Origin of the sequence: Bradyrhizobium sp. HKCCYLRH2060, assembly GCF_051168135.1 — a bacterium.
GTDB lineage: Bacteria > Pseudomonadota > Alphaproteobacteria > Rhizobiales > Xanthobacteraceae > Bradyrhizobium.
Genome location: NZ_JBNPUK010000016.1, coordinates 57,672 through 115,159, shown reverse-complemented (window position 1 = coordinate 115,159; position 57,488 = coordinate 57,672). Strand labels below are relative to the sequence as shown.

Sequence of the window (57,488 nt, the reverse complement as noted above, 5' to 3'; positions counted from 1 at the left end):
GCGCGCGCGCAACGCGAGCGCCCGGTTCGAGGCAGACCAGGTCGCCGCGCAGGCGAGCTATATCACGCTGTTTGTCGGATTGGCGGTTCTGTTGTCGGTGATCGGTTCGGTCGTGTTCTCGTTCCTCGGGATCGCGCGGCCGCTGACGCGGCTCAACGCGGCGCTTGGCGAGATGGCGCGCGGCCGCCTCGACATCGCCATTCCCGGTGCATCGCGGGGTGACGAGATCGGCGATCTCGCCAAGACCGTCACGGTGATCCGTGGCAATGCCGAGGAGAAGGCGCGCACCGAGGCCGAGGAAAAGAGCGCGCTGGATGAGGTCGCGGCGCGCCAGCGCAAGGCCGACATGCAGCGGCTGGCCGAGCAGTTCGAAGCCGCGGTCGGCGAGATCGTGAACACCGTCTCGTCGGCCTCGAGCCAGCTCGAGCAGTCCGCCACGACGCTGACCCAGGCCGCGACGCGCTCGCAAGGCTTGACGACGGCGGTTGCGTCTGCCTCGGAGGAAGCCACGACCAACGTCCAGTCGGTGGCGTCTGCGACCGAGCAGATGGCCTCGTCGGTCACCGAGATCAGCCGCCAGGTGCAGGAATCGGCGCGCATCGCCAACGACGCCGTCGGCCAGGCTCGCACCACGACCGGGCGCGTCAGCGAGCTGTCCAAGGCCGCCACCCGCATCGGCGACGTCGTCGAGCTGATCAACACCATTGCCGGCCAGACCAACCTGCTGGCGCTCAACGCCACCATCGAGGCGGCGCGCGCGGGCGATGCCGGCCGCGGCTTTGCGGTCGTCGCCTCCGAGGTCAAGGCGCTGGCGGAGCAGACCGCGAAGGCCACCGGCGAGATCGGCCAGCAGATCTCCAGCATCCAGGTCGCGACGCAGGAGTCGGTCAGCGCCATCAAGGAGATCTCCTCCACGATCGAGAAGCTGTCGGAAATCTCCTCGACCATCGCAGCCGCCGTCGAGGAGCAGGGCGCGGCGACGCAGGAGATCTCGCGCAACGTCCAGCAGGCGGCGCATGGCACGCAGCAGGTCTCGTCCAACATCGCCGATGTCGAGCGCGGCGCGGCTGAGACCGGGTCGGCCTCGGCCCAGGTGCTCTCAGCGGCACAGGCGCTGTCCGGCGACAGCAATCGTCTCAAGCAGGAGGTCGCGAGCTTCCTCGGCTCGGTGCGGGCGGCATAACGCTGGGCCGCGGAAGCGGCCAACTCCTGGTCGCGCAGGGGATTGGAAGGCCGGAGCATCGAACGCTCCGGCCTTTTGCGTTTTCTGACCCAACGTTTTCTGACCCAACAGAGACACTCCGCGGCCCCGTTGCCTGCGGCGTTTCTGTTCGCGTTGCATTTGCGCCGGAAAAACTAACCTGCGTAGTCAATCTGCGTTTTTAACTTGTGTTAAGAGTCGGCGTGTAAGGTCTGGTCATTCGCGGCCAACGCGCAGTCGGGCTCCACGGGCAAACGGTGCTTCTCTCACGTGGTCGCACCACATGAGACGACGCGTCGCACGGCCAGGCCGGAGCGCGTTACCGATCTGGACGGGCAACGATCATTTTCGATCGCTGCTCCGTATTCGTACGGACATCGTCTTAACCAGACTTAATATTCGGTTCCGTAGCTTTCACGCGTGGGCTGCGGGCCCGTTTGCGTGCATACGAGGGCGAGCCCACGCCCGTCGCCGTGATCTGTCCCCGAGCGCCCCAAGCATGAGTTGCGCCCGTGGAGACTGACATGTCGTTTGCAATGCCTCATCGCCTCAAGCTCACCATCGGTATCAAGATCTATGCCCTGATCGGTCTGAGCTTCCTCGGCCTGATCGGTCTGACCGCCTTCAATTCCCGTGAGCTCGCCGCGGGCCTCAAGCAGCAGAAGCAGCTCGAGCTGCGGCATCTGACCGAGCTCGCGCTCGGCATCTTTGCCGAAGAGTATGCGGCCGCGCAGAAGGGGACGATCTCGGTCGCTGACGCGCAGAAGCGCGCGCTCGAGCGCGCCTCCCAGCTGCGCTATGGCGGAAACGAGTATTTCTTCGTCACCGACATGACCGCGAAGATGCTGATGCATCCGATCTCGACCAAGCTGGTCGGGCAGGACGTCGCGGACATGAAGGATCCGAACGGCAAGAAGCTGTTCATCGAGATGATCGACGTGGTCCGCCAGCATGGCCGCGGCTTCGTCGACTATGATTGGCCGAAGCCCGGCTCCGAGACGCCGCAGCCCAAGCTCACCCATGTCGCTGGCTTCGCCCCCTGGAATTGGCTGGTCGGGACCGGCGTCTATATCGATGACCTCTCGGCGCAGGCCTGGGCCTCGACGCGGCAGTCGTTGATGGCCGCGGGAATCGTGCTGCTTGTCCTGCTCGTCGTGTCAACGATCGTCGGGCGCGGCATCACCAGCCCGCTGCATCGCATGACCAGCGCGATGAAGAGCCTCGCCGGCGGCCGCCTCGACGTCGAGGTGCCCGGCGTGGGACGCGGCGACGAGATCGGCGAGATGGCCGGCGCCGTCGAGGTGTTCAAGAGCAATGCGGTCGCACGTCACGCGCTGGAAGCGGAGCAGAAGGAAGCCGAGCAGCGGGCGCTGGCCCGCCGCAAGGCCGACATGCACAAGATGGCCGACGATTTCGAAAGCGCCGTTGGCGAGATCGTCGAGACGGTCTCGTCGGCTTCGTCCAGACTGGAGGTCTCGGCGGATACCTTGAGCAAGACGGCGGTCCGCGCCGGCGAGCTCGCAACCACGGTGGCGGCTGCGTCGGAGGAAGCGTCGACCAACGTGCAATCCGTCGCCTCGGCCACCGAGGAGATGACGTCCTCGGTCACCGAGATCGGCCGCCAGGTGCATGAATCGGCGCGCATGGCCAACGAAGCGGTCGAGCAGGCGAAGAAGACCAACGAGCGGGTGAGCGAGCTGTCGCGGGCGGCGAGCCGCATCGGCGACGTGGTCGAGCTGATCAACAGCATTGCCGGGCAGACAAATCTGCTGGCGTTGAACGCCACCATCGAGGCGGCGCGGGCCGGCGAGGCTGGGCGGGGCTTTGCCGTCGTCGCCGCCGAGGTCAAGGCGCTGGCGGAGCAGACCGCCAAGGCGACCGACGAGATCGGCCAGCAGGTGGCCGGCATCCAGACGGCGACGCAGGAATCGGTCGCGGCGATCAGGCTGATCTCCGGCAGCATCGAACGGCTGTCGGAGGTGTCCTCGACGATCGCAGCCGCCGTCGAAGAGCAGAACGCCGCGACCAAGGAAATCTCGCGCAACGTGCAGCAGGCGGCTCACGGCACGCAGCAGGTCTCCGTCAACATCACCGACGTGCAGCGCGGCGCCACCGAGACCGGCTCGGCCTCGACCCAGGTGCTGGAGGCGGCCCAGGGGCTGTCGACAGACAGCAACCGCCTCAAGCGCGAGGTCAGCCGCTTCCTGGAGACGGTCCGCGCGGCCTGACAGGCCCGCGGCGATCTCATCAGCTCACAACGATCCGACCAACGTGTCTCAACGAGTTCGAATCCTGACATGATGACGTTCCTTGACCTTCGGGCCCGCCACGAGATGGTGAGCCGGACGCGATCGTTCGCGACTTCCTCGGCGATCATCTTCACCCTCATGCTCACGACCTCTGTCGGGGCCGCGCCTGGCGACAACCTTGCCGTCGTGCGCGACCTCGGCGGCAGGATCGGTCCCACCATCGGGGCGGCCCTTGCCTGCAGCGATATCCCTCGGCCGCGGATCCAGGCCATCATCGGCAAGTTCCAGGCCGTCATCCGCGAGGCGTCCAACAACGACGGCGATCGCAACGAGCTGACGCGCCAGTTCGACCGCTCCATCGCCGACGGTCGCGCGGCCGTGGCGAGCGGCCGCCAGGACTGCCGGCGGGCCGAGCTCCAGCTTGCCGACATCGAGCGATCGACGGGCACACCGGCGATGGCGGCCGGCGCGCTGCGGGACCCGGCGCTCTCCGTCGCTGCGACGGGGGCAACGAGTGCCGTGGCTGCTTCGGCGGTTCGCGGCATCACGGAGCGCGACATCACGTTCGGCAGCGTCTTGCCACTGTCGGGCGCGAACAAGGAGTCGGGCCGCCTGCTCAAGGTGGGCATCGAAGCCGCGTTCAACCGCGCCAACGAAGCCGGCGGGGTCAATGGCCGAATGCTCAGGCTGGCCGTGGTCGATGACGGCTATGACCCGAACCGCACGCTCGATGCCATGAAGCAGCTCTACGAGAAGGAGCGCGTATTCGGCTTCGTCGGCAGTTTCGGGACCGCGACGGCGGCCGTCGCAATTCCATATTCGCTGGAGCGGCGGATGCTGTTCTTCAGCCCCTACACCGGCGCGAACGTCTCGCGTCATGATCCGCCGGACCGCTACGTCTTCAACTATCGTCCGAGCTATTCGGAAGAGGCCGATGCGCTGGTGCATTACCTGGTCAAGCTGCGCCGCGTGCCCCCACGACAGATTGCGCTGTTCGCGCAGGACGATTCGTTCGGCGATGCAGGCTTTGCCGGCGTTGCAAAGGCGTTTCGCGTCCTCGGCCTCAACGACGCGGCGATCCTGCGGGTCAACTACACCCGCAACACCGTGGATGTGGAGCCCGCGATCAATCAGCTCAAGACCCAGAAGGTGCCGGTCCGCGCGGTCATCATGGTCGCGACCTCGCGCGCGGCCGCCAAGTTCATCGAGAAGGCGCGCGACGCGCTGCCCGGCGTCCTCTTCGTCAACGTGTCGGCGGTCGGTGCATCGGCGCTTGCCAACGAGCTCATGCTGCTCGGCCCACGCTACGCAGCCGGGGTCGTCGTGACCCAGACCGTTCCCGCCGTCTCCGGCTATTCGAGCGTGGTGCTCGACTACAAGGCCGCGCTGGCGAAGCATTTCCCCGGCGAGCCGCCGGACTACACCTCGCTCGAGGGCTACATCGAGGCGAGCATCCTGGTTCAAGCCCTGAAGCAGGCCGGTCCGCAGCTCGATACCGAGCGGCTGATCGATACGCTGGAGTCGATGCGCAACATCGATCTGGGGCTTGGCGCCTCGCTCAACTTCGGCCCCGCCGAACATCAGGCCTCGCACAAGATCTGGGGCACCGCGCTCGACGAGACCGGTGCCTATCAGCCGATCGAGCTGGAATGATCCGCGGCGCGGCGGAGCGTGAGATGAAGCAGCTTGCCGGCGCCTCCGAGGCGTCGGCGGCCGAGCGCTCACAGCGGCTCCCCATTACCGCGGTCTCCGCGACAGGGAGAGCGGTGCGGTCGCAAATACCATTTGGGGCGGCCGCGCGTATCATTTGATCCGAAATTGTACGGTCGAGAAAATTAAGAATTATTTCGATTCAAGCGCGTGAAGCTCGGTTCACCCAACATCACCGGTGATGCAGGAGCGTCTTCGATTGCGTCCTCGACGTAGTCTCGGCTTCGTTTGACATCATCGGCCTTCATTAGAGGTTGTAGATGTCATTGCTTTCGCGCTTTCGTGTCCTGACCAAGATCCTCGCCATCGTCATGCTGCTGGCCGCCGTGGCTGCCACGATCAGCTGGTTTGCCATCGGCGCGCTGCATGTGGTGGCCGAGGATGCAAGCAAGATGGCGGTAGCGGCCAATCGGGCGCTCAACGCTGCCCGGGCCAACCAGAACGTGATCGCATTGAACCGCGCCGAATTTCGTGCCGCGCTCGACCCGCATGCGGAGAACCGCGAGGCGACGTTGAAGGTGGTCGAGGAGCAGCGCAAGCTGTTCGCAGAACATTTCGCGGAAGTCTCCAAGACCAATGACGACCGGGCGCGTGCGATGCTCCCCGACGTCCGTACGGCCTATTCGGAGTACGAGAAGGACCTCGAGGACACGTTCCGGGTCGTTGGTGCCGGAAAGGATATCCAGCTCACCGAACAGACCGAGCGCATGCGTGATGCGGTCATGAAGAGCCGCGCGGCGGCCGAGAAGCTCCAGGTCAAGATGAGGCAGGTCGCCGACCGGCTCAACGCGCGCGTCGAGAGTCTCGCGCTTGATGCGGAGCAGCAGTATGAGCAGACCTCGCGCGTGCTGATCACGGTCGCGGTCGTCGGCATCGTGCTCGGCCTGGCGCTGGGCTTCGTCATCGGCCAGTTCGGCATCGCCAAGCCGATGCGCGAGCTGGTTGCCGTGCTGCAGCGGATGGCCAGGGGCGAGGAGGTCGTGATCTCCGGCGAGGGCCGCGGCGACGAGATCGGCGAGACGGCACAGGCGGTCAACCAGATCAAGGTGATGCTGGCCGAAAAGGCACAGCAGGAGGCCGAGGCCAAGATCGCGATGGACAAGCTGATGGCCGAGAAGCGCCGCGCCGAGATGCACCAGATGGCCGACGGCTTCGAGCAGGCCGTTGGACAAATCGTCGGCACCGTGTCGCATGCCTCGACCGAACTGGAGGCGTCGGCCACGTCGCTGAGCTCGACCGCGGCGCGCTCGCAGACATTGGCGACCACGGTCGCCGCCGCCTCCGAGGAAGCCTCGACCAACGTCCAGTCGGTCGCTTCCGCCACCGAGGAGATGGCCTCCTCGGTCACCGAGATCAGCCGGCAGGTGCAGGAGTCCGCGCGCATGGCCAGCGATGCCGTCGACCAGGCGCGGCGGACCAATGATCGCGTCGGCGAATTGTCGAAGGCCGCGACCCGCATCGGCGACGTCGTCGAGCTGATCAACACCATCGCCGGCCAGACCAATCTGCTGGCGCTCAATGCGACCATCGAGGCCGCCAGGGCAGGTGAAGCCGGCCGTGGTTTTGCCGTGGTCGCCTCCGAGGTGAAGGCGCTGGCCGAGCAGACTGCCAAGGCCACCGGCGAGATCGGCCAGCAGATCGGCAGCATCCAGACAGCGACGCAGGAATCCGTTGGTGCCATCCGCGAGATCTCCGGCACCATCGAGAAGCTGTCGGAGATTTCCTCGGCCATCGCCGCCGCGGTGGAGGAGCAGGGCGCGGCGACGCAGGAGATCTCGCGCAACATCCAGCAGGCATCGATCGGCACGCAGCAGGTGTCGTCCAATATCGCCGAGGTGCAGCGCGGTGCCAGCGAGACCGGCTCGGCGTCGTCCCAGGTGCTCTCGGCGGCGCAGATGCTGTCCGGCGACAGCAACCGCCTCAAGCTCGAGGTCGGACGTTTCCTGGACACTGTGCGCGCCGCCTGATCCCGGCGGACAGATCCCAACGAGACCAGGGCGTAGCCGGGAGGCTGCGCCCTTTTTCGTGGGCCGGTCGGCGCGGATGGCGGGCGAGTCAGTCGGCCAGGCGCGCTCGACCACCGATCGCCTCGGCAAGCTGTCGAGGGCCGCGACCCGCATCGGCGACGCGCTTCCCGCAAACGGTTCGCGCCGCCTGAGATCCCGAGCGGCCAGGAGCGCAACGATCTGTGCGCTCCGTCAACGGCGGCAACATGGATGCGCCGTTCTGTCTGCACTCGTGTGGCGACACACCGGCTACAGGCCTTGCGCGATTTGCAACTGCCATCAATGAGCGCCAGCGCCCGTATTTCAACGGTGGCGGCATTTTATCTTAGGTTAATCGGCGACTGCGACGATCGATGCATCTCTTGCAACAAAATTAGTCATGCCAGTGCCGGCATGGCTCACATCGTCGATTGAAAGACTCGCCATGCGTAAGAATTTGCCCGTCACCAACGTCGAGTATCCGATCACGGATGACACGCTGATCGTGTCCAAGACCGACACGAAGGGCAAGTTGACCTTCTTCAACCAGGATTTTGTCGACGCGGCCGGCTTCACCGAAGCCGAACTGATGGGGCAGCCGCACAACATCGTGCGCCATCCCGACATGCCGCCTGAAGCCTTCGACAATCTCTGGACCACGCTCAAGGCCGGCCGTCCCTGGGTCGGCGCGGTCAAGAACCGCCGCAAGAATGGCGACTATTACTGGGTGCTGGCGACGGCGTCGCCGATCTGCAAAGACGGCCAAGTCGTCGGCTACACCTCGGTGCGCACCAAGCTGCCCGCCGACCAGCGCGCCGAGGCCGAGCAGGTCTATGCGGCGATTCGCGAAAAGCGGCCGCATGGTTACAAGATCGACGACGGCATCGTCCGCCGCCGCTCGGTGTTCGACCATCTCTCGATGTTCGCCGGCACGATCGCGGCAAGGCTGCGAACGCTGGTTGGATTGCAGACACTGTTCCTGCTCGTGCTTGGCGTCATTTCGTTCGGGGAGGGCGGGCTCGCCGGAATGACCGCCGTGGCGATTGCTGCCGCTGGTGTCGTGCTGTGCGGCCTGGTCGGGCTGCGCACGATGAACGTGATCGTGGCGCCGCTCGATCATCTGAACGAGACGATGGAAAGCATCACTCAGGGCAAGCTCGACACCCGCATGCGCATCGAGCGCGACGACGAGATCGGCCGCGCGCTGCGTAACCTGCAGACCGTGCAGACGATGGTGCGGTTCAACGCCAGGGAGCTCGGTGAGCAGGAGCGGCGCGCAGCCGCCTCGCGCAAGCGGGAGATGTCGGAGCTCGCCAACAGTTTCGAAGGCGCCATCGGCAACATCGTCAATACGGTGTCCTCGGCCTCCAGCGAGCTCGAAAGCTCGGCCAACTCGCTGTCGAGCACCGCCGTGCGGGGGCAGGAGCTGTCCACCACCGTCGCCGCGGCCTCCGAAGAGGCGTCGGCCAATGTCCAGGCGGTCGCGTCGGCCACCGAGGAGCTCACCTCGTCGGTCCGTGAGATCAGCCGCCAGGTGCAGGAGTCGGCGCGCATCGCCTCCGATGCGGTCGAGCAGGCCCGCCGCACCAATGATCGCGTCGGCGAGTTGTCGAAGGCGGCGACCCGCATTGGCGACGTCGTCGAACTGATCAACACGATCGCCGGGCAGACCAATCTGCTGGCGCTCAATGCCACCATCGAGGCCGCACGGGCGGGCGAAGCCGGCCGCGGCTTTGCCGTCGTCGCCTCCGAGGTCAAGGCGCTGGCCGAACAGACTGCAAAGGCGACCGGCGAGATCGGCCAACAGATTTCCGGCATCCAGGGGGCCACGCAGGAGTCGGTCGGTGCCATCAGGGAGATCTCGACGACGATCGAGCGGCTGTCGGAGATCGCCGCGACGGTGGCGGCCGCGGTCGAGGAGCAGGGCGCCGCAACCGCCGAGATCTCGCGCAACATCCAGCACGCCGCCGCGGGTACACAGCAGGTGTCCGCCAACATCGCCAACGTCCAGCGCGGCGCCAGCGAGACCGGCGACACCTCGGGGCAGGTGCTCAGCGCCGCGCGCCAGCTCTCCGGCGACAGCAACCGGCTCAAGCAGGAGGTCAGCCGCTTCCTGCAATCCGTTCGCGCCGCCTGATAGGCATGACGAAGCGGGCGACAGCGGCCGAGATGGGCCGCTGTCCCATTCGATCATCGAACGACACAGCCTGCCGATAGCCGTACGCAGAACCGATGGCGCCCCCGGCGAGCCGCGCCGGCGCGGAACGCACATGCCTGCGCCGTTCGTCAGGCGGCGCCCCGCTCGACGGGATCATCCCCGACCGTTGCAGACTCCCCACACCTGACGCCCCGGCCAGAAAGGCCGTTGTCGCGCCATAATCCCGCTAAGGTGCAGAGGTTAACTTGTGTTAGATATTTATTCAACCAGCGGTACATTTAGTGGCAGGCAATGTGATTGCGAGCGGCCCTTCGCGCAGGACCTTGGTGCTATCGGCCGCGACGGCCGCGGCCGCCCTCGGTCTCGATGCGCGGCTTGCCGTCGTTGCCGCCAAGCCGCGCCGCCGCACTGAGGATCCCGCGCCCGGCTATCGCCGGATCACGATCGGCGAGGCCGAGGTGATCGCCCTCTATGACGGGATCTGGGAAAAGCCGCAGGAGGCCGGCTTCATCGGCAACGCCAGCATCAGCGACGTCAAGCAGGCACTGCGAGCCGCCGGCCTGAGCTCCGCCTTCGTTCCGATCCCGATCTCCACCTTCGTGGTGCGGCTGAAGGGCAAGACCGTGCTGTGCGATGCCGGGGGCGGCGGCCAGGTGCAGGGCTACAATTCCGACTCGATCTTCATTTCAGGTCGCATGCTGGACAATCTGAAAGCAGCCGGCATTCGCCCGGAGGACATCGACACCATCCTGATCTCGCACTTCCATCCCGATCACATCTTCGGACTGCTTGGCGAGGACACCAACGCGCCGGTGTTTCCCACCGCCGAGATCATCGTGGCCGCGGCCGAATACAAGTTCTGGACCGACGCATCTCTGACCAGCCGGCTGCCGCCGTGGCGGCAGTCGCTGGCGCGCCGCATCCAGAGCGTGATCCCGGGGTGGAAGAACGTGCTGCCGGTCGAGGGCGAGGACGAGGTGGTGCCGGGCATCCGCTTCGTCAGCGTCCCCGGACATACGCCGGGGCACACCGCCTTTCATCTCAGCTCCGGAGCGGAGCAACTGATGATCTCGGGCGACACCGCCTATGTGCCGGCGTTGTGCCTGCGCCATCCCGAATGGCACGGCGCCTATGACCAGGACGGCCCGGCTGCCGAGGTCAGCCGGCGCAGATTGCTCGATCGTATCGTTGCAGAAAAGATGTTGGTTTGTGGATCTCATTTTCCGTGGGCCGCGTTCGGCAGGCTCACCCGCGATGGCGCCCATTATGCGCTCGACCTGCTCCCCGCGTGATCCCGAACCGGCCTCGGTAGAGAGGCACGGGATCGCACCATGAAGACGCATTACGAGGTGCTCGGCGTATCGCCGCGGGCCGATCTCGACACGATCAAGCGGGCGTTCCGCCAGGCCGCCAAGGCGCACCATCCCGACCTCCGGGGCGGCGCCGATGCGGCGTCGGAGCATCAGCTCAAGATGATCATCGTCGCCTACAACGTGCTGCGCGACCCTGGCCTGCGCGCCGAATACGACGCCGATCTTGCCGCCGAGCACGATCGCGTCCGCCGCGAGCGCTGGGACGCCATCCTGCAGTTCACCGCGGCGACCGCCGTGCTCAGCGCGATCCTGATCGGCCTCGAGATTCTGCTGTTGCCCTCCGCCGGTGACTGGATGAGCAGGCAGGCGACGCGCTCGATCGTGACACCGTCGCCGCAGGCCCGATCCGCGCCGCAGCGCAAGGTCGCAGGTGAGACCATCCCGGCGCCTGCCGTCCAGGATGCGACCGGAGCCGTGCTGCCGGTGCCGCCCCCGGCGATGGAGGCGCCGGCGCCGCAAGCCGCAGAGCCGGTCGTCCCGGCCGAACCGATGACCGCCGCATCCCTGGTGAAGCGCGCGATGGACCGCAGCCGCCAGGGTGATGTCGAAGGGGCCGTCGCCGATCTCGACGAGGCGATCCGGCTCGCGCCCCGCAATGCCGATCTCTATCGCTACCGCGCCAGGGATCTGGTCCGCATGGGCCGCTTCGACCGGGCGCTTGGCGATTATGAGCGGGCGATCCGGCTCGATCCGAACAATCCGATCCTGTTTCACGATCGTGGACTGGCGTTCCAGCGCAAGGGAGATCTGGACGAGGCCCTCGTCGATCTCGACCACGCCGTGCGCATGGGATTCAACGATGCCGCGACGTACAGCGACCGCGGCGCGGTGTGGCTGGAAAAGGGGCGCTACGACCGCGCGCTCGCCGACTTCAACCGGGCGCTCAAGCTGGATCCGGAATCGGCGGTTGCGGCCGCGCGGCGGGATGAGGCCGTCGCGCTCAAGCGCGACCAGCAATTGGCGGGCGACAACAGCTCGCCCCCGGCGGCTGCGGAGACCACCGGCACGGTGCCTGCCGACGTGAAGCCCAGGCGAAGTGGGCGCTGACCGCCGGACCGTGATCTGCGCGCCGACATCCAGGACGCGGTGAGCAGCGTTGTGCTCACACCCGCCGGCGCGACCGTTCCATCCCGCGACGGGGTGCGATCCAGGAGCGCGCCATGAGCGTCTACGTGTCCGTCACCGGCTTCCGCCCGCACCCCGGCCTCACTCGGCTGGCGCGATTCTGGTGGCACACGCTGCGCGCCGTCCGCCAGGCGCGCGCCGCTCCCGGAAATCTGCGCGTCGAGCTTCGTCCGGTGAATGGCATCTATCACACGCTGACGGTCTGGACCGACGAAGCCAGCATGCGCGCTTATGTCAGGAGCGGCGCGCACCGGCGCGCCATGATCGGCTTCCGCAACCTCGGCGGCGGCCGAACGCTCGGCTTCGTGGCGGAGCGCGATCCTGATTGGGATACGGCCTATGCACGCTGGCAGCACGAGGCGCGGGAGGTGTGAGGCAACGGCGGCGGGAGCAGACGCGGACTAATTCGCCCGCCACTCCGGCACGCCACCGGCGGCCATCGTGATCGTGCCGAGCAAGCCGACCGGCGACCTGTCCTGATCCATCAGCCGCGCCAGCGTGGCTGCGTCCTGCGCCGGCACGCGCGCCAGCGTGCGCGCGTCCTGCTCGGTGCGCAGCATCACCACGCCATGCTCGACCTCGCCGTTGCGATCGAACAGCGCGGTGAAGCTCTCGACCCTGCCGCCGCCGCCGGCCTCGCTGACGAACTCCGGCGCGACGGCGCGGTGCCGGTCCGCCTCGGCCTGCACGCTCACCTCCTGTGACAGGGACGACGGCGGCTCGCGCGAGATCACCAGCGCATGATGCTTGGTGACGAAGCCGCCCTGGCCGTACAGCAGGCCGCGCTTGGCGCCGCCGCGCAGCCGCCGCACCATCGCGCAGGCGGCATGCGTCATGTAGGTGTTGAGCGGCGCGCCGAAGAAGGTCAGCCCGCCGGTGACGGTGGGCTCGACGTCGGCGCCGAGGCCGAGGGTTCGCCGTGCCATCTTCGGCACGCAGGGAAAGCAGCTGTAGAGCTCGATGGCGTCGAACGCCGCGCCGCTGCCACCGGCGATGTTCATCGCGGCCCGCAATACAGCGTTCTGCGGATGGCTCTCGGCGAACTGGTCGCGCGTGAGATAGTCGCGCGGATCCTCCGCTGATGCGCCGCCGAGCGGATAGATCATGCGGCTGTCGGCGATGCCGGCGGCGCGCGCCTTGGCGAGGCTGGTCAGGATCAGCGCCGCGCCCATGTTGACCATGGGATTGGCGACCATCAGCTTGGTGTAGGGCCAGGCGATCGGGCGATTGTCGGCCGACGGCGTCGTGATCTCGTCGGGCGCGAAGTGCCGCTTCAGCCAGGCGTTGGGATTGTAGGCGGCGACCGCCGAAAAGCGCGACCACAGCTCGCCGGATTCGGCGAGCGCCTGCCGCGGCGTCTGGCCCCATTTTGCCGCGCTCGCGACCTCGTAGAACGGATAGACCGAGACCGGACGGAACACGCCGAGCTTCACCGCCAGCGGCTTCTGGAATGCGGCGCCGCGCTTCGGCTCCTCGACATCATGGGCGAACGGCGTCCACGGCAGAGTGATGCCGGCACGCTCGGCCTTGGTCGCGGTCGATTGCGCCTCGGCGCCGCAGACCACGGCGACCTCGCATTCGCCGCGCGCGATGCGCAAGGCGGCCTCGTGCAGAAAGCGGATCGGGCTCTCGCCGCCGACCGGACCATAATGGCAGTGCGCCGGCGCGACGCCCAACCGCTGCGCGAGAAGCTGCTCGGGGGCGCGGTAGCGCCAGCTCAGGAAGTTGACGACGTCGAGCGAGCCGGTGTCATGGACGAGCTTGGCGCCCGCGTCATTTTCCGCGCGGCGGATCGCCTGTTCGAGCAGCGCCAGCGGCTCCAGACCGTCGCGAATGTCCTTCGGGCGATCGACGATCTCGCCCACGCCGACGATCACGGGAATGCGGTCGGGGGGCAGGGTAGTTGCAGTCATCGGCGTTTCCAGGAGCGGGCCCATGACGGACCGTCATTGTTGTCTTGTCTCCGTTCTGTCATCGCAGGTTCGACCGCGCAATGCAGAAAATGCTGATGGCGCCCGCGCGCGGTGCGGCTTCCGCTCGACGGCATATGCGCCTAAAACGCTCGCTCCTGACGCTCATGCCGGAGTCTGCCGTGTCCGAACAGAACAGCTATGTGCCGCCCAAGGTCTGGACCTGGAACAAGGCCAGCGGCGGCCGCTTCGCCAACATCAACCGGCCGATCGCAGGTCCGACCCACGAGAAGGAATTGCCTGTCGGCCGTCATCCCTTGCAGCTCTATTCTCTGGGAACGCCGAACGGCGTGAAGGTCACCGTGATGCTCGAGGAGCTGCTGGCGCTCGGCCACAGCGGCGCCGAATACGATGCCTGGCTGATCCGGATCGGCGAGGGCGATCAGTTCGGTTCGGGCTTCGTCGCCATCAATCCCAATTCCAAGATCCCGGCGCTGATGGATCGCAGCGGGCCTGAGCCGATCCGCGTGTTCGAGTCCGGCGCGATCCTGGTCTATCTGGCCGAGAAGTTCGGCGCCTTCCTGCCGACCGAGCCGGCCAAGCGCGCCGAATGCCTGTCCTGGCTGTTCTGGCAGATGGGCGCCGCGCCGTATCTCGGCGGCGGCTTCGGCCACTTCTATGCCTATGCGCCGACCAAGATCGAATATGCCATCGACCGCTTCGCGATGGAGGTCAAGCGCCAGCTCGACGTGCTCGACCGCCGCCTGGCCGAAAGCGAGTATCTCGCCGGCCCCGACTATACCATTGCCGACATCGCGGTGTGGCCGTGGTACGGCGCGCTCGCCAAGGGTTTACTCTACGAAGGCGGCGAATTCCTCTCGGTGCAGGACTACAGACACGTCCAGCGCTGGACCGACCAGATCGCGCAGCGCACCCCTGTGAAGCGCGGCCGCATGGTCAACCGCGTCTCCGGCGATCCCAAGAGCCAGCTCCACGAGCGCCACGACGCCGGCGATTTCGATACCAAGACGCAGGACAAGATCGGGCAGGGCGGGTAGTTCGGTCGTCGTGTCGTAGGGTGGGCAAAGGCGCGCCTTCCATCATTGTTGGCGTTCACATCTGTGCGACGCGCCGTGCCCACCGCGCTCCCTCACATCAACCGCCGGTGGGCACGCGCCGCCTGATGGCGCCGCTTTGCCCACCCTACGGACGTCAGCCGCTCATCCGGGCTACAAATCCGCCACGATCCAGGCACCCGGGCTAACACCCGTCATTGCGAGGAGCGCAGCGACGAAGCAATCCAGAGTCGACGCGGGACTCTGGATTGCTTCGCTCGCAAGGACGACGCGACCCGCGAACCGCCCTTTCGCCGGCACGACTCGCGTGCGCACTCCGTCACCCACGCGCGGTCTTCATTTTTGCCGCAGTGCGATGAATCGCGATGGTTTGATCTCTGACATCACGTCTTTTCTTGTCACGAGAGAATCGTGCAACAATCATCTGGCGCCGCAATGCATGCCGTGTGCTGACCAACTCGTCCCGAGGTGATGACCCCTGGCGAGAACCACCACTCCGGAGGGAGACCCATGATCGACAGACGTGATCTGCTCAAGGGAGCGGGGATGGCAGCTTTGCTGGGCAGCTTCGGCGCGACCCGTGCGCTGGCCGAGGAGACGGTGACGTTGCCCTTCGCCAACGGCGAGCGTCCGCTGGTGAAGTATCCGCAGAAGCGGCCGATGATCGGCCTGACCAGCCGGCCGCCGCAACTCGAAACGCCATTCGCAGTGTTCAACGACGGCGGGATCACGCCGAACAACGCCTTCTTTGTCCGCTATCATCTGGCGGGACTGCCTTACGATCTCGACCCGGACAAGTTCACGCTCGAGATCAAGGGCAAGGTCGACAAGCCGCTGAAGCTGTCGCTCAAGGACATCCGCAGGATGAAGGCGACCGAGATCGTCGCCGTCAACCAGTGCTCCGGCAACAGCCGCGGCTTCTTCGAGCCGCGCGTCGCCGGCGGCCAGCTCGGCAACGGCGCCATGGGCAATGCGCGCTGGCGGGGCGTGCCGCTCAAGACCGTGCTCGACATGGCGGGTGTCCAGGCCGGCGCCAGACAGGTCACCTTCGGCGGCATGGATGGCCCGGTGATCGACAAGACGCCGGATTTCGTCAAGGCGCTCGACCTCGATCACGCCATGAATGGCGAGGTCATGCTGGCCTATGGCATGAACGGCGAGGATCTGCCGTTCCTCAACGGCTTTCCGCTGCGCCTGATCGTACCCGGCTACTACGGCACCTACTGGGTCAAGCACCTCAACGAGATCACCGTCATCGACAACGTCTTTGACGGCTTCTGGATGAAATCGGCCTATCGCATCCCGGACACGCCGAACAACGCCGTGGAGCCCGGGACCACGCCGAAAGCGACGATCCCGATCAACCGCTTCACGGTCCGCTCGTTCATCACCAGCCTGGCCGATGGCGCGAAGCTGAAGGCAGGCAGGGCAACGCTGCGCGGTATCGCATTCGACGGCGGGGCCGGGATCAGGCAGGTTGCCGTTTCGACCGACGGTGGCCAGAGCTGGACCGATGCCCGGCTCGGCAAGGACCTCGGGAAATATTCCTTCCGCGAGTGGAAGCTGCCGGTGAAGCTTGCCGCGGGATCCCACGATCTCAAGGTGCGGGCCACGAGCAATTCCGGCGAGACCCAGCCGGAGACGCCGCGCTGGAATCCGGCCGGCTATCTGCGCAATGTCGTCGAAACCGTCCGCGTCACGGCGGCCTGAGGAGGATGACCATGCAACGGATGTCGTTCCTCATCGCCTCGCTGGCTGCCGGGCTTGGTTGCCTGGCGGGCAGCCCCATCGCCCTCACCGCAGCCCCGGTGAACTATCAGGTTCCGCAGGAGACCGCGGCGTTCAAGCCGGGGCCCGACCTCGCCGTCGTGCAGGGCAACTGCACGGCCTGCCACTCCTCCGACTACATCAAGACGCAGCCGCCGATGCAGAACAAGAAGGAGTTCTGGCAGGCCGAGGTCACCAAGATGATCAAGGTCTATGGTGCCCCGATCGACGCGGCCGATGTCGACAAGATCGTCAGCTATCTGGCCGCGACCTACTGACGGCGTCCGGCCGGGAGCGCTCAGCCGGCGCCCTTCGCCGGCGGGAAATCCATGCGGTCGTCGGTGCGGCAATAGCGGTCGGCGAACATGCGCCCCACGGGGTGGAACAGCTCCATCTCGACCCGCATCTTCTCGGTGTCCCACAACTCGTCGCGGATGTGGAAGGCGAGGCCCTCGCCGAGCACCAGCACGCGGTCGCCGTTGACGTCGATGAGCTGCCAGGTCCTGCACTCCATCGCGAACGGTGCGTCCGCCAGCCGCGGCACGCCGATCATGCGCGAGGGTGCGAGCTTGAGTCCGAGATGATCGGGCTCGCCGATCTCCGGCGGAAAGTCGCCGCCGGTCTCGTGCATCGCCTGCGCCAGGGGCTCGTCGGTGATGTGGACCACGAACTCGCCTGAGCGGCGGATGTTGACCAGGGTGTCCTTGGTCCGGCCGTCCGGCCGCAGGTTGATCGCGAACACGCAGAGCGGCGGGTCCTCGCCCATCACGTTGAAGAATGAGAACGGCGCGGCGTTGACCACCCCGGTCTCGCCCCTGGTCGTGACCCAGGCGATCGGCCGTGGCAGCACGAAGGAGGTCAGGATCTTGTAGCGCTCGCGCGGGCTGAGATCGGTGGAGAGGTATTCCATGTAGGGGCCTCTGGTGCGTCGGTTCCCCGACCGTAGTGGGCCGTGACGCGATCCGGAAGCCAATAAAGCGGGCAGAGGGTGCGCACATCGGCGTCCTCGCGCGGGAAACTCCATGTTTCCGGGAACGGCTCCGCCAGCGCCACGTTCGGACAGCACAGCAACTACAAATGGAGGTCGCGCCATGAAACCAATGATCAGTCTGATTGCTTGCGCGTTCGCCGTCTCGGCTACGTCCGCGCTGGCGCAGGGCAGCCCGCAGACCACGCCGCCGCCGAGTGTGCAGAATTCCGGAGCAGGCATCCAGGGCGCGCCCGGCAACAAGAACGGACCGGGCACTGAGACGACAGGCGGCACGGTCGGCTCGTCCACGATCAACCGCCATAATCCGGACGTCAGCGCTCAGGATCCGTCGAATATCAAGGGAATGCCGGGGAATAAGAACGGCCCGCCGGCCAAGAAACCGCAGAACTGACGGCTGCGATGGCGGCTGCGCGATTGCGCCGCTGCCATGCGCATGCCGCCCCGCCGACGTATCGTCAGATCAGGGCAGGGCCGCTGCGCCGTTGGTGACGATCAGATTGTCGGTGTCTGCCGGTGCGAGCTCGCTGGTGGTGTCGCCGCCGAGATATTTGTCGAGCGTCGCCTGGATCCGCTCCCGCGCCGTATAGGGACCGCGATCGCTCATCCAGGTGTGCTGGAACTCGGTCTTGATGATGTCGATGCCGCTCTTCTTGCCGACCTGCGATGGCAACACGCCGGGATCGGTCTTGAACTGCGGATCGTCGGAGCGGAACGACAGGATCTTCAGCTTGTCCCGGATCACGAAAGGCACCCGCAGATTGTCGAGCGTCACCACCTGCGAAACGATGTTCGGATGCTCCTTGGCGAAATACATCGCGGTGTCGCCACCGTTGGAATGGCCGACCAGGGTCAGATGCTCATAGTCGGCATTCGGATGGCGCTTCTTCATCTCCTTGAGCACGCACAGGATGTTGGCCTCACCCTTCTTGTAGACGTCGAGCCGGCCGACATAGGGCATGCCGACCTTGGTGACGAGCGGCGGATCGGTCGGCAGGTCCTGCTGAACGCTGGCGACGAGATAGCCGCGCGCGGCGAACACGTTCGCGAGGAAGGAATACTCAGTGTTCTTGACGGTGTTGCCGTTGCTGATGATCGCCACCGGGAGCCGCCACAGCCCGGCATTGGCCTTCATCTCGTAATCCGTGCGCACGGCTACGTCGACCGTGATCGGCCGCTGCCGCTCGGCATCGAAAAACTCACGGCTCTCGTGCTGGATGCCCCACTTCGCAATAGCGAAATAGCCGGCCACAGTCAGGGCAGACACACAGGCCAAAACCGTCACGCCTCGCTTCATGGCTTCCTTCCCCTCGGCTTCTCCTCGTTATGTGATGAGGGACAACGCCGAGGTCACGAGGGCGTGGCAGCCTGGACAGCATTAAATTTCGGAAATCTTGGAATACGGATGTGGAACAAATCCGGGTTCGGCGGACCGGCGCACCGGCCCACCGGTCGCTGCTGCCGGTCAGAAGGCGGTATAGCCGCCGTCGATCACGAAGCAGTCTGCGGTGTGATAGGACGACGCCTTGCTCATGAGGTAGACGGCGATGCCGCCGAAATCCGACGGCTCGCCGAAGCGGCGCACCGGGATGCGCGGCATGACGTTGGCGACGAACTTCTCATTGCCCATGATGCCCGCGGTCATGTCGCTCCTGATCCAGCCGGGCAGGATCGCATTCGCGGTGACGCCGTGGCGTGCGAGCTCGACCGCGAGCGCGCGGCACAGCGCGTTGATCGCGGCCTTGGTCGCGGCATAGTGCTCGTTGCGCGCGGTGCCGAACAGCGAGGCGAGGCTCGAGGTGGCGACCAGGCGGCCGAACGCATCACCGGCCTCCGCCCGGGCCGTCATGTGCCGCGCGGCAGCCTGGAAGGCGTGGAAGACGCCGTCGAGATTGGTCGCGAACATCGTGCGCCATTCCTCCTCGCTGCGCTCGATGAAAGGCTTGCGGCCGCCGCCGCCGATGCCCGCATTGGCGAAGCAGCCGTCGACGCGGCCGAAGGCGTCGAGCGTCGCTTGCATCGCGTCGTTGACGGAAGCAGGGCTCGTCACGTCGCAGACCCGGGTGTCGACCTTGCCGGGACCAGCCGCCATCGAGGCCGCGGCTGCCTTGTTCTTCTCGGCGTTGCGGCCCCAGATCGAGACGTTGCAGCCACTGGACGCAAGTGCCTGGGCGATTCCGAGGCCTATGCCTCCATTGCCGCCGGTGACGACGGCCACGCGGCCGGTGAGGTCGAACATGTTCATGGGGTTCTCTCGGACGTTTCCGTGATGATGTGAGTGCGCTGCGCGCCGCTTCAGTTATTGGGATGATCCAACCATGGACAAGCGCAGCGCAAAAATCAAATATGCTGCACGAACCGGGCGATGCAGCGAATTTCCGCCGTAAAGAATGCAGCGCTCGAAAAGCTCTTGAGAGGAAACCATGCAGTTCAAGCACGTCACGCTCGATTTCGACGGGCCCGTCGCCGTCCTCACGCTCGATCATCAGGAGGTGATGAACGCGGTCTCGATCGACATGCTGGGCGGGCTCGCCGAGGCACTCGACGAGATCGAGGAGAAGAAGGCGGAGGTGCGTTGTCTCGTCGTCACCGGCGCGGGACGCGCGTTCTGCACCGGTGCCAATCTGCAGGGCCGCAACACGCAGGCCAAGCCCGGCCGCAGCAATGCCGGCGCCGCGCTCGAGACCGCCTTCCATCCGTTCCTGCGCCGCCTGCGCAACCTGCATTGCCCGATCGTGACGTCGGTCAACGGCCCGGCCGCGGGCGCCGGCATGAGCTTCGCGCTGATGGGCGACATGATCCTGTGCGCCAAGTCCGCCTACTTCCTGCAAGCCTTCCGCCGCATCGGCCTCGTTCCCGATTGCGGCTCGACCTGGCTGCTGCCGCGCCTCGTCGGCAAGGCGCGCGCGATCGAGCTGTCGCTGCTCGGCGAGAAGCTGCCGGCCGAGACGGCACTGCAATGGGGGCTCGTCAATCGCGTCTATGACGATGCGGCGCTGAAGGAGGAGACGATGAAGCTCGCGCATGAGCTCGCCAATGGCCCGACGGTCGCATTGTCTCAGATCCGCAAGCTGTATTGGGACAGTCCCGAGAACTCGTTCGAAGACCAGCTCAACGCTGAATTCCAGGCGCAGCGCGTCGCCGGCAGCACGTCGGATTTCAAGGAAGGCGTCACCGCGTTCCTCGAGAAGCGGCCGGCCAAGTTCAAGGGCCAATGATCGAGGCCGAGCTGTCCCGCTGCGTCGCCTCGTTCATGCCGGGGGCGACCGGCGTGCACGGCGCCGCAAAGCTCTCCGGCGGCGCCAGCCAGGAGACGTGGCGCTTCGACATCGTCCATCCCGCGGGCGATGTCGGTGCGATCTTGCGCCGCTCGCCGAAGGGCTATGGCGCCGCGCCTGGCCGCGCCGCCGGGCTCGACAACGAGGCGGCGCTGATGCGGCTGGCGCGTGCCGCCGGGGTGCCGTCGCCCGAGGTGCTGCACCTGCTGACGCCGGAGGACGATCTCGGCGCCGGCTTCATCATGCGCCGCGTCGAGGGCGAGACCATCGCGCGCAAGATCCTGCGCGATGCCGAGTTTGCCGAGGCGCGCCCCCGTCTCGCGCGCCAGCTCGGCGGCATCGCCGCCGGCATCCACGGCATTCGGCGCGAGGCACTGCCGGCGTTGCGCGAGATGAACGCGGTCAGGGAGATCGCGGAGCTTGCGCGCGAATATCAAAGCTTCGACTGGCCGCGCCCGGTGTTCGATCTCGCGTTGCGCTGGCTGTCGCACAATGATCCCGGCCCCTCGGCGGAGGTCACGCTGGTGCACGGCGATTTCCGCAACGGCAATCTCATCATCGGCCCCGACGGGGTGCGCGCCGTGCTCGACTGGGAGCTCGCCCATCTCGGCGATCCCATGGAGGATCTCGGCTGGATCTGCGTCAACTCCTGGCGCTTCGGCGAGATCGACAAGCCCGTCGGTGGCTTCGGCTCGCGCGAGGAGCTGTACGCGGGCTACGAGGCCGCTGGCCGCAAGGTCGATGCCGGCAGGGTGAAGTTCTGGGAGGTCATGGGCACATTGCGCTGGGGCGTGATGTGCTGCGGCATGATGCAGCGGTTTCGCTTGGGTCCCGACCACTCGATGGAACGCGCCATGATCGGCCGCCGCGCGTCGGAGACTGAGATCGATCTGCTGCGGCTGCTGGCGCCGCGGGGAGAGGGCTGATGCAGGACGAACCGACTCCGACCGAGCTGGTACAGGCGGTGGCCGATTTTCTTCGCAACGATGTAGCCCCGCTGATCTCGGGACATCAGGCGTTCAAGCTGCGCGTCGGCATCAACGCGCTCGATCTGGTCGTGCGGCAATTGACACAGGCGGCGCCCGCGGAGGCTGCAGAGCATGCGCGTTTGAAGGATTTGCTGGGACAGGACGGTGCCTTGCTCGACCTCAATCGCGCACTGGCGGAGCAGATTGCGAGCGGTGCTGTCGATCTCGCGACGCCGGGTCTGAAGGAGCATCTCTGGCAGACCACGCTCGACAAGCTCGCCGTCGATCAGCCGAACTACGCATCCTACAAGCGCGAGGCGGGGAGGCACGAATGACGTGTAACTCTCCGTCGTCATGCCCGGGCTTGACCCGGGCATCCATCCTCTCACGAATCTGCCGCAGGACGTGGATGGCCGGGTCAAGCCCGGCCATGACGGAGTGGAGGCAGACCCGCACTGTCATTCCGGCGCGCGACGCAGTCGCGAGCCCAGAATCCATAGGCACGATCGCGGCTATGGATTCCGGGCTCGCGCTGCGCGCGCGCCGGAATGACGAGCTCGGTGAGGCTCTACCGCCCAAGCCATTTCGGCGGCCGCTTCTCCGAGAACGCTTTAGGCCCTTCGATGTAGTCCTGCGAATGAATCATCGCCTGCACCGCCGGATAGTCGCGCTGCTCGGTGATCGCCTGTTCCAGCGACACCGCCAGGCCCTTCTCGATCGCCTGCTTGGAGGCGCGGATCGACATCGGCGAGTTCCTGGCAATGGTCTCGGCCCAGCGCACGGCGGCCGCCAGCGCCTCGCCCTGCGGCACCACCTCGTTGACGAAGCCGAGCTCGTGGCCCTCGCGCGCGCCGACATGGCGGCCCGTGAGGATCATGCCCATCGCGCGCTTCATGCCGATCTGACGCGGCAGCCGCTGCAGGCCGCCAGCGAGTGCGGCGAGACCGACGCGCGGCTCGGGCAAGGCGAAGGTGGCATTCTCAGAGGCGATGATCAGGTCGCAAGCCAGCGCGATTTCGAAACCGCCGCCCATGGCGACACCGTTGACGGCGGCGATCAGCGGCTTGTCGCAATCGAAGCGCGACGTCAGTCCGCCGAAGCCGCTTCGGCCCCAGCCGCGCTTGCCGCCGGCCGCCTGCCATTTCAGGTCGTTGCCGGCGCAGAACGCCTTGTCACCCTCGCCGGTGACAATCGCAACCCATTGCTCGGGATCGGCGGCGAACCCGTCGAACACCGCCTCCAGCTCGTAATGTGCGTCGGTATGCAGCGCGTTGTAGACCTCGGGACGGGCAAGGGTGACGATTGTGATCGGCCCCTTGCGCGTGACCTTCGAGAATTTCAGCTCCATCGACCGTTCCTCCTGGTTTCTGATTGGCTGCCGTGCGCGAGCTTAGCGCCTGCGCCGCGCGCGCGGTCATCCAAATACGCAACCGCGCCGCGCGCCACAAGCACGCGGCGGCGGGCTGGCCTGACCAAGAGCAAGAACAACAACGACACGCACAGGGAGACACGCCATGGATTTTTCCTTGCCGAAGGAACTGATCGCCTATCTCGACGAGCTCGACCGCTTCATCGCCGCCGAGATCAAGCCGCTGGAGCAGGCGGACGACAACATCCGCTTCTTCGATCATCGCCGCGAATGGGCGCGCACCGATTTCGAGAATGGCGGCCTGCCGCGGCATGACTGGGAGCGGCTGCTGCGCAAGGCCAAGGACCGCGCCGACGCGGCCGGCCATCTGCGCTTCGCGATCCCGAAACGCTATGGCGGCAAGGACGGCTCGAACCTCTGGATGGCGGTAATCCGCGAGCATTTCGCGTCGAAGGGCCTCGGCCTGCACAACGACCTGCAGAACGAGCATTCGATCGTCGGCAATCTGCCGATCGTGACCATGCTCGACCGCTACGGCCGTGACGACCAGAAGGCGATGATCGACGGCTCGATCACCGGCAAGTACCGCATCACGTTTGGTCTGACCGAGCCGCATCACGGCTCGGATGCGACTCATATGGAGACCAAGGCCGTCCCGGCGACCCGCGACAACGTCAAGGGCTGGCTGATCAACGGCGAGAAGATGTGGACCACGGGCATGCACGTCGCCACGCATTGCGCATTGTTCGCGCGCACCTCGGGCAATGACGGCGATGCGCGCGGCATCACCTGCTTCCTGGTGCCGGCCAAGACCGAGGGTGTGAAGGTCGAGGAATATCTCTGGACCTTCAACATGCCGACCGACCATCCGCGCGTCAGCTTCACCGACGTGTTCGTGCCGGAGGACGCGCTGTTCGGCGAGGTCGGGCGCGGGCTGTCGCTGGCCCAATGCTTCGTGCACGAGAACCGCATCCGCCAGGCGGCGAGCTCGCTCGGTGCGGCCGTCTACTGTATCAACGAGAGCGTGAATTACGCGCGTGAGCGCAAGCCGTTCGGCAAGGCGCTGGCCGAGAACCAGGCAATCCAGTGGCCGCTGGTGGAGCTGGCGACCCAGGCCGAGATGCTGCGGCTGTTGATCCGCAAGACCGCGTGGGAGATGGACCAGCTCACCCAGGCGCAGGTCGAGCACACGCTCTCCGACAAGGTGTCGATGTGCAACTACTGGGCTAACCGTCTGTGCTGCGAGGCCGCCGACCGCGCCATCCAGGTGCATGGCGGCATGGGCTATTCGCGCCACAAGCCGTTCGAGCACATCTACCGCCACCACCGCCGCTATCGCATCACCGAGGGCAGTGAGGAGATCCAGATGCGCAAGGTGGCGGGGTTCCTGTTTGGCTATATGGGGGCGAACAAGCGGTGAGCGCGGCCTGATCGCGTGGCGGCATCGCGAGCGTCAGCACGGCAATCCAGACCTGTCACTTGGCCCCTGGATTGCTTCGGCGCAAGGGCGCCTCGCAATGACGGTGTGGAGAGAGTGCGCGCTCTCTCCACGTCATCGCGAGCGCCAACGACGCGATCCAGGCTGTCGCAACGAGAACACCGCCGGTTGTCAATTCACCTGCCGGTCCTTGCCCGCCCAATATGGGTCGCGCAGATTCCGCCGCAGGATCTTGCCGGAGGGATTGCGCGGCAGGGCATCGAGGAAATCGACGCTCTTCGGCGTCTTGAAGCCGGCGATGCGGGTGCGGGTGAAATTGATGATGTCCGTCTCGGTGGCGCGTTTGCCCGGCTTCATCACCACAATGGCTTTGACGGCCTCGCCCCATTTGTCGTCGGGAATGCCGATCACGGCGGCCTCGGCGACATCGGGGTGGTCGCAGATCGCGCTCTCGACCTCGGCCGGATAGATGTTCTCGCCGCCGGAGATGATCATGTCCTTGATGCGGTCGTGGATGTAGACGTAGCCGTCCTCGTCCATGTAGCCGGCATCACCGGTGCGCAGCCAGCCGTCCCTGCCAAGCGTGCGTGCGGTCGCCTCCGGCAGGTTCCAGTAGCCGGTCATGTTGGAGCCGGAGCGGGTGGCGATTTCGCCGACCTGCCGCGGCGGCAGCGGATTGCCCAAGGGATCGATGATCGCGACTTCGACGCCCGGCAGCGGCTTGCCGGCCGAGCGCATCCGCTCCAGCCCTTCGACGTGATCCTGGGGCGGCAGCGCGATGATGGTGCCCGTGGTCTCGGTCATGCCATACATCTGCACGAAGCCGCATTTGAACACCTCGATGCATTCCTTCAGCAGCGCCGCGGGGATCGGCGAGGCGCCGTAGAGCATGTATTTGAGCCGCGAGAAATCGACCTGCCGCGCGCGCGGCTGCCGCACCACGAACTGCATCGCGGCGGGCACCATGAACAGCTTGGTGATGCCGGACTGCTCGAAGAAGTCGAGGATCTTCGTGGGATCGAACTCGCGCGCGATGACGCCACGGGCGCCGTGGTAGAGGCTCATCAGGCCCCAGCCGGAGCCGCCGATGTGGAAGATCGGCATCGCGATCAGCGAGACGTCGTCGGTCGACCATTTGTTCCAGTCCGGTTTCTCCTCGGGATTGCCGGTATTCACCAGGTTGAGGAAGTTCGCGTGCGACAGCATCGCGCCTTTCGGCTTGCCGGTGGTGCCGGACGTGTAGAGCTGCAGCGCGATGTCCCGCGGCGTGATCGCTACGCCAGGATCGTCGGCACTCTGCGCGTCGCGCCAGGCCGTGTAGTCCTGCCATTCCGGCGCGCCGCCTTCGGTCGTGATGATGTGCCGCACGCTCGGAATCTGGCCGCGGATGTTGCGGATCATCGTGATGAACTCGGGACCGACGAACAGGGCAGGCGCCTTGCAGTCCTCGACGATGAAGGCGACCTCGGGACCGGCGAGGCGCCAGTTCACCGGCGCCATCACGACGTTGGCCTTCATGGCGCCGACCAGCAGCTCGAAATAGATGTCGCTGTTCTTGCCGAAATAGGCGATCCGCTCGTGCTGTTTGATGCCGAGCGCCTTCAGCGCGTTGGCGACCTGGTTGGTCTTGCGGTCGAATTCGGCGAAGCTGGTGACGCGGCCTTCGAACTCATATGCGGTGGCGGAGCCCAGCGTTTGCGCTCTGTCGCGCACGACGTCGACGAGCGTCGACGTTGCCGTCGAGACGGACATGTTTCCCCTCCGATTACGTCTTTTTCTTTGTTCGATGTCTTGTCGTGGTCCTCGCCCCGGATTGCGCCGGAGCAAGCATCTCTCGATCAGTCTACAGAGAGCACGTCGCCGATCAACCGGGCGATTGGGCCATCAGCTCGTGCGCGTCGCGCGGTCCTTTTCGTTCTGCGCCTTGATCGACTCCTTGGCCTTGGTCCAGTCGTCGTCGCTCCAGTCGCGCAGCTGATAGAAGTTGCCGCCCATCGCCAGCGCCTGGGCGCCGTCCATCGCGATGGTCTCGCCGTTGATCCAGTTGCAGCCGCCGGAGATCAGGAACACCGCGAGGTTCTGCAACTCCTCCATGGTACCGACCCGGCCCATCGGGTTCATCGCCTTGGTCCGCGCGCCGGCCTCGTCGCCAGGCTTGATGCGCTTGCTCATGCCTTCGGTCGGGATCTCGCCGGGTGCGATGGTGTTGAGGCGGATGCCGTAGCGGCCCCATTCGGTCGCGAGCGACATCGTCATGGCGTGGATCGCCGACTTGCTCATTGCCGAGGGCACCACATAGGGCGAGCCGTTGCGCACCCAGGTGACCGTGATCGACACGATGTTGCCCGGCTGCTTCGCTGCGATCCAGCGCTTGCCGACGGCATGCGTCACATAGAACGTGCCGTGCATCACGATGTTGGCAACCGCGTCGAAACCGCGCGGGCTCAATTCCTCGGTGCGGGAAATGAAATTGCCGGCGGCGTTGTTGATGAGATCGGTGAGGCCGCCTTCCTGGAAGATCGCCTCGATCATTTCCTCGACCGCCATCGCATTGCGGATGTCGACGCCGTGGCTGGTTACGCGCCCGCCATAGAGGTCCATCAGTTCGGTCGCGGTCTCGTCGCAGACGATTTTCCGCCGGCCGCAAATATGCACTTCGGCGCCAAGCTGCAGGAAGCGTGCGGCCATCGCTTTGCCAAGGCCGGTGCCGCCGCCGGTCACCAGAATGCGCCGACCTTCGAGGAGATTGTCCTTGAACATGGGAGTTTCCGCCTGACATGTTGTGAGTTAATTGGTCGATTGACTAAATCGCTCCGACAGCCTTCTGTAAAGTCACAAAGACATTCGTGAGGAGACCGCTCGATGGACAACCGCATCGCGATCGAGATCAAGGACGGCGTCGCCGACGTTCGCCTGGTCCGTGCCGACAAGATGAATGCGCTGGACATGGAGATGTTCGAGGCGCTGGTGGCGGCCACCGAGCGGCTGGCGAAGGAAAAGGGGCTGCGCGCCGTGGTGCTGTCTGGCGAGGGCCGCGCCTTTTGCGCCGGACTCGACATGGGCCGTTTCGCGGCGATGAAGGACTCCGGCGGCAACGGCATACCCGGCGGCGAGAAGCGCGACCTCACCGTTCGCACCCACGGCAAGGCGAACTTCGCCCAGCAGGCGGTGTGGGGCTGGCGGCAGTTGCCGGTGCCGGTGATTGCTGCAGTGCATGGCGTGGCCTATGGCGGCGGCTTCCAGCTCGCGCTCGGCGCCGACATGCGCTACGTCGCACCGGACACCAAGATGTCGATCATGGAGATCAAATGGGGTCTGGTGCCGGACATGGCGGGCACGCCGATCCTGGCGACCCTGATGCGCGACGACATCCTGCGCGAGCTGACCTATACCGGCCGCGTGTTTTCGCCGGAAGAGGGGCAGGCTTACGGCCTCGTCACGCGCATCTGCGCCGATCCGCGCGCGGCCGCGCTGGAGACGGCGCGTGAGATCGCCGGCAAGAATCCGGATGCGATCCGCGCCGCCAAGCGCATGCTGAACAACCTCTCGGTCGATCCGGGCCCGGCGCTGCTCGCGGAATCGGTCGAGCAGCAGAAGCTGATCGGTAGCCCGAACCAGCTGGAGTCGGTGCGGGCGAACATCGAAAAGCGTGCGCCCAAGTTTGTAGATTAGCCTCCTCCTTGCGGGCAGCCCCGAAGGAGCTGAGCCAAACAATTTCCAGATTCCGGGTTCGATGCTGCGCATCGCCCCGGAATGACGGCGGAAACTCGAACCGACGCCAGATCGGACAAGGCAATAACAATGGAAACGTCCTCCCTGTTTTGCGGCATCATCTCCGGCGAACGCCGGCGCAGCCACGCTGACGTCGCCGACCGCGCCGCGCGGATCGCGAGCGGTCTCGCGCAGCTCGGCGTGCGCCAGGGCGACTGCGTCTGCATGCTCATGCGCAACGACATCGCCTTCATCGAGGCCGCCTACGGCGCGATGCGACTGGGCGCCTATGGTGTGCCGGTGAACTGGCACTTCAAGCCGGAGGAGATCGATTACATCCTCAAGGACTCCGCGACGCGGGTGCTGATCGGTCACGCCGATCTGCTGCATCAGCTTCGCGGCATGATTCCCTCCGGCATCACCGTGCTCAGCGTCCCGACGCCGCCGGAGATCCTGTCCAACTACAAGATCGGCGCGGATCTGCTCGCAACACCGGAGTTCGCGACCGACCTGGAAAGCTGGCTCATGCAACAGGGTCCTTACGAAGGACCGCAGGTGCCGCAGCCGCAGAACATGATCTACACCTCCGGCACGACTGGTCATCCCAAGGGCGTCCGGCGCAATGCGCCGACGGTGGAGCAGGCGGCCTCGGCCGAACGGATGCGGGCGCTGATCTATGGACTCAAGCCGGGCTCGCGCGCGCTGCTGCCCGGACCGCTGTATCATTCCGCGCCGAACGCCTTCGGCCTGCGTGCCGGACGGCTCGGTGGCGCGCTGGTGCTGATGCCGCGGTTCGAGCCGGAGGAGTTTCTCCGTATCATCCAGGCGGAGCGGATCGACACCATCTTCATGGTGCCGACCATGTTCATCCGCCTGATGAAGCTGCCCGAGGAGGTACGCAGCCGCTACGGCATGTCGTCGCTGCGTCACATCATCCACGCCGCGGCGCCGTGCCCGGCCGACGTCAAGCGCGCGATGATCGAATGGTGGGGGCCGGTCATCTACGAATTCTACGGCTCGACCGAATCGGGCGCAGTCACCTTCGCGAGCTCCGAGGACGCGCTGAAGAAGCCCGGCACCGTCGGCAAGGTCTCGCCGGGCGCCGAGTTGCGCTTCCTCGGTGAGGACGGGCGCATCCTGCCGCAGGGCGAGATCGGCGAGATCTATTCGCGCATCGCGGGCAATCCGGATTTCACCTATCACAACAAGCCGGAGAAGCGTGCCGAGATCGACCGCGACGGCTTCATCACCTCGGGTGATGTCGGCTACATGGACCTCGATGGCTATGTGTTCCTGTGCGACCGCAAGCGCGACATGGTGATCTCCGGCGGGGTCAACATCTATCCGGCCGAGATCGAGGCGGTGCTGCATGCCGTGCCGGGCGTGCACGATTGCGCTGTGTTCGGCATCCCCGACACGGAGTTCGGCGAGGCGCTGATGGCCGTTGTCGAACCGCAGCCCGGCGTCGTGCTGGATGTCGGCGCTATCAAGGCGCGGCTGAAGGCCTCGCTGGCCGACTATAAGGTGCCCAGGCACATCGAAATCCAGGATAAATTGCCGCGCGAGGATTCCGGCAAGATCTTCAAGCGGCGGCTGCGCGATCCGTATTGGGAGCGAGCCGGAAGGCAAATCTGACCGAGGGGAGGAACGATAGCTTGGAATAGGGCAGGCGACGCCTCTTTCTTGATCTTGCGCTGCAATGCGGATACGGCAGACTGACCCGTAAATGGGCAGCTGCTGGAGAGCGCATCCATGTCGCCGCAAGCCATACCAGAGGAAATCCGTCCCAACCGCGCCGCCGAGGCGCAGGCCATGGAGGAGGATGCGCGGCTTCGGGACGACATCCGGCTGCTCGGCCGCATCCTCGGCGACACCGTTCGCGACCAGGAGGGCGCCGACGTCTTCGACCTCGTCGAGCTGATACGCCAGACCTCGGTGCGCTTCCATCGCGACGAGGACCGCCAGGCGCGGCGCGAGCTGGAGCAGATCCTCGACGGCATGTCGACCGCGGAGACCGTCCGCATCGTCCGCGCCTTCAGCTATTTCTCCCATCTCGCCAACATCGCCGAGGACCAGAACAACATCCGCCGCATGCGCGCCAAGAGCGACGCCAACGGCGGCAATGGCATGCTTGCGGCGACGCTCGCTCACGCCAAGTCGGCCGGCTTCGAGGCGGCGGAGTTGCGCAGGTTCTTCTCCACCGCGCTGGTCAGCCCGGTCCTGACCGCGCACCCCACCGAGGTGCGGCGCAAGAGCACGATGGATCGCGAGATGGAGATCGCGATGCTGCTCGACCGCCGCGAGCGGATGCAATTGACGCCGGATGAGCGCGCGGCCAATGACGAGGCGCTGCGCCGCGCCGTGCTGACCTTGTGGCAGACCAACCTGCTGCGCCGGACCAAGCTGACGGTGCTCGACGAGGTCACCAACGGTCTGTCGTTCTACGACTACACCTTCCTGCGCGAGGTGCCGCGGCTGCTGTGCACGCTGGAAGATCGGCTCAACGACGGCGCGGAGGTGGCGGGCGATCTCGCCTCGTTCCTGCGGATGGGGAGCTGGATCGGCGGCGACCGCGACGGCAATCCGTTCGTGACCGCCGAGGTCATGCGCGGAACGCTCAAGCTGCAATCCAGCCTGGCGCTGCATTACTATCTGGAGGAGCTGCATCTGCTCGGCAGCGAGCTGTCCATTGCGGCGCATCTCGCCGATGTCTCCGAGGAGCTGCGCGCGCTGGCCGAGCGCTCGCCGGACACGTCGCCGCATCGTCGTGGTGAGCCGTATCGTCTCGCGGTGTCCGGCATCTATGCGCGGCTGGCGGCCACCGCGAAGAAGCTCGGCATCCAGATCAGCCGCCTGCCGGTGGCGGCGGTCGCGTCTTACGACAGCGTCAAGCAGCTGCAGGACGATCTCGACGTGCTGCATCGCTCGCTGATCGCCAACAATGCCGAGGTCATTGCGCGCGGCCGGCTGCGGATGCTCCGTCGCGCGGTCGACTGTTTCGGCTTCCATCTGGCGCGGCTCGACATCCGCCAGAATTCGGCGGTGCACGAGCGCACCGTCGCCGAGCTGATCGACACCGCGATGCCCGGCATGTCCTACATGGCGCTCAGCGAGGATGCCCGCGTCGGCCTGCTGGTCAGCGAGCTGCGCAATGCCAGGCCACTGGTCTCGCAGTTCGTGAAGTACAGCGACGAGACCGTCGGCGAGCTCGCGCTGTTCCGCGCCGCCGCCGAGTCGCACGCGACGTTCGGTGCCGATGTGATTCCCCAATGCATCATCTCGATGTGCAAGGGCATGTCGGACATGCTCGAGGTGGCATTGCTGCTCAAGGAGGTCGGCCTGATCGATCCATCGGGCCGCTGCGCCGTCAACATCGTGCCGCTGTTCGAGACCATCGAGGATTTGCAGGCCTCCAGCGGCATCATGGACCGGATGCTGGCGCTGCACGATTACCGCCGCCTGGTCGACAGCCGCGGCGCCGTGCAGGAGGTCATGCTCGGCTATTCCGACAGCAACAAGGATGGCGGCTTCGTCACCTCGGGCTGGGAGCTCTACAAGGCCGAGATCGGCCTGGTCGACATCTTCGAACGCCATGGCATCCGGCTCAGGCTGTTCCATGGCCGCGGCGGCTCGGTCGGCCGCGGCGGCGGCCCGAGCTACGATGCCATCATCGCGCAGCCCGGGGGCGCCGTGAACGGCCAGATCCGGATCACCGAGCAGGGCGAGATCATCTCCAGCAAATATTCCAATGCCGAGGTCGGCCGCAACAATCTGGAGATCCTCGCCGCGGCGACGCTCGAGGCCAGCCTGCTGCATCCGCGCCAGCCGGCGCCAAAGCGCGAATATCTCACCGCGATGGACCGGCTCTCGGAGCTCGCGTTCAAGGCCTATCGCAGCTTGGTCTACGAGACCGACGGCTTCGTCGACTATTTCTGGGCCTCGACCGTCATCAACGAGATCGCGACCTTGAACATCGGCAGCCGCCCAGCCTCGCGCAAGAAGACCCGCGCGATCGAGGATCTGCGCGCCATCCCCTGGGTGTTCTCCTGGGCGCAGTGCCGGTTGATGCTGCCGGGCTGGTACGGCTTCGGCAGCGCGGTCGAGACCTGGATCGCGGAGAATCCGGAGCAGGGCATGCCGTTCCTGCGCGAGCTCTACCGGGAATGGCCGTTCTTCCGCATGCTGTTGTCGAACATGGACATGGTGCTCGCCAAGAGCTCGATCGCGATCGCCTCGCGCTATGCGGAGCTGGTCCCCGACGAGGCCCTGCGGGAAAAGATCTTCGGCCGCATCCGCCGTGAATGGAATCTGGTGATCGAGACCTTGCTCGACATCACCGGGCAGGAGCGGCTGTTGCAGGGCAACCCGCTGCTGGAGCGCTCGGTGCGCAACCGCTTTCCCTATCTCGATCCGCTCAACCACGTGCAGGTCGAGCTCTTGAAGGCGCACCGCGCCCAGAACCCGGACGAGCAGGTGCTGCGCGGGATTCAGCTGACTATCAACGGCATCTCGGCGGGGCTGAGGAATACGGGCTGACGCGACGAACGCGGACTGGCGAGGACAATGAGCTCCTCGCCAGCCCGACACATCAGCTGTCTGCGGATCAGGGCTTCAGAGCGCCTTGTGCACTCGTATACACCGCATAGAGCGATGTTGAGCCGCAGATGTAGAGTCGATTGCGCTGCTGGCCGCCGAAGCAAAGGTTGGCGACCGTTTCAGGTATATGAATCTTGCCCAGCAATGTTCCGTCCGGGGCATAGCAGCGCACGCCGTCCTCGTTCGGATCACCCCAACCCACGGAGCACCAGACCCGTCCGTCGCGGTCGCATCGGACACCGTCGGAGATGCTTGGCTTCGGCATTTCGGCGAACACCTTGCTGTTGGCCAGCTTGCCGGCCGCGTGATCGACGTCGAATACGCGGATGTGTGCGGGATTGTCCGGCCCGTCGGTGAAGCCGGTGTCGATGATGTAGAGTTTCTTCTCGTCGGGCGAGAAGGCCAGCCCGTTGGGTTCGACGAAGTCGTCGACCACAACCTTCACCTCTCCCGATTTCGGATCGACCCGATAGACATTGTGCTTGTCCTGCTCGGGCTGCGCCTTGAGGCCCTCATAGAAACCACCGATGCCGTAGACCGGATCGGTGAACCATATTGCGCCGTCGGCCGCGACCACCGCATCGTTGGGCGAGTTCAAGCGCTTGCCATTGTAGCTGTCGGCGATGATCGTGATCGAGCCGTCAAGCTCGGTGCGGGTGACCCGTCGGCCGCTGTGCTCGCAGGTGATCAGCCGTCCTTCCCGATCGATGGTGTTGCCGTTCGAATTCATCGACGGTTGTCGATAGACGCTGAGATGACCATCGTCCTCGGAGAAGCGCATGATGCGATTGTTCGGGATGTCGCTGAACAGCACATAGCGGCCAGCAGCAAAATAGACCGGGCCTTCGGCCCAGCGCATTCCGGTGGCGACGCGCTCGACGGCCATAGTGCCTGCGAAGGCCGGAAATTCCGCCGGCCCGAATGACAGCTTGGGCTTCTTCGCCGACTCCAGATGAGAGTCCGGATAGCGGCTGCCCGGCAAGGGACCGAGCGGCAGCGGGTCCGTCGAGATTGTCGGCGCCCCCGTCTGGCCCGGCGGCGTGACGGTTGCGGCCGACGCAGTCGTGACTGTTGAAGCAGCGGCGAAAGCCGCGGCTCCTTTCAGCAGTCTGCGCCGGTTGAAGCCGTGAGCTGCGACCGACAAGTCCGGTGCGCCGTCGTGTCGTGAATTCGTCATCTGTGTCCTCCCGACTTTTTGTTGGGAGGCGACCATACGACGAAATCATGGCGGCGCGCGGGTCGTTTGGATAAAAAACAACTTGAGATGGTGTGCGCCGCAAGCGGAATTTCGGCGCTGCAATCTCAGATCGGGTCCCAGCCGAACACGTCGGCGGAACGATCGAGCTTGTAGAACGACGGCTTCAGCGCCGGCATGCCATGCTCCGCAATGGTCTGCGGCGTCCAGCCCTCGCCGCGGTGCACCGAGCGCAGCGGGCGCGACTGGCTCATCAGGAAGATCTCGTTCATGCGAACGGCGAAGATCTGGCCGGTGACGTCCTTCGAGGCATCGCCGAGCAGATAGGCGACGACGGGCGCGATCTTCTCGGGCCCCATCCGCTTCATGCGCTCGACGCGCTCCTTCTCGGCCTCGGTCTCCGCCGGGATGGTGCCGATCATGCGGCTCCAGGCGAACGGCGAGACGCAATTGGAGCGCACGTTGAAGCGGCCCATGTCGAGCGCGATCGACTTCGACAGGCCGACGATGCCGAGCTTCGCCGCGGCGTAGTTGGCCTGGCCATAATTGCCGATCAGCCCCGAGGTCGAGGTGAAGTGGACGAAGGAGCCGCTCTCCTGCTCGCGGAACAGCCGCGCGGCGGAGTGCGCGACGTAGAACGAGCCCATCAGGTGGACCTTGATGACGGCTTCGAACGCCTCGATGCTCATCTTGTGGAAGATCATGTCGCGCAGGATGCCGGCATTGTTGACCACGCCGTCGAGCTTGCCGAAGTGGTCGGTCGCGGCCTTCACGATCTTGCTGGCCGGGATCGCTTCGGACACGCTCTCGAAATTCGCCACCGCCGTGCCGCCGCGCTTCCTGATCTCCTCGACCACTTCCTCCGCCGGCGCGGCGCTGGTGCCCGAGCCATCGGAGGCGACGCCGGGATCGTTGACGACGACCTTGGCGCCTTCGGCGGCGCACAGCAGCGCGATCTCGCGGCCGATGCCGCGGCCGGCGCCGGTGACGATGACGACTTTGTCCTGGAGCGATTTGGTCATGAGTCTTCTCCTGTTTTGCTCCGTCATTCCGGGATGGTGCGAAGCACCAGACCCGGAATCTCGAGATTCCGGGTCCGCACGTGCCGCGCGCCCCGGAATGACGGAGGCTGCTATCTCTCGTTCGTGAAGATGATCGTTCCCGATGCGGCGAACATGCCGCCGACGCCGTGACACACCGAGATCTTGGCTCCCGGCACCTGCGCCGGCGCGATGCCCCGCATCTGGCGCACGCTCTCCTGCAGCGCATACATGCCGTACATGCCCGAATGCATGTAGGACAGGCCGCCGCCATTGGTGTTGAGCGGCAGCTTGCCGCCTGGCCGCGTGTGTCCGGAGGCGATGAACGGCCCGGTCTCCTCATGCGGCATGAAGCCGAGATCGCCGAGACCGAACAGCGGCAGATGCGCGAACGCGTCGTAGATCATGAGATGATCGACGTCGGCATGGCCGATGCCGGCCTCCTTGAAGGCGAGGGGGCCCGCGACCTTGAAGGCACGCGACGAATTGAACGTCTCCATCTGGCTGACCATCGGCGTCTCCACGCTTTCGCCGGTGCCGAGAATATAGACTGGCTTCTGCGGAAAATCCTTGGCTCGATCGGCCGAGGTCAGGATCAGCGCGCCGCCGCCATCGGTGACGAGGCAGCACTGCAGCAGGCGGAACGGGTAGGCGATCATGCGCGAGTTCAGGACGTCGTCGACGATGATCGGGTCCTTCATCATCGCGCGCGGATTCTTTGCCGCCCATTCGCGCTGTACGACCGCAACCATCGCCAACTGCTCATGGGTGATGCCGTAGGTCTTCATATAGCGCAGCACGGGGATCGGGAACATGCTGGGCGGCCCGTAGACGCCGAACGGCGCCTCGAACTGGCCCTGCAGGCTGTCCGGCGGGATCGAGCGCGGCAGCTTGCCGATCATCGATTTGCCGCTCTCGGCATGGGTGATCAGCACGGTCTTGCACAGGCCGGCTTCGATCGCAGCCGCGGCGTGGCGGACATGCAGCATGAAGGAGCAGCCGCCGACCGAGGTGCCATCGACCCAGGTCGGTGTGATGCCGAGGTAATGGCAGATCTGCTGCGGCGTCTCGACGGCGGTGGCGAAGCCGTCGATGTCCGACAGCTTCAGCCCGGCATCGGCGATCGCATTCAGTGCCGCGTCCGCATGCAGCTGGATCTGCGACATCGTCGGGATAACACCGAGCTCGGTGGTCTCGGCCGCGCCGACCACGGCAACCTGGTTTCGACGCATGGCGTTATCCTTACGCCGGCCGGAACAGGGGCAGGGTGATCTGCTCGTCCAATGTCTCGAATGTGACTTCGAGGGCCATGTCGAGCTCCAACGCCTCCGGCGTCTGCGGGCAGCCCGTGATGTTGCTCATCATGCGCGGGCCCTCTTCGAGCGCCACGACGGCAATGGCGTAAGGCGGCGTGAAGCCGGGCGCAGGGGGACGATGGTTGATGACGTAGCTGTAGAGCGTGCCTTTGCCCGTGGCCTTGAAGACGCTGACCTTGCGGCTGGCGCAGGCCGGACAGAACGGGCGCGGCGGGAAGTAGACGTGGGCGCAGGCGTCGCAGCGCTGCAGCCGCAACTCACCGGCCCGGGTGCCGTCCCAGAAATGCTGCGTCTCCGGCGTCGGTTTGGGACGTGCACGCATCGGCTCGGCCATCCGGGTTGATCCTCCCTGCGGCGGGCTCCGTCGCCCGCTCCTTTGCATCCGTGATGCGCCATTTGACCGAGAGGCGTCAACGGTCCATCACGCCGCGCATGCGGCCCTCCGGGAGGCGCAGAGGTGTTTGGGAGGGCAATTGCCGCCTGATGAAAATTGGTCTTTGATGCGTGGAGTATGATCGGAGACGAGATGAAGCTGCGTGACATCGCCCATTCCAGGACCGGCGACAAGGGTGACACCTCGAACATCTCGGTCATCGCCTACGACCCCAGGGACTACCCGCTGCTGCTCGCACAAGTCACGGCGGAGCGGGTGAAGGCGCACTTCGCCGGCATTGTCCAGGGCGAGGTGGTCCGCTATGAGCTGCCCAACATTGCGGCGCTGAACTTCGTGATGAGCCGGGCGCTCGGCGGCGGGGTCACCCGTTCGCTCGCGCTGGATGCGCACGGCAAGTCGCTGAGTTCCGCGCTGCTCGATCTGGACATCGCGGCCGATGCCGCAGACATGCGATAGGATGCCATGACCGTTTCAATTCCGACCCTGGCCGCGCTGGCCGACGATCTCGCCGCCGGCCGCACGTCGTCACGTAAGCTCGTGGAGGAATGTCTGGCCCGGATCGCCGATCCCGCCGGCGAAGGCCAGCGCGCCTTCATCCATGTCGACAAGGAGGCGGCGCTCGCTGCCGCTGATGGCATGGACGCGCTGCGCAAGGCCAGTGCCGGGCCGTCGCCCTTCGCCGGCATTCCGGTGTCGATCAAGGATCTGTTCGACATCAAGGGCCAGGTCACCCGCGCCGGCTCGCGGGCGCTGGAGGATTCCGCGCCGGCCGAGGCCGATGCGCCGGCGGTGGCGCGGCTGCGCCGGGCCGGCTTCGTCGTGATCGGCCGCACCAACATGACCGAGTTCGCCTATTCCGGCATCGGCATCAACCCGCATTACGGCACGCCGAAGAGCGCCTGGAAGCGCGACGTTGGCTACGTGCCCGGCGGCTCGTCGTCGGGCGCCGCGGTCTCCATCGTCGATCGCATGGCCTATGGTGCGCTCGGCACCGACACCGGCGGCTCCTGCCGCATCCCGGCGGCGTTCAACGGCATCGTCGGCTACAAGCCGACGCAGGCCCGCGTGCCACTCGACGGCGGCGTGCCGCTGTCGACCACGCTCGACAGCTTCGGCCCGCTCGCCAACACCGTGGCGTGCTGCGCCGTGCTCGATTCCGTGCTGGCCGACGAGCCGATCCGGCCGCTGGCATCACGCCCGGTGAAGGGCCTGCGGCTCGCCGTGCCCACCACCATCGTGCTGGACGAGCTCGATGCCGAGGTGGCCGCTACGTTCGAACGCGCGCTGGAGAGCCTGGCGAAGCAGGGCGCGCTGATCGCGCGCATCGAATTCCCGGAGTTCCTCGACGTCGGCATCATCGGCGCAAAGGGCGGCTTCGCCGCCGCCGAGAGCTATGCCTGGCACCGCTTCCTGCTGGCGGCAAAGGGCGACGTCTACGATCCGCGCGTCTCGGTGCGCATCATGCGCGGCGAGGCGATCACCGTGCCCGACTACATCGAGATGCTCAACGCCCGCCGCTCGCTGGTGACGCGCGCCGCCGCGCGGATCGCGCCCTACGACGCGCTGGTGATGCCGACCACCGCCAACGCGCCGCCGAAAATCGCCGATCTCGCCGACGACCAGGCCTTCGCCCGCGAGAACGTCCGTGCGCTGCGCAACTGCACCTTCATCAACATGATCGACGGCTGCGCCATCTCGCTCCCGGCGCACCGCCATGGCGAAGTGCCCGTCGGCCTGATGCTGGCGCAGTCCGGCGGCCACGACCGCAAGCTGCTGGAGATCGCGGCGGGGATCGAGGGCGCGGTGCGGGGCTGAGGAGGGCGCGGTGTCGGATGACATCCGGGTCGGGGACCGCGTGAGGCTGCTCGGCCTGCCCGACTGGCTGCTGCATGATCTGCCCGCGAGCGAGCAGGCGGAGATGCGCGGCTTCCTCGGCCAATCATGCGCGGTGAGTGAGATCGACGCGCATGGCTATTACTGGCTCGGCTTCGGTATGACTGTCGACGACGCCGATGGCTCGCGCTGCACCGGCCACAGCTTCTGCGTTCCGCGCGACTGCATCGAACGCGAGCCGTGATCAGGGATTGCGTGGCGGGCCGCCGCTGGTGGGAGGCTGGACGGCTTTCGCCGCTGCCGCCTGCGCCTGGTCGATCAGGCCGGCCGCCAGCATCGTGTCGATGACGCGATCGCGGCGCTCCTGGTCGTATCGCGTAGGCCTCGGAATTCGCAGCCGGGTGATGAGCCAGGCGATCTCGCCGATGTCGAGGCTGGCGATGGATCTGCCGAAATACGCCGTGGCGGCGTCTGCAGCACCAAAGGCGCCGCGGCCGAAATAGGCATTGTTGAGATAGGCCTCGAGGATGCGGTCGCGCGTGAACGTGCGCTCGATACGGCCCATGAAGACCTGTGTGCCGAGCTGCCATTCCAGGCTCGGTCCCTTGCAGCAGTCCGGAACCAGCGTCCAGAGACAATCGCGGCTGACCGCGTGGATGATGCTCGAATTGCCCGGCTGACGACCGGCCACGATCTCGGATGCGAGCCGTGCCAGCGGGCCGATCGACCGTCGTTCGTAGAAGTCGCGATCCTGGGAGGCGACGACGGCGTTCCGGACCAGGTGCGGAATCTCTGAGAGCGGCACATAGGAGCTTCCCGGTTTCGTCGTACAGAGCGGGCCTGTGGTAGGGAGAGCCGCAAGCTGGCTCTCGGTGGGCAGGCCGAGGCCATATTCGAAGTACCAGATCACATAGCCTTCGGCGTAGAGCAGCAGCATGACGGCGAGCGAGAGCACGGCCAGGATCGTTTTGCCGAACAGGATGAAGACGCATTGGGTGCGGGAACGTGGCATCGTCGGAAGATTGGTTCCTTGGGATGCGTCCTGGTTCATCAGGTCTTTCCTGCGTGATATCGCCAAAATGTCCAGGAAACGGGTGGGCGCTGCGCCCCTTCTGTCGCATCCTCGTCATTCCGGGATCCGCGCCCTTGCGCGCAGGCCCGGAATCCATAACCACGATCGTGAGTATGGATTCCGGGCGCGTCGCCCCGGAATGACAACTGGGATGAATTGCATGGCCAGACTCACGCACGCAGTGCCCGACCTCGCTTCTCCCGCCGCGACCGGGATCGATGCGATCGATTGGCCAGTGGTCGAACGTGATCTCGATGCCAGCGGCTGCGCTGTGTTGCCGCAGCTGGTGTCGCCCGATGAATGCCGCGCGCTGGCGGCGCTTTATCCGGATGACGCGCATTTCCGCAGCCGCGTGGTGATGGCGCGGCACGGGTTCGGGCGCGGCGAGTACAAATATTTCAGCTATCCGCTGCCGGAGCCGGTCGCGAAGCTGCGGCCGCAGCTCTATGTCGGCCTGGTTCCGGTCGCCAATCGCTGGAATGCGACCATGGGCATCGACGTGCAATATTCCGACGATCACACCGCGTTTCTCGCCCGCTGCCATGCTGCCGGTCAGACGAGGCCGACGCCGCTGCTGTTGCAATATGTCGAAGGCGACTACAACTGCCTGCACCAGGATCTCTATGGCGAGCATGTGTTTCCGCTGCAGGTTGCGATTCTCCTATCCGAGCCGGGGCGTGATTTCGACGGCGGCGAGTTCGTGCTGACCGAGCAGCGGCCGCGGATGCAGTCGCGCGCCGAGGTGGTGCCGTTGCGCCAGGGCGATGCCGTGGTGTTCGCTGTCCACCAGCGTCCGGTGCAGGGCACGCGCGGCAGCTACCGGGTCACCATGCGCCATGGCGTCAGCCGGCTGCGCTCAGGCCGGCGGCATACGCTCGGCGTGATCTTTCACGATGCGAAGTGAGGCGGATGACGGCTGATCTGTTCGATGGCCTGGAGGCGGCTGGACCGGCGCGCGAGCCGCTCGCGCCCGGGGCAATGCTGCTGCGCGGCTTCGCGCGGCCACAGGAGACCGAGCTGATCTCTGCCATCGAGGCGATCACGGCGCAGGCGCCGTTCCGCCGCATGGTGACGCCGGGTGGCCATCAGATGTCGGTGGCGATGACCAATTGCGGCCCGGTCGGCTGGGTGACGGACCGCAGCGGCTACCGCTACGATGCCCGCGATCCGGACAGTGGCCAGCCCTGGCCGGCGATGCCGCCGCTGTTTCGGCAGCTTGCCGAGCAGGCCGCAACCGACGCCGGCTTTGCCGCCTTCGCGCCCGATGCCTGCCTGATCAACCGCTACGAGCCGGGCGCGAGGATGTCGCTGCACCAGGATCGCGACGAGCAGGATCTGGGGGCGCCGATCGTCTCGGTATCATTCGGGCTGCCGGCGACGTTCCTGTTCGGGGGTCTGAAACGCACCGACAAGACGCAGCGCCATCGGCTGGTCCATGGCGACGTCGTCGTGTGGGGCGGTCCGGCGCGGCTCGCCTTTCACGGGGTCGCGCCGCTCGCCGATGGCGAGCATGCACAACTCGGCCGCCAGCGCGTCAACCTGACGTTTCGCCGCGCGCGCTAGTCCTGGCCGCTCTGTGACCTTCCTCATTTTGCAATGGGCATCCCTGGCTCTATGCTGCGCCACGGAGAGGGGCGATGAGCACTGTCGAACTTTCGGACGAGCGCGCGTCGGGGGCGACGCGCCTCGGACTTCATCTGGCGCTGCTGCAACTGGTCTTCAGCCTGCTGTGGACCACCTATGTGATCTATCTGCCCAAGCTCGCGGCGCAGGCCGGCATCGCCCCTTCGGCCGTCGTTCTGATCCTGATGCTGGACCAGGCGATCTTCACGCTCTCGGATACGGCCATGGGAATCGCCGCGGACCGGTTCGGGAGGATCGCCGCGCGATTCGGCCTCTTCATCGGCCTGGTGACGGCGGTCTCCTGCTGCGCGTTCGTCGCGCTGCCATTCGTCGCGGCGTCGGCCGGTCCGACCGCCTTCGTCGGACTGATCGTGGTGTGGGCGCTGACCTCCTCCGTGCTGCGGGCGCCACCCTTGACCCTGCTCGGGCGCCATGCGGCGCGGCCGACCATCCCATTCCTGATGGCGCTGGTCATGCTCGGCTATGGCGTGGCCGGCGCGGTGTCGCCGTATCTCGGCGTGGTCCTGCGCGACTATGATCCGCGGCTGCCCTTCATCGTCTCCTCGGCCGTGCTGCTGCTGACGGCGCTCGGCCTGTCGCGAATCGCGCAGGATGGCGGATCGGCGGCCAAACAGGTCACACTGAAGGTCGAGCCCAAGCCGTTGCGGGGATTGCCGCTGCTGTTCATCGGCGCCATGGTGATCCTCGCGCTCGGCTACCAGCTGCATTTCAGCATCAACAGCTCGGCCTTCTTTCTGCGCTTCGCCAGGCCGGAGGACCTTTCATGGCTGATGCCGGTGTTCTGGATCGGCTTCAACCTCGTGCTGTTCCCGGCCAGCGTGGTGGTCAAGCATCGCGGCGGGCTCATGGTGATGGGAATCGCCGGTCTGCTTGGTGCGCTTGCGATCGTGCTTGCCGAGCTCGCGGGTGCGCTGACGGTGCTGATCGTGGCGCAGTTCATCGCCGGTGCCGCCTGGGGCTGCATGATGATGAGCGCGATGTCCGCGGCGCTGGCGATCGGGACGACGGGCGCCGAGGGCAAGGTGACCGGGCTCGTGTTCTCGGCGCTGGCGCTGGCGACCTTCGCGCGGATCGCCGCCGTCGCCGGCGGCCTGCAGAAGCTGCCCGACTACGCGCCCCTGGTGCAATGGGCACCGGTCGCCTGCTGGTTCGTGGCCGGCGCCGGCCTGCTGGTGATGGCCGCGGCAGCGTTGCAGGGACGGCAGGCATCTGCCTGACCCTGCAACCGCCCGGTCGTCCACCGCGATCGGCCTATGGTTTTGCCGGATGAATGAAAGCCCAGGGCGAGACCTCGGAATCCCGGGGCACTTCGACGTCGATCAAATAGGGCCCGCCATGCGCGAGCGCCTTCTGCAGCGCTGATTTGAACTGATCCGGCGCCGTGACGCGGCTCGCGGCCACGCCGAAGGACTCCGCGAGCTTGACGAAATCCGGGTTGACGAGGTCGGAGGCCACGACGCGGCCGTCGAAGCGCTCGCGCTGGTCGCGCCGGACATTGCCATACGAGTTGTTGTTGAACACCAGCGTGACCACGCCGATATTGTACTGCACGGCCGTCGCCAGCTCCTGCACCGCGAACATGAAGCCGCCGTCGCCTGTGATCGCCACCACCGGTCTGTCGGGATGCGCGACCTTGGCGCCGAGCGCGGTCGGGAAGCCCGCGCCGAGCGTGCCCTGATAGCCCGAGGTGATGAAGGTGCGCGGCTCGTACACCGGAAAGCCGTACCAGGAGGCGAAACCGACCTGCGATAATTCGTCGGTGACGATGGCGTCCGGCGGCAGCACCTCGCGCAGCACGTTCAGATAGGCCATCTGCGGCTGCACCTTCTGGATCTCCTGCAAGGTGGCGGCGCTGGCCTCGCGAATGGTTGCGCGGCGGCCGGAGGTCTTGCGGTAGCCCGCCTTGCCGACGGCCGCCGAGAGCGCGGCCGTCCCGGCCTTGGCATCGGCGACGATGCCGGCATCGACGACCAGGCGCCGCATTTCGACGGGGTCGATGTCGATGCGGATCGACTTCAAACCATCGGGCTTGAACGGCCAGCGGAACGTGGTCGGCAGCTCCATGCGGGTGCCGATTCCGATCATCAGGTCGGTGGTCGGCCAGAGCTTGTAGGCGGCGGCCATGGTGAGCCCGAGCTCATGCGCGTTGGAGACGATGCCGCGTCCGGACCGGAACGCCACGACCGGCGCGTCGATCATCTCGGCCAGCTCGAGGATCTCCTCGCGGGCCTCGATCGCGCCGGCGCCGACGAAGATCATCGGCGTTTTCGCAGAGGTAATCAGTCCGGCGGCCTTGGCGATGCGGTCGGGATCGGGCTGCGGCGGCGCGAACTGCGGCAGCGGCTTGGCAGCCGCTGTCTCGGCCTTCTGCGTGAACACGTCCCACGGCATCTCGAGGGCCGTGGGACCGCGTCGCCCCGACAGCATTTCCTGGAACGCGCGCGCGACCAGCGTCGGCGCGCTATCAGGATATTCGATCCGCTCCGCCCATTTGACGAAGGTGCGCAAGGTGGCGAGCTGGTCGGGCATCTCGTGCAGATGGCCGCGGCCACGGCCGAGATAATCCGTCGGCACCTGGCCCGTGAGACACAGCACCGGCTCGTTGCAGCCGAAGGCGGTGAGCAACGCCGCGCCGGCGTTGAGCACGCCGGGTCCGGGAACGACGCTGAATACGCCGGGCCTGCCGCTGGCGCGGGCATAGCCGAACGCCATGTAGCCGCAGGCCTGTTCGTGGCGGGCGCCGACGACCTTGAGCTGCGCCTGGTGGAAGGCGTCGAACAGGCCGTAGACCTGCGCCCCAGGAAGGCCGAACACGGTGTCGACGCCGTGGGCGACGAGCCCGCTGACGATGGCTTCGCCGCCGGTCATGGTGGTCATGCTGACATTCCGTTGCTGATTTTATAGAGCTTCGTCGACGACGCCATTGCGCAAGGTGCCGACGCCCTCGGCTTCGATCTCGATGACGTCGCCGGGCTTCAGATAGCGCGGCGGGTCGAACCGTGCACCGGCGCCGGTGGGCGTGCCCGTCACGATCACGTCACCGGGCATCAGCGTGGTGAAGGTCGAGATGTAGTTGATGAGGTAGCGGAAGCCGAACATCAGCCGCGACGTGCGATCGTCCTGGCGCAATTCGCCATTGACGTGCGTCGTCAGCCGGATGTCGGCGATCTGGCTTTCGTCGGTGTAGGGCACGATCCAGGGCCCGAGGCTGCCGGTGGAGTCGAAGTTCTTGCCCTGGGTGACGTTGAACTTGGCATGCCGCACCCAGTCGCGGATGGTGCCCTCGTTGCACAGCGTCAACGCCGCGATGTGATCCAACGCCTGGGCCTCGGGAATGTGACGGCCCGCCTTGCCGATGATCAGCACGAGCTCGCCTTCGTAGTCCAGTTGCAGCGAGGCGCGCGGGCGCACCAGCGGCGTCTCGTGGCCGACGAAGGAGCGCGGCGTGCGCATGAACATCGACGGATATTTCGGCGCGTCCTGGCCATCCTTGTATTCGGCGTTGCGATCGGGATAGTTGACGCCGATGCAGATGATCTTCTCGGGCGAGGGGATGGGCGGCAGCCAGGTGATGGCATCGAGGCCGTGATCGGGCGAGAGGCCGCCGGCGGTCTCGATCAGCCGCGGCAGGGCGCCCGCCGCGATGACTTCGCGTAAGGTCGAATAGTCCTTGGCGAAGCGCGCCGAGAGATCGACAAGACCTTTGTCAGTGACAAGTCCATAGCGGACAGAGCCGTTGACGGAGTAGGTCGCGAGGCGAGGGGAGGTCATGGGCATCTCTCCTTACACGCCGAGCCGCTGGATCTTGTGGGTGCCGCGCGCGAGCGAGACGTGCTTGGTCTCCATGTAGAAGTCGAACGAATAGTCGCCGCCGTCGCGGCCGATGCCCGACGCCTTCATGCCGCCGAACGGCGTCGGCAGGTGGCGGACGTTCTCCGAGTTCAGCCAGATCATGCCGGCCTCCAGCGCGTCGGCGACGCGCAGCGCGCGGCCCATGTCGCCGGTCCAGACATAGCCGGTGAGGCCATATTGCACGTCGTTGGCGATCGCGATCGCGTCGGCCTCGTCGCGGAACGGGATCACGGTGAGGAACGGCCCGAACACTTCTTCCTGCGCCACGCGCATGGTCTGGCGCGCGCCGGTCACCAGCGTCGGCTCGACGTAATGGCCGCCGCCCGGGCCGTCGAACCGCTTGCCGCCGACGGCGATGATCGCGCCATCCTCGCGCGCAACGTCGATATAGGAGCAGACCTTCGCGAGGTGCCGCTCATGGATCAGCGGTCCGATCTCGGTGGCGGGATCGAGCGGATGACCCACTTTCAGCGCACGCACGCGCGCGGCGAGCTTGGCCGTAAAAGTCTCGGCGATGCTCTGCTGCACCAGCAGGCGGCTGGACGACGTGCAGCGCTCGCCGTTGAGCGAGTAGATCATGAACACGACGGCGTCGAGCGCGCGGTCGAGATCGGCATCGTCGAACACGATCACCGGGTTCTTGCCGCCGAGCTCGAAATGCACCCGCTTCAAGGTCGGTGCTCCCTGCGCCATGATCGCAGACCCCGTCGAGCTCTCGCCGACGAAGCCGATCGCCTTGATCGCGGGATGCTCGGTCAGCGCCTTGCCGGCCTCTTCGCCAAAGCCATGCACCGTGTTGAGCACGCCGTCGGGAATGCCGGCGTCCTTGGCGAGCTTGGCGAGCCATTGCGCCGTGATCGGCGACCATTCCGCCGGCTTGTGCACGACCGTGCAGCCGGCCGCGAGCGCGGGGGCGATCTTCCAGGTCGACAGCATGAACGGCGTGTTCCACGGGGTGATCACGCCCACGGGGCCAATCGGCACCCGGGTCGAAATGTTCCAGTGCTCGTCGCTCGGCGTGCTCTGGCCGTCGCGGGCCTCGGTGCATTTGTCGGCGAAGAAGCGGAAGTTTTCCGCGGCGCGGATCGCGGCCTTGGCCATGAAGCGATAGGCCTGCCCGGTATCGATACATTCGAGCACCGCGATGTCGTCGGCATGATCCTCGATCGCATCGGCCACGCGATGCAGCAGCTTGCGCCGCATCGCCGGCGCCATGTCGCGCCAGGATTTGAAGGCAAGTGCGGCCGATGTCGCCGCGCGGTCGATGTCCTCGGCATTGCCGCGTGCGACGGTCGCGAGCACGGTGTTGTCGATCGGAGACTTGGTCTCGAACGTTGCGCCCGAGATGGCCGGCACCACCTTGCCGTCGATGAAATGGCCGATGCCCTCGTGCTTCAGCTTCGCGAGCAGGCGAGCCGCGCGGTCGAGGTTGGACTTGTAAATGTCGGTTTTGGGATTGGCCTTATCCATGGGATGCCTTCGCTTTCAGGGCGTCGTGGATGTTGTTGCGTTTCCAGCTGGTCGCGGCGTCGTTGATCTGCATGTCGAAGGACAGCGCGAACTTGCTGCTGGCGAAGACGGGATCGAGGTAATCCGAGAGCGCCTTGAAGACGTATTCGCCGGCCTTCTGCCGTGCCGGGAGGTCGCGGCCTTCGCCGAGCCGCAGCAGCATGGCGAGGAAGGCGGCATCGGGCTTGCCGTCGGCGATCGCGTAATGCTCGCAGCGGATCGCGCGCACGCGGATGCCGCCGATCGGAAAGATCCCGGTCTCACTGGCGGCCTTACGGACCACCTCGCAGACGTTGGCCATCACGACAAAGGCGTCGAGATTGGCGGAGTATTCGATGCTGAAATGCGGCATGATGCGGTCGCTCCGGTGCAGGCGTCAGGTGAAGTAACAGCTCACCGTTCCATACGGGCCGTAGTCGGCCTGGATGGTGTCGCCCTTGCGGGCCTCGATCGGCCGGATGAAGGAGCCGGCCAGAACGACCTGGCCTGGTTCGAGGGCAAGCCCGCGCGCTGCGATCTTGTTGGCGAGCCAGGCAACGGCCGTCGCCGGGTTGTTCAGCACGCCGGCGGCCAAGCCGGTCTCTTCCAGTTGGCCGTTCTTATAACAGAGTGCGCCGATCCAGCGCAGGTCGGTATCGAGCGGCCGCAGCGGCCGGCCGCCGAGCACGATTCCGGCATTTGCCGCGTTGTCGGCGATCGTATCGAAGATCTTGCGGGTCGCCTTGGTCGCGGGATCCACCCGCTCGATCCGCGTATCCAGGATTTCCAGTGCCGGTACCACGAAATCGGTCGCGTTGAGCACGTCGAACACCGTGCAGTCCGGCCCCGACAGACGGTGCTTCATGACGAAGGCAAGTTCCGCCTCGATCCGCGTCGCGATGAAGCGGTCGGACGGCACCAGCCCGCCATCGGCAAAGAACATGTCGTCGAGCAGCACGCCCGAATCCGGCTCATCGATGTTCAGCGCGCTCTGCATCGCCTTCGATGTCAACCCGATCTTGTGCCCCTTGATGACGCGGCCCGCGGCCACCTTGATGCCGATCCAGGCCTCCTGGATGGCATAGGCATCTGCGATGGTGATATCGGGAAACTCCTGCGAAAACTGCCTGATCTGGTGGCGGCTCTTTTCAGCCTGATCCAGGCGTAACGCGCAGCTATGTATCTGGTCGCTCGAAAGAGGCATGGTTGTCGCTCAGAAAAGAGGTGGCCGCAGATGATTAACATGTTAAGTTTCTGCCGGCAAACCGAAAGGACGTTTGCTGCAGTGCAAATATTCGGGGCGACCCCCAGGAGATTGATGTGAGCGAGACCAGGGCGAAGGTCGCGAGGCCGGCGGCGAAGGACGCCCGCAAGGTGCCGATGCGCGACTTCTCGCAGTCGCTGCCGATGGCCTTGTTGCGGGCGCGCGAGGCCGTGATGCGGCAGTTTCGTCCCAATCTGCGGCAGCACGGCCTGACCGAGCAGCAATGGCGCATCCTGCGCGCGCTGGCGGCGGTCGACGTGATCGAGGTGACCGAGCTGGCGCGGGTCGCGTTCCTGCTCGGGCCCAGCCTGTCCCGCATCCTGCGCGATCTCGAGGCGCGTGGCTTGATTCAGCGCGAAGTCGATAGTCGCGACATGCGCAGGGGCGTGCTGTCGATTTCGAGCAAGGGCATGAAGCTGATCGCGCAGGTCGCGCCGAGCTCGGAGGCGATCTACGCATCGATTGCCAGCCGGTACGGTACACGCAAGCTTGCCGCATTGCACAAGATGCTTGGCGAGCTCGAGTTGAGCATCGGCGGCGATCTCGCCCCCGACGACAGCGGTGACGGCTGATATGCCGCGGACGAGGCGCAACGGAAGGGGTCTCGTACTTGGCAGGCCGTTCGGCGTTTTGATAAGAAGCGATGCAGTCGAGCGGAGATGGCGTGCGTCGCAGGCATGGCATTCCATGCTAACTCTGTCCGCATGCTGATCGAACCCGCGAGTTGTCATGGTCACAATCAAGGTTGCCCGCCTCATCGATTTCGTCGCCGACGTCTTCGAACATGCCGAGTCCTCTGCTGAGGAGGCGCGGCGGATCGCCACCTATCTCACGACGGCAAATCTCACCGGGCATGACAGTCACGGTGTGATCCGGGTGCCCGTCTATATCCGCTGGAAGAAGATGGGATCGATCGTGCCCAACCAGACGGCGGACATCGTGGTCGACACGCCGTCGCTGGTGGTCGTGGACGGCAAGTTCGGCTACGGCCAGACGGTGACGCCGCAGGCCGTGAGGATCGGCATCGAGCGCTGCAAGAAGAGCGGCCTGGCTGCGCTGGCGCTGCGCAATTCCGGCCATCTCGGCCGCGTCGGCGACTGGGCAGAAATGGCCGCCGCCGAAGGACTCGTGTCCATTCATTTCGTCACGGCCGCGGGCTCCCTGCTGGTGGCGCCCTATGGCGGCGTCGAGAAGCGGTTCTCGACCGCGCCCTATTGTGTCGGCATCCCGCGCCAGGGGCAGGATCCCATCGTGCTCGATTTCGCGACCTCGATCGTGGCCGAGGGCAAGGTCCTGGTGGCGAGCCGCGGCGGCAAGAAGCTGCCCAAGGGCGCTTTGATCGATGCCGACGGGACGCTCAGCGAGGATCCGGCGGTGCTCTATGGACCCTATGAGACCGAGGGGACGCGCGACCACACCAAGGGGACGGGAGCGATCCGCGCTTTCGGCGAGCACAAGGGCTCCGGGCTCGCCTTTATCTGTGAGCTGCTCGGCGGCGCCTTGACCGGCACCGGGGCGACGTCGGCAAACCGGCGCTTCGCCAACGGCATGCTCGCGATCTACATCGACCCGAAGGTGGTCGATCCGGCGAGCTTCTTCGACGGTGAGATCACCCGCTATACGGATTTCATCCGGGCGACCAAGCCGGTCTCCGGCGTCGATCAGGTGCTGGTGCCGGGCGACCCCGAGCGCAAGATGCGGGCCGAGCGTACGGCCAATGGCGTGCCATTGCCCGACGACACCTGGGCGGCAATAGTGAACACGGCGCGCGACGTGGGTGTCAGCGAAGCGAGCATTCAGCGGGCGACATCGTGATATCAGTGTGATCGCCGGTGGCGCGAGCGATCCACGCGCAGATTGAGCGGGATTGCATTGCGTTGCGCCATCGGCGAGAACGAATTTGAACGAGACAGAACGGTTGAACAACAAGGGAAGGAAACGCAGTCGTGGCGAACAATAAGGTCAAGCAGCTCTGGGCCGAAGGCAAGGCGGTGGTGAATGCCTGGCTCGCGATCCCCTCGGGGTTTTCCGCGGAGGTCGTGGCTCAGTGCGGCTTCGACAGCGTCACCGTGGACATGCAGCACGGGGTGCAGGACTATCTGTCGATGGTCCAATGCTTCCAGGCGATGCATGGCCATCCGGTCACGCCGATGGTGCGCGTGCCGTGGAACGAGCCCGGCATCATCGGCAAGGTGCTCGATGGCGGTGCCTATGGCGTCATCTGCCCGATGGTCAACACAGCGCAGGAAGCCCGCAACCTCGTTTCCTACTCAAAATATCCGCCGAAGGGCGTGCGCTCCAACGGTCCGATTCGTTCGGGCATGTATGGCAGTGCGGGCGAGTATCAGAAGACGGCCAACGACGAGATCGTGCTGCTGCCGATGATGGAGACCAGGACCGCGGTCGAGAACATGGAGGCCATCCTCGATGTCGAAGGCATCGACGGCGTCTATATCGGGCCCTCCGATCTCGGCTTTTCCTATGGTCTGGTGCCGAAGCTCGATCGCGACGAGCCGGAGATCCTCAAGATCTATGAGAAGATCGTGAAGGAATGCGGCAAACGCGGGCTCAATCCCGGCATTCATTGCAGCGGCGCCGAGGGTGCGGTCCGCGCCATCAACATGGGCTTCAAGCTCGTGACCTTGTCGAACGAGGTCGGCCTGATGCAGGTCTATGCCCGCCAGCAGGTCGCGCAGACCCGCAAGGACTCCGGCGGCAAGGCGTAACGAGAAAGGCGAATGGCGAGGAGGGCGTAGCGAAGAGGATCCGTTTCCTTTCGCTATGCGCCGCTCGCCATTCGCATGTTTGTTCGCGATCGACGTCCTGATACGAGAGAGACAGCCATGGCTCCGCCCCCCGTCATTCGTCTGCATCCCGAGGACAGCGTCCTGATTGCGCGCGCCAGCCTGCCTCCGGGGCTGTCGATCGCCGAGGGGGTCACGACGACCGACCGGATTCCGGCCGGTCACAAGGTCGCGGTGCGTCCGATCGCGCAGGGCGAGCCGATCCGCCGCTACGGCCAGATCATCGGCTTCGCCACCGCGCCGATCGCGCCGGGCCAGCATGTTCATACACAGAACTGCGGCATGGGCGATTTCGCCAAGGACTACGCCTATGGGGTCGACGTGAAGCCGACACCGAATTTCGATCTTCCGGCGACGTTCGAGGGCATTCGCCGGCCCGATGGCCGGGTTGCGACCCGCAACTACATCGGCATTCTGACCTCGGTGAACTGCAGCGCCCATGTCGCGGGCCTGGTCGCCGATGTGTTCAAGCGCAATCCGTTCACTGGCGACGATCCGCTCGCCGACTACCCCAACGTCGACGGCGTGGTGGCGCTGACGCACAAGACCGGCTGCGGCATGACGCTGGACGAACCGCTGAAGCTGTTGCGGCGAACCCTGGGTGGCTACGCGCGGCACGCGAATTTCTCCGCTGTGATCGTGCTCGGCCTTGGCTGCGAGGCCAATCAGATCGGCGGATTGATGGAGGAGCAGAAGCTCGCCGGCCGCCTGCGCGCCATGGACATCCAGGAGGTCGGCGGCACCCGCAAGACCGTCGAGGCCGGCATCGGCTTCGTGAAGGAAGCGCTCGCCGACGCCAACAGGGTCAAGCGCGAGACGGTTCCGGCCAGCGAACTGACAGTCGCCCTTCAATGTGGTGGATCCGACGGCTATTCCGGCATCTCGGCCAATCCGGCGCTCGGTGCGGCAAGCGATCTGCTCGTGCGACATGGTGGCACAGTAATCCTGTCGGAGACACCGGAGACCTATGGTGCCGAGCATCTGCTGACGCGCCGCGCGGTCAGCCGCGACGTCGGCGAGAAGCTCGTTTCCCTGATGCGCTGGTGGGAGGAGTATACGGCGCGCGAGGGTGCGGAGATGAACGCCAATCCCAGCCCGGGCAACAAGGCCGGCGGCCTGACGACGATTCTCGAGAAGTCGCTCGGCGCGATGGCCAAGGCCGGCAGCACCAATCTGGTCGATGTGCTGCATTATGCGGAAGCCGTCACCAAGAAGGGCTTCGTGTTCATGGACACGCCCGGCTACGACCCGGTCGCGGCGACGGGGCAGGTGGCCGGCGGCGCCAATCTCGTCTGCTTCACCACCGGCCGCGGCAGCGTGTTCGGCTGCAAGCCGGCGCCGTCCATCAAGCTTGCGACCAACACGCCGATGTACAAGCGGATGGAAGACGACATGGACGTCAATTGCGGCACCATCCTCGACGGCGAGGAGACGGTTCAGGACTGCGGCCAGCGCATCTTCGAACTGATGCTGAAGACCGCCTCGGGGCAGCCGACCAAGAGCGAGAGCTTCGATTTCGGCGGGGCCGAGTTCGCGCCCTGGGTGCTCGGCGCGACGATGTAGCTGGATCAGCGTAGCTGGATCACTCAGCTATTCGACGGCCCCTATCGGGGCTGTGGTTCGGATGTCCCGGCATCTGATCGCAGCTGAGATCGCAAGTTAGCTGAGATTTGATCGCAACTGAGATCAGATGACAGGTGAGGGCGTCGCCATGTGCTGGCTGTCGTGGTCAGCCTGTTATGGGCAGTCCGTCATGGGCTGGCCCTGCCGACGCTCGCGCGACAGCGGCGCCGAGCAATTTACCGCTGGTGACCCAGGCCGATGCCGAGCGCCAGAGCCTTCTGGCGGAGCGAGCCTTCGGTCCGCTTCATCGCCTTGGCGATCTTGGCAACCGGGGTCTTGGACTTCGAGTGCTGCTTCAGCAGCTTGATGTCGGCGGGCGTGTAGGGTTTCCGCGCCAACTTCTTGGTAGCTGCCTTCTTAGCTGTCTTCGCCACTTGATTCTCCTTTTGGCAATGGTGGTCCTAAATAGCATGTGTAGTCGAGCTATCAAGCGATTGCGGCAAATGCAACGCTATTAGTTCTTGTTAGTTCATCATTCGGGGTTAATCCCTGCTTTGACGAACTGGTCAATCTTCCGTGAGCGCTTCCGCGGCTTCCTGTGGACAACTCTGCGTGGAGCGGCTGATAGGTTGTTTGTTCTTCTCTCGTTCTTCGTTCCGGCCCCGATTGGGGCGCGCAGCGGCCGGAAAAGCGACCGGTACGTGCAACGGAGGCACCTGATAGGGGGAATACATTCCAACGGCGCGGCGCCAAATGCCGCCTTTCGGGCTTAGGATAGTTCAATAGGCAGCTCTTGCCCTTTGTTAGTGCTTGATCCCTAAGCACAGCAATGTTCTGCTCAAAAAAGTTGCTGGAGCGCCGAAACCTCGTGTCAATCTACGTCGCGTTACATCACGTCACCCATTACAAATATGATCGTCCGGTCGAACTGGGCCCGCAGACCATCCGCCTGCGTCCTGCACCCCATACCAGGACCCCCGTGCTGAGCTATTCGCTCAAGGTCACGCCGCCCAACCATTTCGTGAACTGGCAGCAGGACCCGCAGGGCAATTGGCTGGCCCGCTACGTTTTCCCCGAGAAGGTGAACGAACTCAAAATCGAGGTCGACTTCACGGCGCAGATGACCGTGATCAATCCGTTCGACTTCTTCGTCGAGCCTTATGCCGACAGTTTTCCCTTCGCCTATCCGGACGGCCTCAAGGTGGAACTCGCGCCCTATCTCGAGACGATCGAGCCGGGGCCGTTGTTCGCGGAATACTTGAAGTCGATTCCCCGTGACGCGGACAACACGGTCAACTATCTCGTCGAACTCAATGCGCAGTTGCAGAAAAAGATTCGTTATATCATCCGGATGGAGCCCGGCGTTCAAACGCCGGAGGAGACGCTGTCGCAGGCCGCCGGATCCTGCCGCGACTCGGCATGGCTGCTGATCCAGACGCTGCGACATCTCGGCCTCGCCGCCCGCTTCGTCTCCGGCTATTTGATCCAGCTCCGTCCCGACATCGATCCGGTCGAGGGACCGGTCGAGGTCGAGAATGATTTCACCGATCTGCATGCCTGGGCCGAGGTCTATCTGCCCGGCGCTGGATGGATCGGCTTCGACGTCACCTCGGGCATGCTCGCGGGCGAGGGGCACATTCCGGTCGCGGCTACGCCGCACTATCACTCGGCCGCGCCGATCAGCGGCAGTGCCGGCGTTGCCGAGGTCGATTTCAACTTCGAGATGAATGTGAGGCGCATCCGCGAAGCGCCGCGGATCACCCGGCCATTTTCGGATGAGGCGTGGGACCGGCTCGACCGCCTCGGCGAAGCGGTCGATGTCGATCTCGCCGCGCACGACGTGCGCCTCACGATGGGCGGCGAGCCGACCTTCGTATCGATCGACGACATGGAGTCGGCGGAGTGGAATACGGCGGCGGTCGGTCCAGCCAAGCGCGGGCTCGCCGACAGCCTGATCCGACGTCTGCGCGCGCGTTTCGCGCCCGGCGGCCTGCTGCACTACGGCCAGGGCAAGTGGTATCCCGGCGAAAGCCTGCCGCGCTGGGCGTTCGGACTGTATTGGCGCAAGGATGGCGAGCCGATCTGGCGCAATCCGGATCTGATCGCCAGCGTGGATGGCCCGCGCATGGCGACGATCCAGGACGCAGAGCGTTTCCTCGATACGGCCGCCGAGACGCTCGGGCTCGAGCCGGACTACGTGCTGCCCGCGTTCGAAGATCCCGCGCATTGGCTGCAGAAGGAAGCCGCGCTGCCCGAGAACGTCGATGCGCTCGACTCCAAGCTCGCCGATCCCGAGGAACGCGCGCGGATGGCGCGGGTGTTCGACGAAGGGCTGCACATTCCGCGCGGCTTCGTGCTGCCGATCCAGCGCTGGAATGCACAGCCCAGGCGCTGGCGCAGCGAGCGCTGGGGCCTGCGGCGCAAGCGGCTTTTCCTGATTCCCGGCGACTCGCCGCTCGGCCTGCGGCTGCCGATCGGCTCGCTGGCCCACATTCCGCCGGAGGATTTCCCGTACATCCACGAGCAGGACCCGATGGAGGAGCGCGGGCCGCTGCCGACCTACGCGCAGGGACGCCCGGTGATCGTGCCGCAGGTGCCGCCACTGCCGAAGCTCGATCGTGCACAGTCGCCGCAGGACGTGCAGTATCAGTACTGGGGAGGGCTCGGCGTCCGCACCGCGATGTCGGTCGAGATCCGCGACGGCATTCTCTGCGTGTTCATGCCGCCGGTCGAAACCATCGAGGACTACCTGGAACTGGTCGCAACGGTCGAAGCGACGGCCGAGGCGATGCAGATCAAGGTTCACGTCGAGGGGTATGCCCCGCCGTTCGATCCGCGCATCGAGGTGATCAAGGTGACACCCGATCCCGGCGTCATCGAGGTCAACATCCAGCCGGCCGCGAGCTGGCGGCAATCGGTCGACATCACTTTCGGGCTCTATGAGGACGCGGCGAAGGTGAGGCTCGGCGCCAATCGCTTCCTGATCGACGGCCGCCACACCGGCACCGGCGGCGGCAATCATGTCGTCGTCGGCGGCAGCTCGCCGCCGGATTCGCCGTTCCTGCGGCGCCCGGATCTGCTGAAGAGCCTGGTCCTGTATTGGCAACGGCACCCGTCGCTGTCTTATTTGTTCTCCGGCATGTTCATCGGGCCGACCAGCCAGGCTCCGCGAATCGACGAGGCGCGCCACGACAGCCTCTATGAGCTCGAGATCGCGCTCGCCAACGTGCCCCACGTCGGGCAGAGCGTGCCGCTGTGGCTGGTCGACCGGCTGTTCCGGCATCTGCTGGTCGACATCACCGGCAACACCCATCGCTCGGAGATCTGCATCGACAAGCTGTACTCGCCGGAGGGACCGACGGGCCGGCTCGGACTGGTGGAGTTCCGCGCGCTGGAAATGCCGCCGGATCCGCGGATGTCGCTGGCGCAGCAGCTTCTCATCCGGGCGCTGATCGCCAAATTGTGGCGCGAGCCGCAGGATGGCCGGTTCGTACGCTGGGGCACGGCGCTGCACGACCGCTTCATGCTGCCTCACTTCATCTGGGAAGATTTTCTTGATGTGCTGGATGAGCTGCGGTCGTCCGGCTACGACTTCTCGCCGGAATGGTACCAGGCGCAGCTCGAATTTCGCTTTCCGACCTTCGGCCGCGTGCAGCATGGCGGCGTGACCCTGGAGCTGCGGCAGGCGCTGGAGCCCTGGCATGTGCTGGGCGAGGAGGGCGCCGCGGGCGGCACCGTGCGCTACGTGGATTCCTCGGTCGAGCGGCTTCAAGTGAAAGCCGAAGGGTTTGTCGAGGGCCGCCACCTCATCACCTGCAATGGTAGGAGGATGCCGATGACCTCGACCGGGCGATCCGCCGAGGCGGTCGCGGCGGTGCGCTTCAAGGCGTGGCAGCCGGCCTCCGGCCTGCACCCGACGATTCCGGTGCATGCGCCGCTGACCTTCGACCTGATCGACACCTGGAACGGCCGTTCGCTCGGCGGCTGCGTCTATCACGTCGCCCATCCCGGCGGCCGCAACTACGACACCAAGCCGATCAACTCCTACGAGGCTGAGGCGCGGCGGCTCGCCCGCTTCCAGGACCACGGCCACACTCCCGGACGAATCGCGCTGCCGCCGGAAGAACGCACAAATGAATTCCCGATGACCCTCGACTTGCGCAGGCCGCTCCTGCATTGATGACACGGAGTTTGTGCGGAGGACCAGGGTATGGACGGCTCGAGCGGCCAGGACCAGGGAGCGAGCCCCGCCGCCGGTCGGCCGGCGGCACGTTCTCCGCTGCGCCGTGCCGAGCATTGGGCCCGCGACTATGCCCGGCTGCCCGGCATCCCCGATGAGTTCATCGGCGCCGACGGCCAGCCGCGACCGGTCTGGACCCGCTTTGCCGACACCTTTGCCGCGCTCGCGCCGACCGATATCGACCGCCGCTTCGCATCCGCCGATCGCCATCTGCGCGAGGCCGGCGTCACCTACCGCTCGCCGGGCGACAACGCCGAGCGATCGTGGCCGCTCAGCCATCTGCCGCTGCTGATCGACGAGTCCGAATGGGCGCAACTGTCCCAGGGCATCGTCCAGCGCGCCGAGCTGTTCGAACGTGTGCTGCGGGACATCTATGGCGAGGGCCGGCTGGTGACGAGCGGCGCGCTGCCGGCGGCCGCCGTCGCCGGCTCCAGCGAATATCTGCGTCCGGTCTGCGGCGTCAAACCGCCGGGCGGGCGCTTCCTCAGCATCTATGCCGCCGACATCGGCCGCGGCCCCGACGGGCGCTGGTGGGTGCTCAATGATCGCACCCAGGCGCCGTCCGGCATGGGCTACGCGCTGGAAAACCGCCTGGTGCAGTCGCGCGCCTTCTCCTCGATCTACAAGTCCATGAACGTGGAGCGGCTCGCGCCGTTCTTCGAAGCATTCCGCGATGCGCTGCGCGCCAGCGCCGATCGTGACGAGCCGCGCATCGCCGTGCTCACGCCGGGCATGTTCAGCGAGACCTATTTCGAGCACGCGACCTTGGCGCGCTATCTCGGCTTCCTGCTGGTCGAGGGCGACGATCTCGCCGTCAGCGGCGACCGCGTGCACATCCGCACCGTCGCAGGCCTCAAGCGCGTCGACGTGCTGCTGCGGCG

At 65.8% G+C, this 57,488-nt stretch carries 49 protein-coding genes (2 of these 49 cut by a window edge); 31 read left to right on the top strand and 18 right to left on the bottom strand.

Annotated elements, in window-relative coordinates:
• From ACQR10_RS26660 to ACQR10_RS26625, 8 genes are all read left to right on the top strand, one after another.
• Positions 1–1,183, top strand: the 3' portion of a protein-coding gene (locus tag ACQR10_RS26660; RefSeq protein WP_316218822.1) for a methyl-accepting chemotaxis protein. The gene continues 845 nt to the left of window position 1, outside the view; 1,183 of the gene's 2,028 nt are visible here — the last part of the coding sequence; its start codon lies off the left edge, out of view; it ends in the stop codon at positions 1,181–1,183.
• Between the two features lie 542 nt (positions 1,184–1,725).
• Entirely contained in the window at positions 1,726–3,429 is a 1,704-nt protein-coding gene (locus ACQR10_RS26655) for a methyl-accepting chemotaxis protein (RefSeq protein WP_316218820.1), read from the top strand.
• 159 nt (positions 3,430–3,588) lie between these two features.
• Positions 3,589–5,103, top strand: coding sequence for an ABC transporter substrate-binding protein (locus ACQR10_RS26650; protein ID WP_410051478.1), 1,515 nt, complete (start codon positions 3,589–3,591; stop codon positions 5,101–5,103).
• 317 nt (positions 5,104–5,420) lie between these two features.
• Positions 5,421–7,127 (top strand): methyl-accepting chemotaxis protein, encoded by a 1,707-nt coding sequence (locus tag ACQR10_RS26645; protein WP_316218818.1) that lies wholly within the window; start codon positions 5,421–5,423, stop codon positions 7,125–7,127.
• 463 nt (positions 7,128–7,590) lie between these two features.
• Entirely contained in the window at positions 7,591–9,282 is a 1,692-nt protein-coding gene (locus ACQR10_RS26640) for a methyl-accepting chemotaxis protein (RefSeq protein WP_316183444.1), read from the top strand.
• A gap of 347 nt (positions 9,283–9,629) precedes the next feature.
• Positions 9,630–10,595: an MBL fold metallo-hydrolase gene (locus ACQR10_RS26635; RefSeq protein WP_316218817.1), complete on the top strand. Its 966-nt coding sequence runs from the start codon at positions 9,630–9,632 to the stop codon at positions 10,593–10,595.
• A gap of 39 nt (positions 10,596–10,634) precedes the next feature.
• Positions 10,635–11,723, top strand: a complete 1,089-nt coding sequence (locus tag ACQR10_RS26630; RefSeq protein ID WP_316218816.1) for a tetratricopeptide repeat protein — start codon at positions 10,635–10,637, stop codon at positions 11,721–11,723.
• A gap of 113 nt (positions 11,724–11,836) precedes the next feature.
• Positions 11,837–12,175, top strand: a complete 339-nt coding sequence (locus tag ACQR10_RS26625; RefSeq protein ID WP_316218815.1) for an antibiotic biosynthesis monooxygenase — start codon at positions 11,837–11,839, stop codon at positions 12,173–12,175.
• 27 nt (positions 12,176–12,202) lie between these two features.
• Here ACQR10_RS26625 and ACQR10_RS26620 read toward each other — a convergent pair whose 3' ends face one another.
• On the bottom strand, positions 12,203–13,714 hold the full coding sequence (locus tag ACQR10_RS26620) for an acetyl-CoA acetyltransferase (RefSeq protein ID WP_316218814.1): 1,512 nt from the start codon (positions 13,712–13,714) through the stop codon (positions 12,203–12,205).
• Positions 13,715–13,893: 179 nt separating this feature from the next.
• Here ACQR10_RS26620 and yghU point away from each other — a divergent pair, with 179 nt between their 5' ends.
• The 3 genes from yghU (at position 13,894) to ACQR10_RS26605 (ending at position 16,832) form a co-directional block, all read left to right on the top strand.
• The gene (yghU, locus tag ACQR10_RS26615; RefSeq protein WP_315801313.1) at positions 13,894–14,769 is read left to right on the top strand and encodes a glutathione-dependent disulfide-bond oxidoreductase; all 876 of its coding nucleotides are present in this window, start codon (positions 13,894–13,896) and stop codon (positions 14,767–14,769) included.
• A 528-nt stretch (positions 14,770–15,297) separates the two neighbouring features.
• Entirely contained in the window at positions 15,298–16,497 is a 1,200-nt protein-coding gene (locus ACQR10_RS26610) for a molybdopterin-dependent oxidoreductase (RefSeq protein WP_434840175.1), read from the top strand.
• A gap of 5 nt (positions 16,498–16,502) precedes the next feature.
• Positions 16,503–16,832, top strand: coding sequence for a cytochrome c (locus tag ACQR10_RS26605; protein ID WP_410051476.1), 330 nt, complete (start codon positions 16,503–16,505; stop codon positions 16,830–16,832).
• A 20-nt stretch (positions 16,833–16,852) separates the two neighbouring features.
• On the opposite strand, the gene ACQR10_RS26600 is transcribed toward ACQR10_RS26605, so the two are convergent.
• Positions 16,853–17,464: a flavin reductase family protein gene (locus ACQR10_RS26600; protein WP_315801310.1), complete on the bottom strand. Its 612-nt coding sequence runs from the start codon at positions 17,462–17,464 to the stop codon at positions 16,853–16,855.
• A gap of 181 nt (positions 17,465–17,645) precedes the next feature.
• Here ACQR10_RS26600 and ACQR10_RS26595 point away from each other — a divergent pair, with 181 nt between their 5' ends.
• Complete coding sequence (locus tag ACQR10_RS26595; protein WP_315801309.1) at positions 17,646–17,936, top strand: hypothetical protein; 291 nt, start codon at positions 17,646–17,648, stop codon at positions 17,934–17,936.
• 69 nt (positions 17,937–18,005) lie between these two features.
• Here ACQR10_RS26595 and ACQR10_RS26590 read toward each other — a convergent pair whose 3' ends face one another.
• On the bottom strand, positions 18,006–18,839 hold the full coding sequence (locus ACQR10_RS26590) for an alpha/beta hydrolase (RefSeq protein WP_315801308.1): 834 nt from the start codon (positions 18,837–18,839) through the stop codon (positions 18,006–18,008).
• Positions 18,840–19,007: 168 nt separating this feature from the next.
• Entirely contained in the window at positions 19,008–19,787 is a 780-nt protein-coding gene (locus ACQR10_RS26585) for an SDR family NAD(P)-dependent oxidoreductase (RefSeq protein WP_315801307.1), read from the bottom strand.
• A 178-nt stretch (positions 19,788–19,965) separates the two neighbouring features.
• Between ACQR10_RS26585 and ACQR10_RS26580 the strand changes: the two genes are divergently transcribed.
• From ACQR10_RS26580 to ACQR10_RS26570, 3 genes are read left to right on the top strand one after another with little or no spacing between them, the layout of a single operon-like run.
• Positions 19,966–20,760 (top strand): enoyl-CoA hydratase/isomerase, encoded by a 795-nt coding sequence (locus ACQR10_RS26580; RefSeq protein ID WP_315801306.1) that lies wholly within the window; start codon positions 19,966–19,968, stop codon positions 20,758–20,760.
• Positions 20,757–21,746, top strand: a complete 990-nt coding sequence (locus ACQR10_RS26575) for a phosphotransferase family protein (protein WP_315801305.1) — start codon at positions 20,757–20,759, stop codon at positions 21,744–21,746. The genes ACQR10_RS26580 and ACQR10_RS26575 overlap by 4 nt, the downstream gene beginning before the upstream one ends.
• On the top strand, positions 21,746–22,123 hold the full coding sequence (locus ACQR10_RS26570) for a DUF6285 domain-containing protein (protein WP_315801304.1): 378 nt from the start codon (positions 21,746–21,748) through the stop codon (positions 22,121–22,123). The genes ACQR10_RS26575 and ACQR10_RS26570 overlap by 1 nt, the downstream gene beginning before the upstream one ends.
• A gap of 233 nt (positions 22,124–22,356) precedes the next feature.
• Here ACQR10_RS26570 and ACQR10_RS26565 read toward each other — a convergent pair whose 3' ends face one another.
• The gene (locus ACQR10_RS26565) at positions 22,357–23,136 is read right to left on the bottom strand and encodes an enoyl-CoA hydratase-related protein (RefSeq protein ID WP_434840176.1); all 780 of its coding nucleotides are present in this window, start codon (positions 23,134–23,136) and stop codon (positions 22,357–22,359) included.
• Between the two features lie 166 nt (positions 23,137–23,302).
• On the opposite strand from ACQR10_RS26565, the gene ACQR10_RS26560 reads away from it, so the two are divergent.
• A complete protein-coding gene (locus ACQR10_RS26560) occupies positions 23,303–24,577 on the top strand; it encodes an acyl-CoA dehydrogenase family protein (protein ID WP_434840177.1) in 1,275 nt (424 codons plus the stop codon).
• A 189-nt stretch (positions 24,578–24,766) separates the two neighbouring features.
• Here ACQR10_RS26560 and ACQR10_RS26555 read toward each other — a convergent pair whose 3' ends face one another.
• Complete coding sequence (locus tag ACQR10_RS26555) at positions 24,767–26,347, bottom strand: fatty acid--CoA ligase (protein ID WP_434840178.1); 1,581 nt, start codon at positions 26,345–26,347, stop codon at positions 24,767–24,769.
• Positions 26,348–26,479: 132 nt separating this feature from the next.
• On the bottom strand, positions 26,480–27,355 hold the full coding sequence (locus ACQR10_RS26550; protein ID WP_434840179.1) for an SDR family oxidoreductase: 876 nt from the start codon (positions 27,353–27,355) through the stop codon (positions 26,480–26,482).
• A gap of 102 nt (positions 27,356–27,457) precedes the next feature.
• Here ACQR10_RS26550 and ACQR10_RS26545 point away from each other — a divergent pair, with 102 nt between their 5' ends.
• The 3 genes from ACQR10_RS26545 (at position 27,458) to ppc (ending at position 32,842) form a co-directional block, all read left to right on the top strand.
• Positions 27,458–28,267 carry a crotonase/enoyl-CoA hydratase family protein gene (locus tag ACQR10_RS26545; protein ID WP_316183338.1) on the top strand — a complete coding sequence of 270 codons (810 nt, stop codon included), beginning with the start codon at positions 27,458–27,460 and terminating at the stop codon, positions 28,265–28,267.
• A 129-nt stretch (positions 28,268–28,396) separates the two neighbouring features.
• Positions 28,397–29,941, top strand: a complete 1,545-nt coding sequence (locus ACQR10_RS26540) for an acyl-CoA synthetase (protein ID WP_434912118.1) — start codon at positions 28,397–28,399, stop codon at positions 29,939–29,941.
• Positions 29,942–30,058: 117 nt separating this feature from the next.
• A complete protein-coding gene (gene ppc, locus ACQR10_RS26535; RefSeq protein WP_434912117.1) occupies positions 30,059–32,842 on the top strand; it encodes a phosphoenolpyruvate carboxylase in 2,784 nt (927 codons plus the stop codon).
• Between the two features lie 67 nt (positions 32,843–32,909).
• Here ppc and ACQR10_RS26530 read toward each other — a convergent pair whose 3' ends face one another.
• The 4 genes from ACQR10_RS26530 to ACQR10_RS26515 all read right to left on the bottom strand — a co-directional run bounded on the left by ACQR10_RS26530 (position 32,910) and on the right by ACQR10_RS26515 (position 36,787).
• Complete coding sequence (locus tag ACQR10_RS26530) at positions 32,910–33,788, bottom strand: SMP-30/gluconolactonase/LRE family protein (protein ID WP_315801386.1); 879 nt, start codon at positions 33,786–33,788, stop codon at positions 32,910–32,912.
• 416 nt (positions 33,789–34,204) lie between these two features.
• Complete coding sequence (locus ACQR10_RS26525; RefSeq protein WP_315801296.1) at positions 34,205–35,119, bottom strand: SDR family oxidoreductase; 915 nt, start codon at positions 35,117–35,119, stop codon at positions 34,205–34,207.
• 110 nt (positions 35,120–35,229) lie between these two features.
• Positions 35,230–36,369, bottom strand: coding sequence for a thiolase C-terminal domain-containing protein (locus tag ACQR10_RS26520; protein ID WP_316218533.1), 1,140 nt, complete (start codon positions 36,367–36,369; stop codon positions 35,230–35,232).
• A gap of 10 nt (positions 36,370–36,379) precedes the next feature.
• Complete coding sequence (locus tag ACQR10_RS26515) at positions 36,380–36,787, bottom strand: Zn-ribbon domain-containing OB-fold protein (protein WP_316218534.1); 408 nt, start codon at positions 36,785–36,787, stop codon at positions 36,380–36,382.
• A 192-nt stretch (positions 36,788–36,979) separates the two neighbouring features.
• On the opposite strand from ACQR10_RS26515, the gene ACQR10_RS26510 reads away from it, so the two are divergent.
• From ACQR10_RS26510 to ACQR10_RS26500, 3 genes are read left to right on the top strand one after another with little or no spacing between them, the layout of a single operon-like run.
• Entirely contained in the window at positions 36,980–37,303 is a 324-nt protein-coding gene (locus ACQR10_RS26510; RefSeq protein ID WP_316218535.1) for an AtuA-related protein, read from the top strand.
• Between the two features lie 6 nt (positions 37,304–37,309).
• A complete protein-coding gene (locus ACQR10_RS26505) occupies positions 37,310–38,662 on the top strand; it encodes an amidase (protein WP_316218536.1) in 1,353 nt (450 codons plus the stop codon).
• 10 nt (positions 38,663–38,672) lie between these two features.
• The gene (locus ACQR10_RS26500) at positions 38,673–38,924 is read left to right on the top strand and encodes a hypothetical protein (protein ID WP_316218537.1); all 252 of its coding nucleotides are present in this window, start codon (positions 38,673–38,675) and stop codon (positions 38,922–38,924) included.
• On the opposite strand, the gene ACQR10_RS26495 is transcribed toward ACQR10_RS26500, so the two are convergent.
• On the bottom strand, positions 38,925–39,731 hold the full coding sequence (locus ACQR10_RS26495; RefSeq protein ID WP_316218538.1) for a transglycosylase domain-containing protein: 807 nt from the start codon (positions 39,729–39,731) through the stop codon (positions 38,925–38,927).
• 181 nt (positions 39,732–39,912) lie between these two features.
• Here ACQR10_RS26495 and ACQR10_RS26490 point away from each other — a divergent pair, with 181 nt between their 5' ends.
• The 3 genes from ACQR10_RS26490 (at position 39,913) to ACQR10_RS26480 (ending at position 42,613) form a co-directional block, all read left to right on the top strand.
• Positions 39,913–40,656 carry a 2OG-Fe(II) oxygenase gene (locus ACQR10_RS26490; RefSeq protein ID WP_316218539.1) on the top strand — a complete coding sequence of 248 codons (744 nt, stop codon included), beginning with the start codon at positions 39,913–39,915 and terminating at the stop codon, positions 40,654–40,656.
• A gap of 5 nt (positions 40,657–40,661) precedes the next feature.
• Positions 40,662–41,315 (top strand): DNA oxidative demethylase AlkB, encoded by a 654-nt coding sequence (gene alkB, locus ACQR10_RS26485; RefSeq protein ID WP_315801289.1) that lies wholly within the window; start codon positions 40,662–40,664, stop codon positions 41,313–41,315.
• Positions 41,316–41,389: 74 nt separating this feature from the next.
• Entirely contained in the window at positions 41,390–42,613 is a 1,224-nt protein-coding gene (locus ACQR10_RS26480; protein WP_315801288.1) for an MFS transporter, read from the top strand.
• Between the two features lie 34 nt (positions 42,614–42,647).
• On the opposite strand, the gene ACQR10_RS26475 is transcribed toward ACQR10_RS26480, so the two are convergent.
• Genes ACQR10_RS26475 through hpaH form a run of 5 tightly spaced genes read right to left on the bottom strand, consistent with a single transcriptional unit; the run spans position 42,648 to position 47,940 of the window.
• Positions 42,648–44,273 (bottom strand): thiamine pyrophosphate-dependent enzyme, encoded by a 1,626-nt coding sequence (locus ACQR10_RS26475; protein WP_316218540.1) that lies wholly within the window; start codon positions 44,271–44,273, stop codon positions 42,648–42,650.
• Between the two features lie 21 nt (positions 44,274–44,294).
• Positions 44,295–45,167, bottom strand: coding sequence for a fumarylacetoacetate hydrolase family protein (locus ACQR10_RS26470; protein ID WP_434912116.1), 873 nt, complete (start codon positions 45,165–45,167; stop codon positions 44,295–44,297).
• 12 nt (positions 45,168–45,179) lie between these two features.
• On the bottom strand, positions 45,180–46,718 hold the full coding sequence (gene hpaE, locus ACQR10_RS26465) for a 5-carboxymethyl-2-hydroxymuconate semialdehyde dehydrogenase (protein ID WP_434912115.1): 1,539 nt from the start codon (positions 46,716–46,718) through the stop codon (positions 45,180–45,182).
• Positions 46,711–47,109 carry a 5-carboxymethyl-2-hydroxymuconate Delta-isomerase gene (locus ACQR10_RS26460; protein WP_315801284.1) on the bottom strand — a complete coding sequence of 133 codons (399 nt, stop codon included), beginning with the start codon at positions 47,107–47,109 and terminating at the stop codon, positions 46,711–46,713. Before ACQR10_RS26460 ends, hpaE begins: the two co-directional genes overlap by 8 nt.
• A 24-nt stretch (positions 47,110–47,133) precedes the next feature.
• On the bottom strand, positions 47,134–47,940 hold the full coding sequence (hpaH, locus tag ACQR10_RS26455) for a 2-oxo-hept-4-ene-1,7-dioate hydratase (protein WP_315801283.1): 807 nt from the start codon (positions 47,938–47,940) through the stop codon (positions 47,134–47,136).
• A 176-nt stretch (positions 47,941–48,116) separates the two neighbouring features.
• Here hpaH and hpaR point away from each other — a divergent pair, with 176 nt between their 5' ends.
• From hpaR to ACQR10_RS26435, 4 genes are all read left to right on the top strand, one after another.
• Positions 48,117–48,572 carry a homoprotocatechuate degradation operon regulator HpaR gene (gene hpaR, locus ACQR10_RS26450; protein WP_409997893.1) on the top strand — a complete coding sequence of 152 codons (456 nt, stop codon included), beginning with the start codon at positions 48,117–48,119 and terminating at the stop codon, positions 48,570–48,572.
• A 157-nt stretch (positions 48,573–48,729) separates the two neighbouring features.
• Complete coding sequence (locus tag ACQR10_RS26445; protein ID WP_316183351.1) at positions 48,730–49,815, top strand: malate/lactate/ureidoglycolate dehydrogenase; 1,086 nt, start codon at positions 48,730–48,732, stop codon at positions 49,813–49,815.
• 131 nt (positions 49,816–49,946) lie between these two features.
• Positions 49,947–50,726 (top strand): HpcH/HpaI aldolase family protein, encoded by a 780-nt coding sequence (locus ACQR10_RS26440; RefSeq protein ID WP_316183352.1) that lies wholly within the window; start codon positions 49,947–49,949, stop codon positions 50,724–50,726.
• Between the two features lie 117 nt (positions 50,727–50,843).
• The gene (locus ACQR10_RS26435; RefSeq protein ID WP_316218542.1) at positions 50,844–52,367 is read left to right on the top strand and encodes a UxaA family hydrolase; all 1,524 of its coding nucleotides are present in this window, start codon (positions 50,844–50,846) and stop codon (positions 52,365–52,367) included.
• Between the two features lie 236 nt (positions 52,368–52,603).
• On the opposite strand, the gene ACQR10_RS26430 is transcribed toward ACQR10_RS26435, so the two are convergent.
• Complete coding sequence (locus tag ACQR10_RS26430; protein WP_008964013.1) at positions 52,604–52,801, bottom strand: hypothetical protein; 198 nt, start codon at positions 52,799–52,801, stop codon at positions 52,604–52,606.
• Between the two features lie 434 nt (positions 52,802–53,235).
• Between ACQR10_RS26430 and ACQR10_RS26425 the strand changes: the two genes are divergently transcribed.
• Positions 53,236–56,547: a DUF2126 domain-containing protein gene (locus ACQR10_RS26425; protein WP_316218543.1), complete on the top strand. Its 3,312-nt coding sequence runs from the start codon at positions 53,236–53,238 to the stop codon at positions 56,545–56,547.
• A gap of 30 nt (positions 56,548–56,577) precedes the next feature.
• Positions 56,578–57,488: the start of a circularly permuted type 2 ATP-grasp protein gene (locus tag ACQR10_RS26420; RefSeq protein ID WP_316218544.1), read on the top strand. The gene runs 1,624 nt beyond the window's last position; only the first 911 of its 2,535 coding nucleotides appear in the window; its start codon is at positions 56,578–56,580; the stop codon falls past the right edge of the window.

Bases quoted from the DNA above. Each gene is read 5' to 3' on its own strand.
- ACQR10_RS26520 (WP_316218533.1), bottom strand. From the start codon at position 36,369: ATGCGTCGAAACCAGGTTGCCGTGGTCGGCGCGGCCGAGACCACCGAG.
- hpaR (WP_409997893.1), top strand. From the start codon at position 48,117: ATGCGCGACTTCTCGCAGTCGCTGCCGATGGCCTTGTTGCGGGCGCGC.
- ACQR10_RS26460 (WP_315801284.1), bottom strand. From the start codon at position 47,109: ATGCCGCATTTCAGCATCGAATACTCCGCCAATCTCGACGCCTTTGTC.
- ACQR10_RS26595 (WP_315801309.1), top strand. From the start codon at position 17,646: ATGAAACCAATGATCAGTCTGATTGCTTGCGCGTTCGCCGTCTCGGCT.
- ACQR10_RS26555 (WP_434840178.1), bottom strand. From the start codon at position 26,347: ATGTCCGTCTCGACGGCAACGTCGACGCTCGTCGACGTCGTGCGCGAC.
- ACQR10_RS26590 (WP_315801308.1), bottom strand. From the start codon at position 18,839: ATGAAGCGAGGCGTGACGGTTTTGGCCTGTGTGTCTGCCCTGACTGTG.
- ACQR10_RS26480 (WP_315801288.1), top strand. From the start codon at position 41,390: ATGAGCACTGTCGAACTTTCGGACGAGCGCGCGTCGGGGGCGACGCGC.
- ACQR10_RS26625 (WP_316218815.1), top strand. From the start codon at position 11,837: ATGAGCGTCTACGTGTCCGTCACCGGCTTCCGCCCGCACCCCGGCCTC.
- ACQR10_RS26610 (WP_434840175.1), top strand. From the start codon at position 15,298: ATGATCGACAGACGTGATCTGCTCAAGGGAGCGGGGATGGCAGCTTTG.
- ACQR10_RS26445 (WP_316183351.1), top strand. From the start codon at position 48,730: ATGGTCACAATCAAGGTTGCCCGCCTCATCGATTTCGTCGCCGACGTC.
- ACQR10_RS26585 (WP_315801307.1), bottom strand. From the start codon at position 19,787: ATGAACATGTTCGACCTCACCGGCCGCGTGGCCGTCGTCACCGGCGGC.
- ACQR10_RS26655 (WP_316218820.1), top strand. From the start codon at position 1,726: ATGTCGTTTGCAATGCCTCATCGCCTCAAGCTCACCATCGGTATCAAG.
- ppc (WP_434912117.1), top strand. From the start codon at position 30,059: ATGTCGCCGCAAGCCATACCAGAGGAAATCCGTCCCAACCGCGCCGCC.
- ACQR10_RS26645 (WP_316218818.1), top strand. From the start codon at position 5,421: ATGTCATTGCTTTCGCGCTTTCGTGTCCTGACCAAGATCCTCGCCATC.
- ACQR10_RS26560 (WP_434840177.1), top strand. From the start codon at position 23,303: ATGGATTTTTCCTTGCCGAAGGAACTGATCGCCTATCTCGACGAGCTC.
- ACQR10_RS26620 (WP_316218814.1), bottom strand. From the start codon at position 13,714: ATGACTGCAACTACCCTGCCCCCCGACCGCATTCCCGTGATCGTCGGC.
- hpaE (WP_434912115.1), bottom strand. From the start codon at position 46,718: ATGGATAAGGCCAATCCCAAAACCGACATTTACAAGTCCAACCTCGAC.
- ACQR10_RS26540 (WP_434912118.1), top strand. From the start codon at position 28,397: ATGGAAACGTCCTCCCTGTTTTGCGGCATCATCTCCGGCGAACGCCGG.
- ACQR10_RS26550 (WP_434840179.1), bottom strand. From the start codon at position 27,355: ATGTTCAAGGACAATCTCCTCGAAGGTCGGCGCATTCTGGTGACCGGC.
- ACQR10_RS26495 (WP_316218538.1), bottom strand. From the start codon at position 39,731: ATGAACCAGGACGCATCCCAAGGAACCAATCTTCCGACGATGCCACGT.
- ACQR10_RS26470 (WP_434912116.1), bottom strand. From the start codon at position 45,167: ATGACCTCCCCTCGCCTCGCGACCTACTCCGTCAACGGCTCTGTCCGC.
- ACQR10_RS26570 (WP_315801304.1), top strand. From the start codon at position 21,746: ATGCAGGACGAACCGACTCCGACCGAGCTGGTACAGGCGGTGGCCGAT.
- ACQR10_RS26600 (WP_315801310.1), bottom strand. From the start codon at position 17,464: ATGGAATACCTCTCCACCGATCTCAGCCCGCGCGAGCGCTACAAGATC.
- ACQR10_RS26580 (WP_315801306.1), top strand. From the start codon at position 19,966: ATGCAGTTCAAGCACGTCACGCTCGATTTCGACGGGCCCGTCGCCGTC.
- alkB (WP_315801289.1), top strand. From the start codon at position 40,662: ATGACGGCTGATCTGTTCGATGGCCTGGAGGCGGCTGGACCGGCGCGC.
- ACQR10_RS26575 (WP_315801305.1), top strand. From the start codon at position 20,757: ATGATCGAGGCCGAGCTGTCCCGCTGCGTCGCCTCGTTCATGCCGGGG.
- ACQR10_RS26565 (WP_434840176.1), bottom strand. From the start codon at position 23,136: ATGGAGCTGAAATTCTCGAAGGTCACGCGCAAGGGGCCGATCACAATC.
- ACQR10_RS26510 (WP_316218535.1), top strand. From the start codon at position 36,980: ATGAAGCTGCGTGACATCGCCCATTCCAGGACCGGCGACAAGGGTGAC.
- ACQR10_RS26530 (WP_315801386.1), bottom strand. From the start codon at position 33,788: ATGGCCGTCGAGCGCGTCGCCACCGGAATGCGCTGGGCCGAAGGCCCG.
- ACQR10_RS26630 (WP_316218816.1), top strand. From the start codon at position 10,635: ATGAAGACGCATTACGAGGTGCTCGGCGTATCGCCGCGGGCCGATCTC.
- ACQR10_RS26435 (WP_316218542.1), top strand. From the start codon at position 50,844: ATGGCTCCGCCCCCCGTCATTCGTCTGCATCCCGAGGACAGCGTCCTG.
- ACQR10_RS26475 (WP_316218540.1), bottom strand. From the start codon at position 44,273: ATGACCACCATGACCGGCGGCGAAGCCATCGTCAGCGGGCTCGTCGCC.
- ACQR10_RS26605 (WP_410051476.1), top strand. From the start codon at position 16,503: ATGACCATGCAACGGATGTCGTTCCTCATCGCCTCGCTGGCTGCCGGG.
- ACQR10_RS26650 (WP_410051478.1), top strand. From the start codon at position 3,589: ATGCTCACGACCTCTGTCGGGGCCGCGCCTGGCGACAACCTTGCCGTC.
- ACQR10_RS26545 (WP_316183338.1), top strand. From the start codon at position 27,458: ATGGACAACCGCATCGCGATCGAGATCAAGGACGGCGTCGCCGACGTT.
- hpaH (WP_315801283.1), bottom strand. From the start codon at position 47,940: ATGCCTCTTTCGAGCGACCAGATACATAGCTGCGCGTTACGCCTGGAT.
- ACQR10_RS26640 (WP_316183444.1), top strand. From the start codon at position 7,591: ATGCGTAAGAATTTGCCCGTCACCAACGTCGAGTATCCGATCACGGAT.
- ACQR10_RS26525 (WP_315801296.1), bottom strand. From the start codon at position 35,119: ATGACCAAATCGCTCCAGGACAAAGTCGTCATCGTCACCGGCGCCGGC.
- ACQR10_RS26515 (WP_316218534.1), bottom strand. From the start codon at position 36,787: ATGGCCGAGCCGATGCGTGCACGTCCCAAACCGACGCCGGAGACGCAG.
- ACQR10_RS26505 (WP_316218536.1), top strand. From the start codon at position 37,310: ATGACCGTTTCAATTCCGACCCTGGCCGCGCTGGCCGACGATCTCGCC.
- ACQR10_RS26490 (WP_316218539.1), top strand. From the start codon at position 39,913: ATGGCCAGACTCACGCACGCAGTGCCCGACCTCGCTTCTCCCGCCGCG.